We start from the raw sequence: 57671 nt of genomic DNA on the forward strand, positions 1-57671 counted from the left end.
AGTGACAACACTCTGGCGCTTTATGCACCCAACCGTTTTGTGCTGGATTGGGTACGTGATAAATATTTAAACAACATTAATGGGCTATTGACTGATTTCTGTGGCATTGATGCGCCGTTGCTGCGTTTTGAGGTGGGTAGCAAGTCTGTTATGCCGGTTTCTGTATCGGCAGGAAACCACATTGCCGCCGCTGCACCAGTAGCGCCAGTGCGAGTCACTTCTCCTGTGCGTCCGAGTTGGGATACGCCCCGCACACAGACAGAACATACTTACCGTTCCAATGTGAATCCCAAGCATACTTTCGATAATTTCGTTGAGGGTAAGTCCAACCAACTGGCACGTGCGGCTGCGCGGCAGGTGGCTGATAATCCGGGTGGCGCTTATAATCCGCTGTTTCTTTACGGTGGAACCGGACTGGGTAAAACCCATCTACTGCATGCGGTGGGTAACGGTATCGTCACCCGTAAACCCAATGCCAAAGTGGTTTACATGCATTCTGAACGCTTTGTGCAGGATATGGTAAAAGCGTTGCAGAACAATGCGATTGAAGAGTTTAAGCGCTATTACCGTTCTGTTGATGCGCTGCTTATTGATGATATTCAGTTTTTTGCCAATAAAGAACGTTCGCAAGAAGAGTTCTTTCATACTTTCAATGCCTTGCTGGAAGGCAACCAGCAGATTATTTTGACATCCGATCGTTACCCTAAAGAGATTAATGGGGTGGAAGATCGACTTAAGTCGCGATTTGGCTGGGGGTTGACGGTTGCTATCGAGCCACCAGAACTGGAAACCCGCGTGGCGATCCTGATGAAAAAAGCGGATGAAAATGATATCCGTCTGCCGGGTGAAGTCGCTTTCTTTATCGCCAAGCGGTTGCGTTCCAATGTTCGTGAGTTGGAAGGGGCGCTGAATCGTGTGATTGCCAACGCCAATTTTACCGGTCGTTCCATTACTATTGATTTTGTGCGGGAAGCACTGCGTGATTTGCTGGCGTTGCAGGAGAAACTGGTCACCATCGATAATATTCAGAAGACGGTGGCGGAATACTATAAGATTAAAGTCGCTGACTTATTGTCCAAGCGACGCTCCCGATCAGTTGCTCGTCCGCGTCAAATGGCGATGGCACTGGCCAAGGAGCTGACCAACCACAGCCTGCCGGAAATCGGTGACGCATTTGGTGGTCGAGATCATACCACGGTGTTGCACGCCTGCCGTAAAATTGGGCAGTTACGTGAAGAAAGTCACGACATCAAAGAAGATTTTTCCAATTTAATCAGAACATTATCTTCATAACATCATGAAATTTATCGTTGAACGTGAGCATCTGTTAAAACCATTGCAACAGGTCAGCAGTCCCCTCGGGGGTCGGCCGACGTTGCCGATCCTGGGTAATCTGCTGTTGCAGGTGAGTGAAGGAATGCTGTCATTGACCGGCACTGATCTTGAAATGGAGATGGTGGCGCGTGTTGCGCTGGCCCAGCCGCATGAACCGGGCGCAACCACTGTGCCGGCGCGCAAGCTGTTTGATATCTGCCGGGGTCTGCCGGAAGGTGCCGAGATTGCCATCGCACTGGAAGGTGATCGGATGTTGGTGCGTTCTGGTCGTAGCCGTTTTTCATTATCTACTTTACCGGCGACGGATTTTCCCAATCTGGACGACTGGCAGAGTGATGTGGAATTTTCTCTGCCGCAGGCCACGCTCAAGCGGCTGATTGAGTCCACCCAGTTTTCAATGGCACATCAGGACGTGCGCTATTACCTCAACGGTATGTTGTTTGAAACCGAAGGCGAGGAATTGCGTACTGTCGCGACTGATGGACACCGTCTGGCGGTGTGTGCCATGCCTGTAGGGCAATCTTTGCCATCACATTCGGTGATCGTGCCGCGTAAAGGCGTGATGGAGTTGGTGCGTTTGCTGGATGGCGGGGACACGCCGTTACAGTTGCAGATTGGTACTAATAATATCCGTGCCCATGTGGGGGATTTTATTTTCACTTCCAAGCTGGTGGATGGCCGTTTCCCTGATTATCGGCGTGTATTGCCGAAGAACCCTGACAAAACGCTGGACGCCAGTTGCGATTTGCTCAAGCAGGCTTTCTCCCGAGCAGCTATTCTCTCTAATGAGAAGTTTCGCGGTGTGCGTCTGTACCTGAATCATAACCAGTTGAAAATCACGGCTAATAACCCTGAGCAGGAAGAAGCCGAAGAGATCCTGGACGTGCAGTATGACGGCACGGAAATGGAAATTGGCTTTAATGTCAGTTATGTACTGGATGTGCTTAACGCACTGAAATGTGAAGGGGTTCGTCTGTTGCTGACGGATTCTGTTTCCAGCGTGCAAATCGAAGATAGCGCCAGTCAGGCGGCGGCCTATGTGGTGATGCCGATGCGTCTGTAGTGGCATATGCTGGTCAATGGGAAATTGTACCGCTGCTGTTTTAGCGTGCGCCGCACTGAATTATCAGGTGCGGCGTGTTGTTTCTGAAACGTGGGTGATCTGTGTTCGGCAAATCGGCTAAATGGTAGTGAAATGGCTTTGACCCGTCTTCTTATCCGCGACTTTCGCAATATTGAATCTGCCGATCTGGCGTTGGTTCCCGGTTTCAATTTTTTGGTCGGGGCCAATGGCAGTGGAAAAACCAGTGTGCTGGAAGCGATTTATACACTGGGTCATGGCCGGGCGTTTCGCAGTATTCAGGCCGCCCGGGTGATCCGTCATGATCAGCCGGAGTTTGTACTGCATGGCCGTGTCGAGAGTGGCGCGTTTGAGCGCTCGGTTGGGTTGAGCAAGAACCGTCTGGGGGACAGTACCGTCCGCATTGATGGTAGTGACGGCCACAAGGTGGCAGAACTGGCGCAGTTGCTGCCTATTCAGTTGATTACGCCGGAAGGATTTACGCTGCTGAACGGCGGGCCTAAATTTCGCCGGGCCTTTCTGGACTGGGGTTGTTTTCATAATGAACCCGCTTTTCTCACGGTCTGGAGCAACGTGAAGCGGTTGTTACGTCAACGTAATGCTGCGTTACGTCAGGTGAGTCATTATGGACAATTAAAAGCGTGGGATCAGGAGCTTGTGCCGTTGACGGCACGTCTTAGCCAGTGGCGGGCCGAGTACAGCACGGCCATCGTAGAAGACATCACTGCCACTTGTGGCCAGTTTTTACCCGAATTTCCCCTCACCTTTTCGTTCCTGCGTGGCTGGGATAAAGAAAGCGATTATGCCGAGCTGCTGGAACGGCAGTTTGAGCGTGATCGGCAGTTAGGTTATACCGCGTTGGGGCCGCATAAAGCGGATTTCCGTATTCGCGCTGGTGGTGTTGCAGTAGAGGATATGCTGTCGCGTGGCCAGCTTAAATTGCTGATGTGTGCCTTGAGACTGGCACAGGGTGAATTCCTCACCCGGCAGAACGGGCTGAAGTGCCTGTATCTGATTGATGATTTTGCTTCTGAATTGGATAGTACCCGCCGCCGTTTGTTGGCTGAACGGTTGAAAGCCACCCAGGCGCAGGTATTTGTCAGCGCGGTTAGTGCTGAGCAGATCGGCGACATGGTGGGTGAAAAGGGCAAGATGTTCCGCGTGGAACAGGGTAAAATAACTGTTCAATCACAGGACTAATATGAGCGAGAAACGTTGATGTCGAATTCTTATGACTCCTCAAGTATCAAGGTATTAAAAGGGCTGGATGCGGTACGTAAACGCCCGGGTATGTATATCGGTGATACAGATGATGGTACCGGTCTACATCACATGGTATTCGAGGTGGTGGACAACGCTATCGACGAAGCACTCGCTGGCTACTGTAAAGATATTGTTGTGACGATTCATACCGACAATTCGGTGTCGGTGCAGGATGATGGCCGCGGTATTCCTACCGGTATTCATAAAGAAGAAGGCGTGTCTGCTGTTGAAGTCATCATGACGGTGTTACATGCTGGCGGAAAATTTGATGATAACTCTTATAAAGTATCCGGCGGTCTGCACGGTGTGGGGGTTTCTGTCGTCAATGCCTTGTCGGAAAAGCTGGAACTGGTAATTTGCCGCGAAGGTAAAGTTCATGAGCAAACGTATCGTCATGGCGTGGCGCAAGCGCCGCTAAAAGTGGTGGGCGATACGGAGAAAACCGGTACGGCTCTGCGTTTCTGGCCAAGCTATGAAACGTTTACCAATCAGATTGAATTCCAGTTTGATATTCTTGCCAAGCGTCTGCGTGAGTTGTCATTCCTGAATTCCGGTGTTTCCATCCGTTTGTTTGATGAGCGTGAAGAAGGCAAGTCCGAGCATTTCCATTACGAAGGCGGTATCAAAGCGTTTGTGGATTACCTCAACCGTAACAAGACACCGATTCATCCAACCGTGTTCTACTTCTCTACGATGAAAGATGGAATCGGTGTTGAAGTCGCGTTGCAGTGGAACGATGGCTTCCAGGAAAATATTTACTGTTTTACCAATAATATTCCACAGCGTGATGGTGGTACGCATCTGGCCGGTTTCCGTGCCGCAATGACGCGTACTCTCAACACTTATATGGATAAAGAAGGTTATAGCAAAAAGGCCAAAATCAGCGCCACTGGCGATGATGCCCGCGAAGGTCTGATTGCTGTTGTCTCGGTCAAGGTTCCCGATCCTAAATTTTCTTCCCAGACCAAAGACAAGCTGGTTTCATCAGAAGTCAAAACCGCCGTTGAATCGTTGGTGAATGAGAAGCTGGTGGACTATCTGATGGAAAATCCGTCGGATGCCAAAATCGTGGTAGGCAAAATTATTGATGCCGCCCGTGCTCGTGAAGCCGCACGTAAAGCGCGTGATATGACCCGTCGTAAAGGGGCGCTGGATTTGGCTGGTTTGCCGGGTAAGTTGGCAGACTGTCAGGAACGCGACCCGGCGTTGTCTGAACTTTACCTGGTGGAAGGGGACTCGGCGGGAGGCTCAGCCAAGCAGGGCCGTAACCGTAAGAATCAGGCCATTTTGCCACTGAAAGGGAAAATCCTGAACGTCGAAAAGGCCCGCTTTGACAAGATGCTGTCTTCGCAAGAAGTTGCAACGCTGATTACCGCACTGGGCTGTGGTATCGGCCGTGATGAGTACAACCCGGACAAACTGCGTTATCACAGCATCATCATCATGACCGATGCGGATGTGGATGGTTCTCACATTCGTACACTGCTGTTGACGTTCTTCTATCGTCAGATGCCGGAAATTGTTGAACGTGGGCATGTGTTTATCGCACAGCCGCCGTTGTATAAAGTAAAAAAAGGCAAGCAGGAACAATACATCAAAGATGATGAGGCGATGGACCAGTACCAGATCGCTTTGGCGCTGGATGGTGCCACCCTGCACGCTAACGCCCATGCGCCAGCGTTGGCGGGTGAGCCGCTGGAAAAACTGGTGACCGAACATTATAGCGTACAGAAACTGATTGGTCGCATGGAGCGTCGTTATCCACGGGCACTACTGAATGCTTTGATTTATCAGCCGCAACTGAAAGAAGAGATGCTGGATGATCGTGAACAGGTGCAGCAGTGGATGGCCGCGCTGGTTAGCCATCTGAATGAAAACGAGCAGCACGGCAGTGCGTACAGTGTGGTGATTCGTGATTCTCAGGAACGGCATGAGCCGGTGCTGCGGGTGCGAACGCATGGCATGGATACTGATTATGCGCTGGATTTTGCGTTTATTCATGGTAATGAGTACCGTAAAATCAATCAGTTAGGTGAAAAATTACGCGGCCTGATTGAAGAAGATGCTTATATAGAACGCGGTGAACGCCGTCAGCCTGCCATCAGTTTTGAGCTGGCGCTGGAGTGGCTGGTGAAAGAGTCTCGCCGTGGTTTGGCTATTCAGCGTTATAAAGGGCTGGGCGAGATGAACCCGGATCAGTTGTGGGAAACCACCATGGACCCGACCAGTCGCCGCATGCTACGCGTTACGGTGAAAGACGCTATTGCCGCTGATGAACTGTTTACTACGCTGATGGGTGATGCTGTAGAACCGCGTCGGGCCTTTATCGAAGAGAATGCCCTGAAAGCGGCAAATATTGATATCTGATATCGCTTTCCATATTAATTCCCCGTCAGAGGGAATTAATATGCATACCATTACCCTATTTTGCTCTGGACACCGGCTTACGCAGGTGTCCTTTATTTTTGTTCATAACGCGGTCAGCGACCGCTGTTTAGCACTGTGCAGCTCCTGCATCAGCGTCATGATGGCGGTGATGATCATAAAAATTACCGCTGACCAGAAAATCGCATGCGGATGTCCCTGATCCAGCAACCAGCCAAAGACGACCGGGCCACCCGCTCCCCCGATATTAAATCCCGTAGTGACAATCCCGAAGACTCTGCCTTCCGCGCCAGCCGGTGAAGCCGCGCGTACCAGCATATCCCGCGAAGGGGCAATCATCCCGGACAAAAATCCAGCGACACCCAGTAGCGGAATCAATACGGTAGCCGGTAGCGAATAGGTTGCCACAATCGCCACCAGACAGGCGGTAATTGCCAGAGCGCCGGTTGCCACCAGACCGTGGTGTTGCGTTTTATCCGCCAGTGAGCCGCCGGCCAGTACGCCAAAAGCGCTGGCAAACAGGAACGCGGTCAATGCCATATTCGCCTTGGATAATGGCAAACCATAACCAGTGACAAGCGCCGTTACTGAGAAGTTCTGAATGGAGTTGGTGCTCAAATTAAGCAGCATGAACAGCAGCAGCAGTGTCATGATGGGTAAAGTAAACACCCTGATGCAGGATGACTTGGTTTCAACTCGTTTAGCGACAGTACGCACCGGTGTCTCATGCTCGGTTAGCAACAAGGGAATAGTCGCCAGACTCAGTAAACCGGCGGTAATAAATGCACTTTCGATACCGGTGAGTGATGCCATCGCCAGGAGTACGCCGGGTGCTACCGCTGTCCCTAAAAATCCAGAGAAGGTATGAATGGAAAATGCTCTTCCCATCCGGGTTTCATCAATGCCGCGGGACAATAAGGCATAGTCCGATGGGTGATAAACTGCATTGGCTACGCCAGCCAGCGCCATAGCTGCCAGCATCCAGGTATAACTGGTGAAAAAACCGAGAGATAAAAAACACAGGCTACCCAGAGTCAATCCGGCAATCAACGTGCGGCGGGCACCGATGCGGTCTACCACAAAGCCGGTGGGGGTTTGTACGCAAGCCGAAACCACATTGAACACACCCAATGCAAAACCAATTTCCACGAAGCTGATACCGCGTTGTGTCGAAATCAATGGCATCAACGCCGGGAGCACCATCATATGAAAATGACTAACCCAATGCGCAGATGATATCTGTGCCAGTAACGGTATTTTCGGTAATTTCATCGTATTTTATGTATCCGCTGATAATCGGGTGAACCGGTGAGAGACGGCCGCTATCCCAAGGTCGATGAGCAATATAGCCTAGCATATCGTTCGAATAATGAGATCCCTGTCTTTCGATGAAATGATGCTTATAGATAGGGTAGTTAGAGGATGCTCACGGTGATCCGAATCCCTCGCACCAGCAAGGGATTCAGAACGATCTGTCAGATTCAGGTGAGTTTGAATACCAGTACAGTTTGCGCCAGATGTTTGGCTTGATCCTCCAGCGAAGCTGCTGCTGCCGTCGCTTCCTGCACCAGAGCGGCGTTTTGCTGAGTGACACCATCCATTTCATGTACTGCCTGTGTGACCTGGCTGATACCGCGTGATTGTTCGTCGGAAGCGGAGACAATTTCTTCCATAATATCTTTTACCGACGTCACGGCGTGCAGCATTTCCTGCATGGTAGCGCCTGCGTTTTGAACCAGCGCGACGCCACTCTCTACGCGAGTGGCCGATTCAGCGATCAGCGCCGTGATATCTTTCACTGCATCACCACTCCGCTGGGCCAGATTGCGTACTTCGTTGGCCACAACCGCAAACCCTCTGCCTTGTTCACCCGCCCTGGCAGCTTCCACCGCAGCGTTCAGCGCCAGAATGTTGGTCTGAAAGGCAATTCCGCTGATAATGCTGGTAATTTCGGCTATTTTCTTCGAGCTGTTGTCAATTTCACCCATAATATTAACGACCTGGCCGACGATAGAGTCGCCTTTTTGCGCGATTTGCGTGGCGTTCTGAGTCAACTGTGTAGCGTTGTGCGCATTGTCGGCATTCTGTTTCACGGTCGCCGTGATTTGTTCCATGCTGGCGGCCGTTTCTTCCAACGCGGCGGCTTGCTGTTCAGTGCGAGAAGCCAGATCGGTATTGCCAGCGGTGATTTCTGATGCTCCATGACTGACCGATTCACTGGTGGACATCAGTTGTTCCACAACCGACTTCAATTGTTGCTGCATGACCGATAATGCGTAGAAAATGCTGTTCTCATCTTTGGGTTTTAGCGGAATGTGGCGGGTAAGGTCGCCTTGCGCCACAGCCAGTGCGATGTCAGCGGCTTCCATCGGCTCTCCGCCCACTGGACGCAGAACTTTGCGGGTGAAAATAAAACCTACCACGGCGGAGACGATGATAATACTTATCAATGTCAGCAGGATGGCGATATTACGCTGTCGCTCCGATTTTGCCATTACGACATCAACCGGAACCGAGAGACCGAGCATCCATGGTGTGCCGGTATTACCGATAGTAATGGGAACATAAAAATTCATTACGTTGGTGTTCAGGAAGGGGCTGACTTTCTCCTCTTGATACTCTTTACCGCTCTGGATGCTGGCTAGTAAATTTGGGTCATCCTCTACTTTTTTCGTAATAAGTTTTTTATCTGGATGCGAGATGTAAGCACCCGAAGAGGAGAGTAACTGAGCATAACCAGCCCCTTGATAGGGTTTGATGCTGTTAGTCAGTTTCTGCAATGTGTCGAGAGAAAAATCGGCGGTGACAGAGCCGTAGAACTTATTGTTGACGATAATCGGGACTGCAATTGATGTCAGCAGTACATCGACACCGTTGTAAGGATAACTATAGGGTTCCAGAATGACTTCTTTTTGCAGCTTGCGCGGTAACAGATAGTAGTCGCCGCTCCCGGGGGTTTCGTAGTCAGTCAGGTTGTGCAGCGCGATATTGCCTGCGGTGTCACGGTCAACATAGCGGACAAAGCGACCTTTGGGATCCTGTTCAGGCTGCCCGGCATACTGACTATCTTTACCGTCGAAGGCATCCGGTTCCCAGGCCAGTGACATGGACAGGAAATCGGGGTGACTTTTTAGCGCGTTTTTCAGCAGGGTTTCTGCTGTTTTACGGTCTGGGTTCCCCGCTTCCTGCAAGCTAATCATGCTTTGTACCAAATCACGGGCAGCGAAGAGGGCGACATTTAATTTGTTCTGAATCAAATAGGTGTTGGCGTATGTTGTTTGTTCCAGATATTGCCGAGCGAGCTTCTTTTCCTGTTGACTGGATTGCCAGATCAGTAATCCGATGGTGATGATAAAACCTAGTGCAATGGTAGAGATAGCGGCGATGAGAACCAGTGCCCGAGTACTGAGCTTTTTGTTATGGGAAGGCGTCTGAGGTAAAGAACGAGATGATGCAGAATAGGAAACCAATTCATTGGACATTTGATAATTCCCCCTGATAGACAGGTATTAAATATTTAATAAAATCAGTAAATTGGGTTTTCCTTGTGGTTTTTGATTTTTCCGTAAAGTGATATAAATCACAATAAAAACATCGGCGTTACGTGATGTTTCTTTAATGTATTTCTCATTTTATCTGACGGTTATTTCTCTGGCCTCACCGTATAGAGGCGCGTTAGCATATCAATAGTTAACTTGGTATCGGGAAGGCTATGGCTATTAAACTGATTGCAATTGATATGGATGGAACATTACTGACGCCACAAAATCTGATATCGCCCGTGGTGAAAGACGCGATAACAGCGGCGAGAAATAAAGGCGTCTATGTTGTTCTGGCGACGGGCAGACCTTTTATCGGTGTGAAACGTTATCTGATGGAGCTGGATTTGCAGCAGGAGGATCATTATTGCGTGACCAATAACGGGGCGTTGGTACAGCGCACGCTTAATGGTGACTGTATCGCGCAAACGACGCTCAGCTTTGCCGATTATCTCTATTTTGAGTCGATGTCCCGCGAACTGAAGGTACATTTCCATGCGTTGGATTTTAACTACGTATATACCACCAATAAAGATATCAGCGCTTACACCGTTTATGAATCTCATCTTACCGGTATGCCGCTGAAGTACCGGGCGCTAGAGGAGATGGATCGCAGTCTGCGATTCCCGAAAGTGATGATGATCGATGAACCGACGCTGCTGGACCGGGCAATCAAGCAAATTCCACCGCAAGCTCTGGAGCGTTACACCATCATGAAAAGTGCGGAATACTATCTGGAAATTCTGGATAAACGCGTCAATAAAGGTGAAGGGGTGAAAATGCTGGCTGAACACCTGAACCTGGATCGTGCGGAGGTGATGGCGTTGGGTGATCAGGAAAACGATCTGGCGATGATTGAATATGCCGGGCTGGGCGTGGCGATGGGGAATGCTATCGGCAAAGTGAAAGAGGTCAGCCAGTTTGTGACCAGAAGCAATGCGGAAGATGGCGTCGCTCACGCCATTGAGAAATTCGTACTGAATAGGTAACCCGCCAGTAGCGGTGGATTACCTTGGATAATCAGTCGTTGAAGAATATCTGTTTGATGGCGAGTTCGATGCCACGAACTTCCGCCAACCCTTTTAAACGCCCGATGGCGGAATAACCAGGATTGGTCTTTTTTTTCAGGTCATCCAGCATCTGGTGGCCGTGATCGGGACGAATCGGAATCGATCGGGTGTTGCCTGCCTGGCGGCGGCGGTGTTCTTCAGCCAGAATGGCTTTCACCACATTGACCATATCCACATCGCCGTTAAGGTGCGCGGCTTCGTGGAAACTTTTTGGGTTCTCTTCCCGGCAGGTGGATCGCAGATGGGTAAAATGGATGCGATCGGCAAAGGTTTCGATCATGGTGACCAGATCATTATCGGCACGGACGCCATAAGAACCGGTGCACATGGTAAAGCCATTGTTGATGCTGTCCACGGTCTTTTTCAACCACTGCATGTCTTCAAAAGTGGAAACGATACGCGGTAGACCGAGAATAGGACGCGGTGGATCGTCTGGGTGAACTGCCAGTACGACGCCAGCTTCTTCCGCTACCGGAACGATGGCCCGCAGGAATTCCGCCATGTGCTCACGCAATTTGATTTTATCGATGTGGTCATATCGTGCTAACTGAGCGCGGAACTGATCCAGGGTATAGCCCTCTTCGGCACCGGGCAGACCTGCAATGATATTGCGGGTTAACTTATCAATGTCGGCCTGGGTCATGGCAGCGAAGTAATCCGCGGCCTGCTGTTGTTCCTGTTCGGTATAAGTCTGTTGCGCGCCGTGCCGCTTGAGGATATGTAACTCAAACGCGGCAAACGCGGTGTAATCAAAACGCAATGCCCTGGAGCCATCTGGCATCGGATATTCCAGATCGGTACGCGTCCAATCCAGCACGGGCATGAAGTTGTAGCATACGGTATCAATGCCACAGACACCGAGATTACGCAGTGACTGCTGGTAGTTGGCAATATACTGGCGGTAGTGACCGGTCTGGGTTTTGATATCTTCGTGAACCGGCACGCTTTCCACGACTGACCAGGTCAATCCTTTCTCTGCCAGAATCGCCTGACGTTTTTTTATCTCTTCCACGCTCCAGACTTCCCCGTTGGGAATATGGTGAAGTGCGGTTACGATGCCTGTGGCTCCAGCCTGACGGGCATCATCCAGCGATACGGGATCGCTGGGGCCGTACCAGCGCCATGTATGTTCCATACTGTTACTCCTTACTGAATTGAGGGATGTCATCGCTGTGGTTACGTCCCTCAGATGCGCTTTAAACCGGCAATGACGGTCGTCGCCATTCCGGTGATGATAAGAGGGATGCAAGGTCTGGTGGTCAGGCCACCAGACCTAATAACTATTTCACGACAGTGGGGTTATTTTCTGTGATTAAGATCACGTTAATAAGGGGTTTACTCGCCGGGATCATCGATGTTGACAACAAAGGTAAGGTGGGCTGAGCGATAATGTGTTCTTAACATGATGATTTAATGTTCTTTCCGTTTTTCTGGCTGTGGTAAGCTGCGGGCATATTGATCACGATGGTTGACTGTAGAAGGAATGTCAGGAGGAGATATGGTGTTACCGTTACCAACACTGAAAGTTGAACGACTTTACCGGCAAATATCCAATCTCCTGATTACTTGCATCAAAAACGGGCAGTTTGGCGCGGGCGAATTGTTGCCGTCGGAGCGTGAGTTAGCGCGCCAACTCGGCGTGAGCCGTTCCTCCATCCGTGAAGCGCTAATTGCGCTGGAGATTACCGGCTGGGTGGAAATCCGCACTGGAAACGGGGTGTATGTCAGTGATCCGCTGCCAGCCATAGCCACTTCACCAGTGGATGACGAATTCAGCTTGAAGTCGTTTATTCATGCGCGGCAAATTTATGAAGCCATGATGGCCGAACTGGCCGCACACAATGCTACTGATGATCAACGTGCCGAATTGCTGGAGATCACCCATGACCTTACGCGCCTGCATGTGAACGATGAAAAATTCCTGCATGAAGATAAACGCTTCCATTTGCTAATCAGTGAAATGTCTGGCAACGAAGTGTTGCGCGATATGATGGAATACCTGTGGAATAAACGTAAGACTCTCCGTTTCGTGCGGTTGGAAAGCCATTACGCGGATACCAACTTTCCGTTGGCAATGAATCAGGACCATACGGATATCACCAATGCGATTGTCGCGCGTGATGCGCCGCAGGCACGGGCGTGTATGGAGCGCCATTTGCAGCATGTTTATGACCATCTTTTCGGCAGCGAAGAACAATAAGTCAAGTTCAGATATTCCACTGAAACTACCTAGTTTCGGTTAATTGGTTCGCCGAACGTGGCGGTCGCCTCACGTATCCCGGTTTTCTGGCTGGCAAATATTACGTGACGCCATCAGGCTTTTTCCCCTCAATTTGCACCGCCATTAGTCTATTTTTGATTTTTTGTGTGACTGATATGTCCTTTCCGTGACGCGTTTCACAATGTCTCCTGATACATTTTGCATTTCGTGAACCCATTATCACCTTTGATTTATTTCTATGGAAAACGGTTTCCGTATTGTTTCCAATCTGCAAGTAAACCACGGTATCTCGAGGGATTCGGAATGAAAAAGATCATGCTTTGTTGCTCTGCCGGTATGTCGACCAGCCTTTTGGTCCGCAAGATGCTTGATGTTGCCAAAGAACGTCATGTGGAGGTGGAGATTGCCGCATATCCCACCAACGAGTTCGATGAGCAGGTCGGTGGTTATCAGGTGGTATTGTTGGGGCCACAGGTCAAATATATGTTGCCGTCGCTACAGAAAAAAGCGTCTGCGAAAGGTATTCCTATCGCGGCTATCGATATGATGGATTACGGCATGCAGCGTGGTGACAAGGTGCTGGATTTCGCATTTTCGCTGATCGAACAAGGACATGACGCATGAGCAGCCTCTATCAGTCGATGGTGGATATCATCGAACAGAAAATTACGCCACTGGCCGGTACGGTGGGGCAGCAACGGCATGTCATTGCTATTCGTGATGGATTTATCGCTGCCTTGCCTTTCATGATTATCGGTTCGTTTATGCTGGTGTTTATTTTCCCGCCATTCGCGCCAGAGACTACCATGGGCTTTGCCCGCGCCTGGTTGAACTTTTCACTGGAATACCGTGATCAGTTGATGTTGCCGTATTACCTTAGCATGGGGGTGATGACCTTCTTTATTTCCGTTGGGATTGGTGCGAGCCTCGGCAGACACTACAAGCTAGATCCGGTCATGACGGGCTTGCTATCGCTGATGGCGTTTCTGTTGGTTGCCGCGCCTTATCACGATAAGCAAATTTCTACACAATATTTCTCTGGTGAAGGGATTTTTACCGCGATTATCACTTCGATCTACGCCAGTGAAGTTTACGCCTGGCTTAAGCATCACAGGATAACCATCCGTTTGCCGAAAGAAGTGCCGACCGGCGTCGCGCGTTCTTTTGAGATCCTGATCCCGGTGCTGGTGATTGTGGCGACGCTGCATCCATTTAATTTGTTTATTCAGTCCGTTACTGGCATGAACATTCCTGCCGCCATCATGCATCTGCTGGCGCCATTGATTTCGGCATCCGACTCTCTGCCTGCTATTTTGATTTCCGTGTTTATCTGCCAGATTCTGTGGTTTGCCGGGATTCATGGCGCACTGATTGTGACTGGTATCATGAACCCGTTCTGGATGACAAATCTGGCGTTGAATCAGGCCGCGCTGTCTGCGGGTGAGCCGTTGCCGCATATCTATCTGCAAGGCTTCTGGGATCACTATCTGCTGATTGGTGGGGTGGGTTCAACATTACCACTGGCCTTTCTATTATTGCGCAGCCGCTCCGTCCATCTGCGAACCATTGGCCGGATGGGTGTGGTGCCGAGCTTTTTTAACATCAATGAGCCTATCTTGTTCGGTGCTCCAATCATCATGAATCCGTTGATGTTCCTGCCGTTTATTTTTGTTCCGATGGTGAATGCCATCTTTGCTTATATCGCCACCAAGCTTGGCTGGGTAGCGCAGGTGGTTTCACTGACGCCGTGGACAACTCCGGCGCCGATTGGTGCCTCGTGGGCGGCCAACTGGGCATTCAGCCCGGTGATTATGTGTCTGTTCTGTATGGTGACGTCGGCGATGATGTATTACCCGTTTCTGAAAGTCTATGAACACACCTTGTTGAAACAAGAGCAGGAAAGAGACCAACAGATGACCGCCGAATCGACCGCTAACGTGTAGTTACCGGTTATTTATCGTGGCCAAATCGGTCATCGAAACAGTGAGAGAAACCATGATTTATCACTTTCCAACGGATTTTTGGTGGGGCAGTGCCAGTTCAGCGCCGCAGACTGAAGGCGATAGCCTCCATGGTGGGAAAAGCGCCACTATCTGGGATGAATGGTTTGCCCTTCAGCCCGGTCGCTTTCACCAGCAAGTCGGGCCTGCGGAGACGTCAACATTTTATCAGCACTGGCGTGAAGATATCGCGCTGCTGAAAACGTTGCATCACAATACCTTCCGAACGTCGATCTCGTGGGCGAGATTACTGCCTGACGGTGTAGGCGAGGTGAATCCACGGGCGGTGGCGTTTTACAACCAGGTAATAGATGAAATGCTGGCGCAGGGCATCACGCCGTTTATCAACCTGTTCCATTTTGATATGCCATTGGTGATGCAACGTCAGGGCGGCTGGGAAAACCGGGCGGTGGTGAAGGCTTATGGTGACTATGCCGCCACCTGTTTTCGCCTGTTTGGCGACCGGGTGAAGCACTGGTTTACGTTCAATGAACCGATCGTACCGGTGGAAGGTGGTTATCTGTATGATTTCCACTACCCGAATGTCGTAGATTTCAAGCGTGCGGCCAGCGTGGCCTATCACACTATGCTGGCACATGCGTTGGCGGTGAAGACTTATCGTGCTCAGGGTCAAGATGGTGAGATCGGTATTATTCTCAACCTGACACCGTCTTACCCACGCTCACAAAATCCGGCGGATGTTAACGCAGCGAACATCGCTGATTTGATGTTTAACCGTAGCTTTCTCGATCCCGCCTTGAAAGGGGTTTATCCGCAGGAACTGGTAGCGTTGCTGCAACAGTACGGGCAACTGCCCGCCTGCCAGCCAGAAGATAAGGCACTGCTGACGGAGGGTGTGGTTGATCTGCTGGGGATTAATTATTATCAGCCGCGCCGCATCCAATGCCGCGACAGCCTGGTGAATCCGGACAGCCCATTTATGCCCGAATGGTTCTTTGCCAGTTATGACATGCCGGGTCGCAAGATGAACCCGTATCGTGGCTGGGAAATCTATGAACCCGGTATCTACGACATTTTGACCAATCTGCGTCTTAACTATGACAATCCTCGCTGCTTTATTTCTGAAAATGGTATGGGCGTCGAGAATGAGCAGCGTTTCAGTGAACATGGTCAGATTCAGGATGACTACCGGATAACGTTTATCCGCGAACACCTGAAATGGATACATAAAGGTATAACAGAAGGCGGCAACTGCCTCGGTTATCACATGTGGACATTCATTGATAACTGGTCGTGGTTGAACGCCTATAAAAATCGTTATGGCTTCGTACAACTGGATTTGACGACCCAAAAACGTACGCTGAAAAAGAGCGGTGAATGGTTCGCGGCGATGGCGGCGAGAAATGGTTTTGAAGCGGACTGAGGGGAAGATGCCATGAGAGATTTGGAAAGTACGGTTATGGAAATTATCGTCAATGCCGGACAAGCCCGCAGTTTGTGTTTTGAGGCATTACACGCTGCGCGAGAAGGTGATTTTGAACAAGCGCAGGCGTTGCTGAAGGAGTCTGACACCTTTTCCCGCATGGCACACCGGGTACAGACGGAATTGATTGAGGAAGATGCCGGGGAAGGTAAAATGCCCATGACGCTGATTATGGTTCATGCACAGGATCATCTGATGACGGCGATGTTGGCTCGTGAATTGATTGAGGAAATGATCGTTCTCTATCAACGTCAGTCGTAAGAAAAGCGTTTGAGGAATGACTATAGATGAACGCCTTATCTTGTTGGTTTTCCTCCATTTTATTGTGTTTATGACGGCGGCCGGTAAAGATGTCCCTACTGTAAAGAGGTTCTTGTTATAAAAAATACAACAAGTATCAATGATGTAGCACGATTGGCTCAGGTGTCTAAGGCCACGGTATCTCGGGTGATAAGTGGTAGCCGGGGTGTGAAAGAAGAGAGTCGACAAGCGGTGCTGCGTGCGGTTGAAATTCTTAACTATCAGCCTAATTTTATTGGTCAGTCGCTGGCGAGTCAGTGCACGGGTTGTATTGGTGTGATTTGTGCCACCGAACATGTTCAGCAGGCGACCGGTTATTTGCAAGCGCTGGAAAAACAGCTCAGCCAGCATCAGAAGTATCTGCTGCTGCGTTTTGCCGATAATGCGCAGGCGGTTGATCAGGCAATCGCGGAGCTGAGTCGTGGGTTGTGTGATGCGGTGATGGTGGTGGGTGCGCGCTTTGATTTGCCGTCATTACCTGATGAGGTGGTGTTGATCGACTGTCTCGGCGCTGCATCAAAAAGCAAAATTGATTTTGATTATTTGTTTGCGACGGAAACCGCAGGTCATTACCTGATTAGCCATAACCGTAAAAAAATAGCGCTATTGAATTTTCACACCGGTGAGGCTGCCGAGCAGGTGATGCAAGGCTATCGTAACGCGTTGGAAAGTTACCCGTTGCCTTATAACCGTCAGTTGGTTATCGACTACGACGTATCAGTCAATATTGCTTTGCAGGGTTTGATCACCGCTAATGTGCAGTTTGATGCACTGCTGGTGACGGATTATTACATTGGGTTGGAAGCGGTAAAGATTCTGCGTCAATTTCAGCGTTCAGTTCCTGAACAGGTGATCGTCTTCAGTCTTGATGGCTGTGCAGTACAATTGTCTGGTGAACCTCATCTCCCGGCGATTAACTATCCGTTGGATGTGCTGGCGCAACGCGCTCTGCAAATGGTTAGCTTGCCATTTTCCGGGGATCTGCAATTCCCGCCATTGCGTGGTAGCCTCATCACCCCTTACTAAAGTGTATTCACGCAGTGCTTTTCGACCCTCCAGGCAATAAAAAACCCCGGTTTGAAGTGGACACAGGCAAACCGGGGATGAGGGTAATAATAATGAATGAATTAACTATAAATTATCGCTGTACCGCGGAGCGTGTCATTACCGACAGCGGAGGTGATGTAATACGCTTTGGCGCCTTGCTGATCGGCTTTGGCCGCCAGTTTGGCTTGCAGTGAGCCCAGATCCCTGGCGCTGGCAGTGACTACACCGATTTTATGGAACTGCTGCGCCTGTTGGGCATTCACATATTCAGCAGCAAAAGAACCGAAAGAAACGGTGGACAGTACTGCAGCGATAGCGATGGTTTTCAGGTTTTTCATGATGCCTTTCCTTACTCTGTTAATGACAATGAAAGGTGTTTCCCTTTCGATGCAAGAAAGGTTACGCCTCTGCTTCTTGATTGGAAATCTAATGTTCTTGAGCTTATTGTTCTATTTATTTGAAAGAAAAAACAGTCAAGTATTGTAAATAATTCAATGATTTTTAAGGTTTTTATATAATTTCGATTTTTTTATTATGATGTTCCAGTTTATTGCGATATATGTGGGCACATTCTATAGATAAAGAATATTAATTAACGTTTAGTGCTGTTTATCAGCATATTTCCCACATTAATATCTCATCCTGAGATGAAAACTGGCTGATTTACGATGTAATACCGTATAAATCTTTGTTCACAGCTTTGACAGTTTAATGGATGAATATTAATACCCGGAGAACAGCGGTTATTATCGTGCTGGACAGGGTGTGCATGTGGGGTGGCGACCGGTAGCTTGGTCCTGCCATTACGTTATGTTTTTATTCACGGTCCGGAAAATCCGGATGCAAACTGGCCCTATGATTTCCATCACCGTCACGGAGTGATGGTTCGAGATGACGCTCGTCATCAGGCAGTTACGCTGTGTGGTGGAAGTTCAGTTATAGCTTGCCGTTTTCTCCCTCCTGATGCCCTTTTTGAAAGACAAAATCGCCGGCATCAATATGTTAAAAAATGGTTTCTTTTTGCCTGATAAAACCGTTTGACTTTCAGATGGTTATTTTTTGTTCACCGATCGACTTCACACTTCAAGTTAAAAAGCATTGTCTCTTTCTCTCTCTTTAAATACATTGCTAACTCGAGTTAGCAATGAGTAAGAGTCATGGAAAATGATTGCTTTATGGGCGTGGATGTCGGTTCTGCCAGTGTGAGAGCCGGTGTATTTGACAGCAGCGGTCGGCGACTGGCCTTTGCGGTACGGCCCATCCAGCAATTCCATCCCCGTGCCAATCTGGTGGAGCAATCATCAGCGAATATCTGGCAGGCGGTGTGCGACAGCATCCACGAGGCGCTGGCTGAGTCGCAAATTGAACCCGCGGGTATCCGCGCTATCGGTTTTGATGCCACCTGCTCGCTGGTGGCCGTCGGGACCGACGGTAAACCGGTTTCCGTGGCGGAACAGGGTGAAGCTGACCACGATATCGTGATGTGGATGGATCACCGTGCTGTGGCAGAAACTGCGGCGATTAATGCTACCGGTGATGCCGCCCTGCATTACGTCGGTGGCGAAGTCAGCATTGAGATGGAGCTTCCTAAAATTTTATGGCTGAAACACCATTTTCCTGAACGTTATCAACAGGTGTGGCGGTTTTTTGATTTAGCGGACTATCTGGTCTGGCGGGCGAGCGGTGCCGATGTTGCCAGCGTGTGTACTCTGACGTGTAAATGGAACTATCTGGCCCATGAAAACCGTTTCAGCGGCACCTTGCTTCAGGCAGTTGACCTGACGGATCTGCTGGAAAAGATACCGTCTCACATCCTTCAGCTTGGCGAAAAAGCGGGGGTGCTGAGTGCGGAAGCGGCGCAACAGTGTGGGTTATTACCAGGCGTGGTGATCGCCAGCGGCATTATTGATGCACATGCCGGCGGGCTGGCGCTGGTTGGCAGCCAGCCGAAAGGCAGCCTGGCGATTATCAGCGGCACATCTAATTGTCATATGTTAGTGAACCCTGAGCCGGTCAGCGTACCCGGTGTCTGGGGGCCGTACTGGGGTGCAATGCTACCGCAGTGGTGGTTGAGTGAAGGGGGACAGAGTGCCGCTGGCGCACTGGTGGAGTGGACATTGCATCAGCATGCGGAGTGGACCGCGTTGCAGGCCCAAGCCAACCAGCGGCAATGCAGCGTTTACGAGATTTTGAACGAGTGGGTGGCATTGCTGGAACAGCGTGAGCCATTGCCGACTCGTCACTTGCATGTATTGGCCGATCATCACGGCAACCGCTCACCGCGCGCTAATCCTCATGCCAGAGGGACGGTAATGGGACTGACCCTGGAACAGGGACCGGATGCGCTGGCTCGGTTGTATCTGGCGACACTACAGGCCATTGCCTATGGCACCCGCCACATTATCGACAGCATGAATCAGGCCGGACATCAGATTACCCGGTTGGTGATGTGCGGCGGAGCAACCAAGAATCCATTGTGGCTGCGGGAATACGCCGCCATTACCAGCTGCGATATCCAACTGGTCAGCGAAGACGATGCCGTCACGCTGGGGGCCGCCTTACTGGGCGCTGTCGCCTGCGGTACTTATCCTTCATTGCCTCAGGCGGCAGCGGCGTTGGTTCGCCCCGGCACATTGATCCGGGCAGACCGGCAACATCAGGCATTTCATGACGCCAAATACCGAATTTATTTGCAGATGTATCAGGATCAACAGACTGCCGAACAGCAAATGTGCCCGCTAGCGGGCACTGACGGCGCGCGGTAAGCCATCAGAATCATCCCGGCCAATGCCGGAACAGACATGCAGGAGCAAACGATGTTGAAACTCAATTTACCTGAATCCCCCGCCAGACTGAGTGCCGAGGCCGGAGAAGTGTTATTGGTCACCAATGCGGATTTGCGTGAACCCGCTAATGTGACGTGCTGGCCTACCCAACAGCAGTTTGAGAACACATTACAGATGGTTCTGGAGCAACTGGGCTATCGCATGAAGCGGGCTCATCCCGTGAATGCTGACCGTGGACATGGCTTTATCAGCAGTCAGCAGGAGGGTAGTGCGGTTTTTGCCGCTATCGATCCGGATGCACCGGTCATCGTGTTGCTGACCGCCTGGCAATATTCCCATCATCTGGCGCCATCGTTGGTGCATCATCGCGGCCCGGTGCTATTGCTGGCCAATTTTGATGGCACCTGGCCGGGGCTGGTAGGCATGTTGTGTATGGCAGGCTGTCTTACCAGTCTGGGACGAGCCTATTCTCGGATGTGGTCTGAAACCTTTGAAGATGATGATTTCCGCCAGGATCTATCCACCTGGCTGCGGGATGGTGCGGTTAGCCATAAAACCGGCTATCTCCACCCGGTTGCGCCTTCACACCCGGTATTGGCTACCGACGCAGGCCAGATCGGGCGTCAGGTCGGGGAGTATATTTTGCGCCACAAGGCGATTATCGGTCTGTTCGATACCTTCTGCATGGGCATGATTAACGGCATGTTCCCACAACAGGCGATGGTGAACACCGGTATGCCGATTGAATCTCTATCGCAGTCCGCCTTGCTGGTGGAAATGGATAAAGTGCCGACGTCGCTGCGTGAGAGCTGCCTGCAATGGTATGAACAACAGGGTATGCAGTTTGAATTTGGCACAGACGGTAGTCGGCAGTTGACGCGTGAGCAGGTACTGGAACAGTGCGCGATGATGATTGCCATGGCGCGTTTTGTGAAGCGTTTTGGGTTGACTGCAGTGGGTGTGCAGTATCAGCAGGGTCTGAAAGACAGTTGTGCTGCCTCTGACTTTGCCGAAGGCGCGATTGGTAACGCGGAGCGTTTCCCGTTGCCGGATGAGCAAGGCGAGATTATCCGTCCGGATATGGCGATACCCTGCATCAACGAAGTGGATATGGGCAGTGCGATTCCACAGGTAATGCTATGGCGACTGTTGCATGGTCTGGGCTTGCCGGCGGAAACCACGCTGCACGATATTCGCTGGGGTAGTGATTATCAGGGCACATTCTATTGGGATCTGGAAATCTCCGGTGCGGTGCCGTTCGCCCATCTGAAAGGGGGCATCGCCGGAGCGACCGGTTATCGTCAGCCGCCGATGTTCTTTCCATATGGCGGTTCCACCATTACCGGTCAGAGCAAGGCCGGGCGCTTTATCTGGGCGCGCGCCCACTATGAAGGAACGCAGGTCATCATGCATATCGGTACCGGTACCGCAGTGGAATTGCCGCCTGCCGAGTTCGAACGCCGTCGCCGTGCCACCAACTATGAATGGCCACTGTTGAATGCGGTGTTGGATGGTGTCAGCCGGGACGATCTGATGGCGGGGCACCAGAGTAACCATCTAACGGTGGCGTACGTCGACGAGGCACAACTGGGCGATGTCCTGAAAGCATTTGTGGCGCAGGCGCTGACACAGAATATCCGGGTCTTTATGGCGGGCGATGCCCATACGCTTTTGGCGGAGTGAATTATGCAGTACGACAGCGATCAACAACATAACGAGCAAAAATACACCGGCGTGTGGCCGGTAATGCTGACGCCATTCGATGAACGTGGCGAGATTGACTATGACTCGTTGGGTCGTTTGGTGACGTGGTATCTGGCGGCCGGGGTACATGGGCTGTTTGCTGCCTGCCAGTCGAGCGAAATGTTCTTCCTGAGCGATAAGGAAACCCGAGAGCTGGTGCGTTTTATCGTTGAACTGGTGGATGGACGTGTACCGGTGGTGGCGTCCGGCCATACCGCCTGTGGCATCAGCCAACAGGTTGAGCAGCTTACTGGTATGGCGGAAACCGGCATAGATGGCCTGATCCTGATCAGTAACCGGTTGGCATTGTCGGGCGAGTCTGATCAGGTCGCGCTCGATCAGTTGCAGTTATTGACAGCACAGTTGCCTACCTACGTGGATCTGGGGATTTACGAATGTCCTTATCCTTACAAACGCCTGCTGTCGGATGACACGGTGGCGTGGTGCGCGCGTAGCGGGCGTTACACCTTTATCAAGGATACGTGTTGCGACCTGCCGACCATCAAACGGCGCTTACAATTGGCGCAAGGCACCCGGTTGCATTTGGCCAATGCCAACAGCCAGACGCTGCTGCCATCGTTGCAAGCCGGATGCCAGGCTTACAGCGGTGTGATGGCCAATTTCCATCCACAGTTGTACGTCTGGCTTTATGAGCACTGGCGTGAACAGCCGTTGCTGGCGCAACAACTGGCGGACTATCTTTCCACTGCCGCACTGGTGGAGTTTCTCGATTATCCGGCCTGCGCCAAGCACTACCAGCAGCAATGTGGTAACTTCTCGACCCACATTTGTCGGGTGCGTAGCAGCGCGGCGTATGGCGAGAGCTTTTTTCCGGACGCCATCAGCAGCATGCTGCGACTGGGCCAGCCGTTTACGACGCAACTCAATCCTTAATCAGGCGTGACATAAAGAACAACTAATAACCAAAGGGGCGGCCATGACACTGACGCAGGTAAAACAACAATTACTGTTGCCCGCTGAACACCACTATTTTGGCAGTTGCCATGCCTCGACAGTGGTTTCCCTGCCGGGCAACCGTCTGCGGGTGGCGTATTTTGCCGGAGAGAAGGAAGGCAGCGGCGATACCGCTATCTGGTTGTCATGTGGTGAGCAGGGAAACTGGCAGCAACCGCTGTCGATCGCAGCAGAACCGGGATTGGCGCACTGGAACCCGGTATTGCACCATCAGGATGGTCGGTTATGGCTGTTTTATAAAGTCGGTGCGGATGTCCACCACTGGCAGACACGGATGACGGTATCGGATGATGATGGCGTCAGTTGGTCATCTCCCCGGCCACTGGTGGCAGGGGACTGCACACCACGCGGTCCGGTCAAGAATAAAGTGCTGGTGATGTCCAACGGTGAGTGGCTGGCCCCCGGCTCGGTGGAGGACGATCGCTACTGGGACGCGTTTGTCGATATCAGCGACGATGGTGGACAACAGTGGCAATCCGTCGCAATACCGCTGACGCATCAAACCCCGGCGGAGAACCATCAGGATGCGCTCTGGCAGGGGTTGAAACAGGATGCCTTGTGGGAAAACGATCTGACGCGGGTATTCCAGTGGGATGGGGTGATTCAGCCCTCAGCCTGGGAATCCGCGCCGGGACGAATCCATGTTCTGATGCGTAGTACCCGTGGTCGTCTGTATCGCAGTGATTCCGCTGATTATGGGCGTAACTGGTGCGACGCTTATGCTACCGCGCTGCCCAATAACAACAGCGGTATTGATATGGTCTCGCTCGGCCATAATCAGCTGGTGCTGGTGTATAACCCCGTCACTGGTAACTGGAGCCGGCGTTATCCGCTTACGGTCGCTTATTCCGCCGATAATGGCGACACCTGGGAGAACCTGATCGACCTGGAACAGGAACCTGGCGAGTTTTCCTACCCGGCTATCATCGCCGATGGTGACTCGCTGCATGTGACCTATACCTGGAATCGGAAAAATATCGTTTATCAGCAGATCGTGTTCGGTCTGTGAATCTGTACCCTGAACCGCCCTACACAATAAAGTCATAAAAGGAGAAAACGATGAAAAAATATTGGTGTGTGCTTCTGGCCGCAGCGATGCCACTGCTGGCCGCACAGGCTGTTGCCAAGCAAATGTTAACCTATCCGACGAGAAACATTGAAGTCATTATCCCCAAAAATCCTGGTGGCGGTACTGATACCTCCGCCCGGACACTGCTTGAGTATGCCAAAGATCGGCTGCCGAAAGGCATTATTTTTGTCCCGGTCAACAAGCCTGCTGGCAACGGGGTTACCGGATTGATTGAAGTCGCGAAAGCCAAACCGGATGGTTATAAACTGGTCATGACCACAGTTGAGTTGGCGATGTTTCCTTATCAGCATAAATCCCCGGTCACCTATAAAGATTTCACGCCATTGGTGACTACTATCGCCGACCCGGTGGCTATCGTGGTGAAAGCGGATTCCAGTTACAAAACAATGAAAGATTTTATCCAGGCGGCAAAACAGCATCCGGGAAAACTCATGGTGGGTAACTCGGGTATGGGGGCGATTTATGATCTGGCCACTGTGAATATTGAGAATAATACGCACACCAAATTCAACCATATTCCTTATAACGAAGGTACCGGCCCATCTATTGCCGCATTGGTCGGTGGTCATCTTGACGCGGTGCTGACCACGCCGGGGGCGGTTAAATCACAAGTTGATGCCGGTATTTTGCGCGTGCTGGCGGTAATGGACGACAAACGTTTCGCGTTGTTCCCCGATGTTCCCACCATCAAGGAGGCGCTGAATCTGAACTTTAACGTGAAGATGCGTGCCTGGGCAGTGTTGGCCACCACGGCGAAACTGCCGCCGAAAATCGAAAGCCAACTGGTGAAAACCTTTACCGAAGTGGTTAATGAACCGGCTTATAAGGAAGCGTTGAGAAAACAAGGAATTATGCCGGTGACCATCGTGGGTCAGGATGCAGCCGACATGATGAAAGAGGATGATGCCATGTATAAGCAACTGATCGCTGAAACAATGAAAAAATAATAAGTGACAACTACCGCCGGAAGCCCGGCGGTAGGGAGAATCATGATGCGTAAGTGGAACCTGTTAATTGGCTTGTGTTCGATAGGATTGGGCGGACTGATGCTGTTCTTGTCGCGCAACATGGCCATGTTTGATGCATCCGGTGTGCCGGGGGAACGGTTTTGGCCTTATGGTCTGGCGTGGTTGTTTATTGTGCTTGGCCTATTCCAGTGGATTGCGGTGATTAAGGATCGGCATCAGGTGGATATTGCCGTTGATCTGTCGTCGGTTTATGTTCGGCGTCCCTTGATTTTGGGGGCGATGGCAGTGGTGTTTGGTGTGTTATTAAATTACGCGGGATTCCTGGTTTCGGCGTTGCTGTTTATTCCCGGTGTCATGTTGTTTATGAATGAACGTCGTCCCTGGTTTATCGTGCTGTCGACACTGTGCATTGTGGTGGTGATCTATTGCGCCTTTACCTACCTGTTTAACTCCCCACTGCCGACCTCGGTTTTCAGTGAGTCCTGACATTATGGAGTGATGATGAACGAGCTTCTTTCAGCGTTTGCCACGGTATTGAGTTTTAACACCCTGATCATCATTTTCCTTGGCACATTGGCCGGTATTGTGATCGGTATTATTCCTGGTCTCACCGTGAATATGGGGATTGCCCTGTTATTGCCGCTCACCTACTCTTTTCAGGGTGTCAACGGGATATTGCTGCTATTGGGTGTGTATTGCGGCGCGGTATATGGTGGGTCGATCACCGCTATTTTAATCAGTACCCCCGGCACACCGGCATCGGCCGCCACGGTATTGGATGGTTATCCAATGGCGCGACGTGGCGAAGCGGGCAGAGCATTGGGGTTGTCGACCATGGGGTCGCTGTTTGGCGGGGTGTTCAGCACTATTGCCCTGATCCTGATTGCGCCGATGCTAGCGACGGTCGCCACTGGATTTTCAGCTCCCGAGTATTTCGCGTTGTCAGTGTTCGGAATCAGTATTATTACCAGTGTGTCCTCTCAGTCGATTGTTAAAGGGTTAATGGGTGGCGGGTTAGGGTTGGCCATTGCCACCATTGGTCTTGACCCGATGACCAGCGGCATGCGCTTTACCTTTGACTCGGTTTACCTGATGGGGGGTATCTCGTTTATCCCGGTATTAGTGGGATTGTTTGCCTTCTCGCAGGGATTACTGGGTTTCGAAGAGGAACTGCGTTCCCGCCATGCAAACAATGCTCAAAAAGCAGTAGCGAAGATCACGCGTATTTTGCCGAGTTGGGTGGATTTCAAACGCTGTCTGCCAACCTGGATACGTTCATCCATTATTGGCACTGGTATCGGCACTATTCCCGGTGTTGGGGGCGATATTGCTTCCTGGATCTCATACAACGAGGCCAAGCGGTGGTCAAAAACGCCGGAAGAATTTGGTCATGGTTCACCGGAAGGCGTCTCTGCGCCGGAAGCCGGCGCCAACTCGGTGGCGGGTGGCAGTATGGTTCCGCTAATGACGCTGGGTATTCCCGGTGATGGCGCGACTGCTATCATTATGGGGGCTTTTCTGGTTCAGGGATTGGCGCTGGGACCACAGCTTTTTACTGATCATCCGATAGTAGTGGATACCATTTTTATCGGGCTGATGGTGGCGAACCTTTGCATGGGGCTATTGGGTTTCCTCGGCATGAGGCTATTCGTGAAGGTAATGGACATTCCCCGTACCTGTATGGTGCCCTCGATTCTGCTGCTCTGTACCGTTGGTGCTTATACCGTCAATCACAGCATGGTGGATGTGTTTTTGATGATGGGTGCCGGGTTGGTAGCCTACGTCCTGATAAAACTCAATTTTTCGATGTCACCAATAGTGATAGGTATGATCCTGGGACCGTTGGCGGAAACTAACCTGCGCCGTTCTTTAATGATGTCTCAGGGCAACCCGATGGTTTTCCTGACCCGTCCAGTGTGTGCGGTGTTTATCATCATCGCACTGTTAACCCTACTGTTGCCGATTATTTCACCGATGATTAAGCGTTATCGCAGCAAAAAAAAACTGGGTTGTGAAAACGCAGGATAACGGAATCGCATCTCTTCGTCGGTTTGTATGTTGTCGCGTAAGCCTGATATCAGGGGGAGCGCGGAGATGAGGTTTTCTCAGAAACACCTCTTTCTCCGTGCGTCCCGAATATCTTGCTCTTTTGGTTAAACCGCTCATCGGGCTTTCATCGTCAGTCTGTGGCTTATGGAAAGCTGCGTCGAGTTAGTTAATGCGCTACACTAAAATCTTTCATTTCCCTTATGGATAAGGTGTTCCATGGCAAAAACGGTTGAGCAGATTGCCAACGCGTTAAGCTTGTCAATTACCACGGTGCGTCTGGTATTGAACGGTAAAGCTGAGCAGTACCGTATCAGTGAAAAAACCCGACAGCGTATTACCGATTATGTGACTGAACACGGTTATACCGTGAATCATGTCGCCCGCAGCCTGAAGCTGAATAAGACCGATACGCTTGGGCTGATAGTTCCTCGCCTGTCTAACCTCTTCTTCTCGACATTGGCAGAAAAGCTGGAAATGCGCTGTCATGAAGTAGGTTATCAACTGATGATCAGCTGCTCTTACAGTGATCCTGACCATGAAAATGCGCTGGTGGATTCACTGTTGCAGCGTAATGTGGACGGGTTGTTTGTTGTCCCTTCGTCAGTGCAAGCGATGCAACATCATGTCCGGACGGTTAAACGGCCACTGGTGTTGCTGGATCGTGATTTTGGCGCAGAAAATATTCCGTTGGTGATCAGTGATAACTTGCAGGGCGGCATTGTCCTTACACAAGCCATGCTGGCGGATGACGCCTCCACACCGCTGTTTTTTATGGCGGGTGATATTCATCAACCAGCGATCCACGACCGTCTGCGAGGTTACCAGCAGTCGATACATGATTACGGCCTGACGCCGTGTGTGATAGAAGCCGGCCATAACCGCCGGGAAGACGGTATCCTGATGATGCAGCGATTTTTCCAGCAGCATGACGCCCCGCCCCAGGCATTCATCGCCTCTTCGCTGCCAGTACTGGAAGGGATCCTCAGTGTTATCCGCGAACGTTATGGCTATATTCCGGCTGGGATTAATATTGGCACCTTCGATGAACATGCCATGCTGGGATTTTTATCCAATAAGATTTGGTCTATGCGCCAGAATGAGGATGCCTGGGTGGAAGATGCTTTCAAGGCTATGCAACAGGCATTGAATCGGGAACCACAACCGGTCAGGGCAGTGATCCCCATGACGTTGATTCATCGTCAGCAGGCGGAACATCAGTGACGAGCCGCTGCCGCCGTTGGTGTTGTTGAACTGGCGATCGTTGAACTGGCCAACTGATTCTGCTGTTCGTGATCGGCGATCCGTTGGCGTAGTGATGATTTGGATTCATCGCCAACGCGATAATAGTCATATGGTAACAGTAATGTATCCAATGCTGCCGAGAAGGGGAGATCGATGGCGGCAAGTGGTTTCATCACCCAGTTGGTTTTCTTATCTTCCAGCATTGCCACACTGGCTTTGGTTCCGGAATAGTAACCTTGCTCCCCGCCAGTATGTGTCATCACACTGGAACAACCGCTGGAAACAATTAACGCGCTTCCCGACAACGTGAATGAAAATAAGGCACTTTTCAATATGGTCATAACGTTACCCAGAGAAGGAAGTCTCCTCAATTTATCGCTTGTACCCGCATAGTCAGATTAACCGAAAGTTACTTCTGCTCACGCAAATTTGTCATATTGTGCTTTTCTTTCAGTGTATGTGATAACTGCCGATTTCAGAGGAAATTTTGCATGAAAAACCGCGAATTTTTCTAATCCATTATTGAAAATTGACGCTGGGTCACCATATTTGTGATATGTCCACAAAGAGGAATATGCCGATTGGATATTCTTCCCGGGCTAATGACCTGTCCTGATGGAAGGTTTTTATCACTCCCCTCGCTGAAGCTTAGGAGGCTGTAATGCGTAACCCTGATTTTTCTCCGCTGTATCGTTCCGCCATTGGTTTTGATCGCCTGTTCAATCTGCTGGAAGCCGGCCAGAGCCAGAGTAATGGTGGTTACCCTCCGTATAATGTCGAATTGGTTGATGAGAACCAATACCGCATCGCCATTGCGGTTGCCGGTTTTGCCGAGCATGAGCTGGAGATCACTGCCCACGACAACATGCTGATTGTCAAAGGGGCACACAGTGGTGAACCCACACCCCGTAACTACCTGTATCAAGGGATTGCCGAACGAAATTTTGAACGTAAATTCCAGTTGGCTGAACATATTCAGATCACCGCTGCCAATCTGGAAAATGGGCTGCTGTATATCGATCTGCAACGCGTTGTGCCGGAAGCCTTGAAACCACGTCGTATCGAAATTAAATAACCGACGGCCTGTGGCATGAGACGTCGTCGTACTAACCGAATATTGTCCGCCAAATGTGGGGACGTCTCCGCAACGCCAGACGTTGTCGGGGCAGATTATCTCGCTTCATAGAAGGAGTAACGACCATGCGTAGTTATGATTTATCGCCACTGCTGCGTCAGTTGATTGGTTTTGATCAGTTGGCCAGTTCAATGGGGGATGCCGTAGAGTTCCCGCCTTATAACATTGAAAAATACAGTGACAACCACTATCGAATCACGTTGGCATTAGCCGGTTTCCAGCAACAAGAGCTGGATATCGAAGTGGAAGGGCAACATCTGATTATCAAAGGTACACCGACACCGTCAGAGAAAAAAGTGGAGTATCTGCATCAAGGGCTGGTATTTAAGCCTTTTTCTCTGAGTTTTACGCTGGCGGAACATTTACATGTGTCCGAAGCCCAGTTTACTAACGGGTTGCTGCATATCGACCTGGTTCGAAACGTGCCGGATGCGTTGCAACCGCAGCGGATTGCCATCGGCAAGTCGCACCCTGCGCTAACCGAGACGGTGACGAACACCGAAGAATAATGACCCGGTTCATGGCACCGAACCATCTCCATGCCAGAGCTAATCCGTTTTTAGGCGCATTATTGGCATCAGGATCGTGCCGGGATGAGGCCATGGTGTCTGCTTTCGAATAGGTTACGTGATCTTTCGCCCGTTAACTTTACCGGTAACGGGCGTTTTTGTGTTGTATTCCACGGTTCCCCTCATAATCTTCTGCCACAATTATTTGAAACCTAAGGGCTTGTTTTCATCACCTATAATGAGAGAGACAAATTCCGTGATGTAACAGAACGGATCGCATTTACATTTCTGCTCAAGGATATCTGCTATGAGTGATATTGCGCTTACCGTGAGTATGCTGGCGTTGGTGGCTGTGCTGGGGTTATGGATTGGCAACTGGCGAATCTATGGAGTAGGTCTGGGGATCGGTGGTGTCTTGTTTGGCGGTATTATTGTCGGGCACTTTGCTCAAAGTTATCACTTCAGCCTGAATGGGGACATGCTGCATGTTATTCAGGAATTTGGTCTCATCCTGTTTGTGTATACCATCGGCATTCAGGTAGGGCCGGGATTTTTCTCTTCGCTGCGGGTATCGGGCCTGCGTTTGAATGGTTTTGCCATCCTGACCGTGTTATTGGGGGGTATGGTGGCTATTGCCATTTACAAGTTATTTGGTGTGCCGCTGCCGATCATTCTGGGGATTTTTTCTGGAGCGGTAACGAATACCCCTTCACTGGGTGCTGGGCAGCAGATCTTGACTGATCTGGGTTCCAGCAATGTGCTCATCAATCAGATGGGTATGGGATACGCCATGGCTTATCCGCTTGGCATCTGTGGGATTCTGCTAGTGATGTGGTTGCTGCGCTTGCTGTTTCGTGTCGTTGTGGATAGAGAAGCAAAGCAGTTTGAAAGCCACAGTGGGCAGAGTCACGAGCAATTGCACACCATGAACATCGAGGTGATGAACCCCAATCTGCAAGGATTGGCGATTCAGGATGTCCCGATTCTGAACAGCAATGCGATTGTCTGTTCGCGTCTGAAACGGGAGAACGCATTGATGGTGCCTGCCCCTTCCTCCATCCTGCAATTGGGGGATTATTTGCATTTGGTGGGTGCGCAAGTCGATCTGGATCAAGCCCGTTTAGTGATTGGCCACGAAGTGGATACCTCTTTATCAACCCGTGGTACGGATTTGAGTGTTGAACGGGTTGCTGTCACCAACGAGCGGGTTCTGGGGCAGAAAATCCGTGACCTGAATTTGAAAAAAAATTACGACGTAGTGATTTCCCGTCTGAATCGTGCCGGGGTGGAATTGGTAGCCGCCAACAATTCATCGTTGCATTTCGGCGATATTTTGACGTTGGTGGGGCGGAAAACGGCCATTGATGCGGTAGCGGATATTGTCGGCAATGCGCAGCAAAAATTACAACAGGTGCAGATGTTGCCGGTATTTATCGGTATTGGCCTTGGCGTGTTGTTGGGGTCGGTGCCGCTGTTTATTCCCGGTTTCCCGGTTGCGTTACGGCTGGGGCTGGCGGGAGGACCGCTGGTGGTGGCGTTGATTCTGGGGCGAATTGGCAGTATCGGCAAGTTGTATTGGTTCATGCCGCCAAGCGCCAATCTGGCACTGCGGGAATTGGGTATTGTGCTGTTTCTTTCCGTGGTGGGACTGAAGGCAGGATCGAATTTTTTTGCAACGCTGGTGTATGGCGATGGATTACGGTGGGTTGCTTATGGCGCCGTGATTACCGTTATCCCGTTGTTAGTAGTTGGTATTCTGGCTCGTTTGTTGACGAAAATGAATTACCTGACGCTGTGTGGCATGTTGGCAGGGTCGATGACCGATCCGCCCGCACTGGCGTTTGCCAATGGGTTACATGAAACCAGTGGCGCACCGGCGCTAGCCTATGCCACTGTTTATCCGATCGCCATGTTTTTACGTATTATGTCACCGCAAATATTAGCGGTATTGTTTTGGTCAATGTAATAACTGATACATCAGCCGATGGCTGAGTAATCGGTGATACTAATAACAGGCAGTTTGTTAATTTAACTGCCTGTTATTTTTTGACAGATTAAGTATTTATTTAATTATGATGAATAATCATTTAATAAAACATAGCCTGATATTTTTCATCAAAATGATGATTAATTTATTATCTATATAAAATAATGTCATTGTGTTAATGATGTGTTTTTGATTTGTTATATAATTTTGATTTATAGTCATTAATTTATTATCTATCCTAATGATTTTATTAAATAAGTAAATTATTAAACCTGTTTAGTAATTAAAATAACATGCCTTGTTTTTTTATTTTATAATACTATTGCACTTAACTATGACTATGTATTTTTATTCGGTTGGGTGATAAAAAACCTGACACTTTATTTTTCTCATTTTTTATAACACTATTGCTGTTGTTGTACCCGTTGTATTTACAATAGAGTGATAAGAAATAATACTTCCCCCCGCCCTTCTGCACGGTTACCTCCGGTGAGAACAATATATTCCGTTTTAATACCGAGTGGAAAGAACACCTGGCATATGACACGGTGTGTTATCCGGATACGCGAAACAGTTAGAAACAGGTTAAGATGGCGGGGTGAAGATACTTATTCCGGAGTGCGACATGAGTAAGAAAAAGACACCGCTGAAGCTGGGAACATCCGTGATTCTCATGGTGTCGGCCGTCATTGGTTCTGTGCTGTTGGTGGTGTATGCCTTGTTGTTCTTCCGGATCAGCGAGTTAACGGAGACTCACCTGAAAGACAAAGCGTTCTCCATTGCTCGCACAGTCGCGAATTCGCCGGTGGTGATTAATGATTTGAAAGGTATCGGCGATCTTTATGCCGTCCAGCGTTTTTCTGAAAATGTTAAGCGTCGTAACCATTTACTGTTCGTTATCGTGACGGATATGCGCGGGATTCGTCATTCGCACCCCGAACCAGACCTGATTGGTCGCCATTTTATCGGTGACGATCTCTATCCTGCTTTATTGGGGCTGGAAAATACGGCAGTGAACCGAGGGGTGCTTGATCCGGCGTTGCGGGTATTCACCCCGGTATTTGATGAAAACGGTAAGCAGATCGGTGTGGTGGTGGTGGGTATCTCACTGACCAGCGTGCAGTCGGTGATTAACGAAAATCGCTGGATTATCCCCTGGACCATCTTGTTTGGCGCGTTAGTAGGATTGTTGGGGACCTATTTTTTGGTAAAAGCCCTGAAAAGCATCATGCTTGGTTTTGAACCGTTTGAAATTTCCAATCTGTTTGAGCAACGCAATGCCATGCTCAAACAGATTAAAGAGGGCGTTATTGCGGTGGATACCGATTTGCGTATCACCATCATCAATGATGAGGCCAAGCGCTTGTTCAGTCAGCATGGTTCATCAGAGAGTCTGTCTATCGGCAGTACCATCAGCCAATGGCCCGCGCTGATGAATCTGGAAACTGTGGTGGAGACAGGTTCGCCCCACCAGGATGAAGAGATCAACTTTAATGGCAACCTGTTGCTGACCAATACGGTGCCGGTGGTGGTGAAAGACGACATCATCGGAGCCATTGCCACTTTCCGTGATAAAACCGAGATCAGCCAGTTATTACAGCGTCTGACCGGTATGTCTTATTACGCGGATGCCTTGCGGGCGCAATCTCATGAATTCATGAATAAGCTGCATGTTATTCTGGGCATGCTGCATTTGAAATACTACTCTCAGCTGGAAGATTATATTTTAAAAACAGCGAATAATTATCAGGCGGAAATCGGATCGATTATCCGTAAGGTGAAATCACCGGTGATTGCCGGGTTCCTGTTGGGTAAGATCAATCGGGCGCGCGACCTGGAGATTACACTGTCGATTAGCGAAGACAGCCTGTTACCGGAAACTGATGACACTGAAGCTACTAATGAGTTGATTACGGTGCTGGGTAATCTTATCGAGAATGCGATGGATGCCATATCCGGGCTGGAAAACAGGGAAATCAGTATCACATTTCATCATCAGTCCGGGTTTCTGCATTGTATTGTGGGTGATGATGGTCCGGGGATTCCGCTGGAGGTGCAAACCAGGATTTATCAGGAAGGGTTCTCTACCAAAGGCTGCGGACGCGGCATTGGCCTGTATCTGACTAAACAGAGTCTGGAGAAGATTGGCGGTACGATCGATTTTGAGTCGGAACCCGATGTGTATACCCAGTTTTTCGTCAATATTCCTTATCAAGCAAGGCAGTTTGACCATGATTAATGTACTGATTGTCGACGACGATGCCATGGTGGCGGAGTTGAATAAGTGTTATCTGAATCAGGTTTCCGGGTTTAGCTGTTATGCAACAGTCCCTACGCTGCAGCAGGCCAGAAACTTGTTGATGCAACCGGATTGTGAAATTGATCTGGTGCTGCTGGATATATACATGCAACAGGATAACGGGCTGGATCTGTTGCCGACTATCCGGGAATTCAGCGAGCATACTGACGTTATCATCATTTCTTCCGCCAGCGATGTCTATACCATCAAGAAAGCGTTGCATTATGGGGTAGTGGATTACCTGATCAAACCGTTCCAGTTTGCTCGCTTTGAGCAGGCATTGGTGGCATATCGTGAAGAATCCAGTTTGCTCAAACACCGGGATTTTGTCGCGCAGTCGGATATCGACAATCTGATCCGTCGTACCAGTGGCAGCCCGGTTGTAGACCGAAAGAAACTGCCAAAAGGGTTGACCAGCCTGACACTGCGTACTGTCTGTGAATGGATTGAAGGGAATCAGGGGGCGGAGTTTTCCACAGAAATGCTAGCCAACGCGATAGGTATTTCTCGCGTGTCATGCCGCAAGTATCTGATATACCTTGCGGATACCGGAATTCTTGATACCAATATTCAGTACGGTTCTACCGGTCGGCCGGTTTATCTTTATCGCCTGCTGCCTGAGAAACAGGACACTCTGCACCAGTATTGTGAATAGTGTTCGGTGTTTATCACTGGACGATGTCTGACAGACAGATACCGGTTTGGATATTTTATCCGCCAGTGTGTTGTCAGAGCGTCATGGTGCCAAAGGCGGAGTGCCAGTCCTGATTAAATTTTTCTATTGCTGCCTGCACGGCGGGTGTCGTGATGAACTGCTCAGCGACGTCGACGGGCAGGGTGATGGCCTGACAGCCTGCCAGCATGCAATTCAACGCTTGTCGGGGGGTTTTGAAACTGGCTGCCAGCACTATGGACTGCGGGGCATGCAGCGTCAGCAGTTGTTGTAATTCCTGCACCATTTGAATCCCATCTCCTCCCTGTGCATCTAGCCGATTAACGTAAGGCGCCACAAATTGCGCGCCAGCCAGCGCAGAAAGTAGGCCTTGTCCCGCACCATAAACTGCGGTTCCCAACGTGGGAATGCCTTCACTGTGTAGTCGTTTGATGGCCGCTAGTCCTTCCGTCGTAACGGGAACCTTGATAACCAGATCGCTGATGCATTGCCGAAGTACGCGGGCCTCTTTGACCATATCTTCCGCGGTACTGGCTATGACCTGAGCAAACAGTTGTCCTTTATTATCCAAGGCGTCATGCAACGCGGGCAGCAGCGTGCGAATAGGCTTGCCAGCGGCTGCAACAATACTGGGATTGGTGGTGACCCCCGCCAGCGGGAGCACGCGGGCTAGCCGGACGATGGCGGGGATGTCGGCGGTATCAAGATAAATTTTCATTTCAATTATCCTCAACATGTTGTTATCAATATAAATCTATCATTTTTATTTTATTTTGAAATAAATAACTTTCAAAGTGTGATCAATTTAAAATAAAAGGAAAGATTTTATCTATATCTTTATAATCACTTTAAAAATAAGTTGCTTTATTTAGCCGCTTTTTTAAACACCAGTGGAAACAGGAGAACATAATGATAGAAATTATCACCCATGGGGCTGAGTGGTTCATCGGCCTGTTTCAGAAAGGTGGTGACGTCTTTGTCGGTATGGTTACTGGCATATTGCCTTTACTGATCAGTCTGTTAGTCATCATGAACGCCCTTATTACTTTCGTCGGTCAGTCGCGAATTGAGCGATTGGCTCAGCGTTGTGCCGGGAACCCGATTTCCCGCTACCTGCTGCTGCCGGTTATCGGCACATTTGTATTTTGTAATCCGATGACGTTGAGCCTGGGCCGTTTCATGCCAGAGAAATACAAGCCCAGTTACTATGCGGCGGCCTCTTACAGCTGTCACTCGATGAATGGTTTGTTTCCCCATATCAACCCCGGTGAACTGTTCGTCTATCTGGGTATAGCCAACGGTCTGACCACCCTGGGGCTGCCATTAGGCCCGCTGGCGGTGAGTTATCTGCTGGTCGGGATGTTCACCAACTTTTTCCGTGGATGGGTCACTGACCTGACCACCTCTGTTTTCGAACGCAAAATGCACATCCAGCTTGACCGTCAGGTTCAGCTCTAAGCGGAGGAACTTTCAATGAGCAGCATTATCCGGATTGAAAAAGGCGAAAGTGGCTGGGGCGGACCTTTACTGATTGAAGCCGTACCGGGGAAGAAAATTGTCTATATCACGGCAGGAACGCGTCCGGCCATCGTCAATCGCCTGAGCGAGTTAACCGGATGGCCGGCGGTGGACGGTTTTAAAGACGGTGAACCGCCCGCCGAAGAGATAGGCGTCGCGGTCATTGACTGTGGTGGCACGCTGCGCTGCGGTATTTACCCCAAACGTCGTATTCCGACCGTGAATATTCATTCTACCGGTCAGTCCGGTCCACTGGCGAAATTTATACTGGAAGACATTTATGTCTCGGGTGTGCGTGAAAAAAATATCCAGTTAGTGGAAGCGGAAACAGAAAAGACCGCCAGCGCTACTGTGACTATGCCCGCGGAGAACGATGCCGTGAACAGCGGTCGCGATTATGACAGTAGCAAGAAGATCACTGAACAAAGCGATGGGCTGTTGGCGAAAATCGGTATGGGAATGGGGTCGGTCGTAGCGGTGTTCTTTCAGGCGGGCCGCGACACCATTGATACGGTACTGAAAACCATTCTGCCTTTCATGGCATTTGTTTCCGCGCTGATTGGCATCATCATCGCCTCTGGGCTGGGGGACCTTATTGCACATGGGCTGACGCCGCTGGCGAACAGCCCGATTGGGCTGGTGACGCTGGCTCTGATCTGCTCGTTTCCACTGCTCTCGCCTTTTCTTGGCCCCGGCGCGGTTATCGCGCAGGTTATCGGCGTACTGGTCGGGGTGCAGATTGGTCTGGGGAATATTCCACCTCACCTGGCGCTGCCAGCACTGTTTGCCATCAATTCCCAGGCGGCCTGCGACTTTATCCCGGTGGGGTTGTCGCTGGCTGAAGCCAAGCAGGACACGGTTCGTGTGGGTGTTCCATCCGTGCTGGTCGGCCGTTTTCTTACCGGTGCGCCGACAGTGCTGCTGGCCTGGGCAGTTTCCAGTTTGATTTACCAGTGATTTCATTCGGTTAAGAGGTACGTATGAATACTATTTACCAAACGATATTTACACGCGTGGGTGACAACGCCCGGGAATCGCTGGTTGAAAACATGATGATTACCTTTCGCGAAGGGGCTCCGGAAGATATCGAGGCATTCTGTTTTCTGCATCGGCATGGTGACACGCGGGGGGAGTTGCGCGCTGGCGGCCAGCTTGTGCTGGCTGACACTGTGTATCCCATTACGGCGGTGGGTGATGTCGCGGCACAGAATCTCCGTGAGCTGGGCCATATCACGATCCGTTTTGATGGCGCTACGCAGGCGGAATTTCCCGGCTCTATACACGTTGCCGGCACGACACCAACGGATATCACGGTTGGTAGTAATTTAATAATTTTGGGCTGAATTTTAGATAAGGGAGAAGCATATGAAACAGGTTGCGGTGGTCATCGGTGGTGGGCAAACTCTCGGTGCGTTCCTGTGTGAAGGTCTGGCTGAAGCCGGTTATCGCGTGGCGGTTGCCGATTTGGATGCGCAGCATGCCGAGCAGATTGCACAAGGGATTAATGCCCGTTATGGCGAAGGGAACGCCTATGGTTTTGGTACCGATGCAACAGAGGAAACACAGGTTGAAAAACTGGCGCAAGAGGTTGATACCCGGTTTGGCCAGGTCAATCTGCTGGTGTACAGTGCCGGGATAGCCAAAGCCGCCCCTATCACGCAGTTCCAGCTTGATGATTTTGATTTGTCTTTGCAGGTCAATCTGGTGGGGTATTTTCTGTGTGCTCGTGAGTTTTCCAAACTGATGATTCGTGATGGTATTGCCGGGCGTATTATTCAGATTAACTCTAAATCCGGTAAGGTGGGCAGCAAGCATAATTCCGGTTACAGTGCGGCCAAATTCGGTGGCGTCGGGTTGACGCAATCACTGGCACTGGATCTGGCCGAGTTTGGTATTACCGTGCATTCGCTGATGCTGGGAAACCTGTTGAAATCGCCCATGTTTCAGTCACTATTGCCACAATACGCCAAAAAGCTGGGCATTCGGCCGGATGAGGTCGAAAAGTATTATACCGACAAGGTTCCACTGAAACGTGGCTGTGATTATCAGGATGTTCTTAATACTTTGCTTTATTATGCCAGTGACAAAGCCTCTTACTGTACCGGGCAGTCGATTAATATCACTGGAGGACAGGTGATGTTCTGATGTGTGTTTTCCCCCTCGGCCTGGTGCCGAGGGTTATGCCCCGGGAGGGTTCTATGAGTTCGGCATCTTTATTGATTATGTGCGCCATCTGTGCCTGGCTTTTGCAGATTATTCTGGGCTGGTGGCAACTACGCCGTTTCAATCAGGCGTTTGAAACCCTGTGCCGTCAGTGTGTTACGGTCGGTGTCGGGCGTTCAGCCGGACGCTTTAAAGCCAGAGTGGTCATGGCGCTGGCGTTTGATGAACATGACCGGGTCTGTGATGGTTTTATCATGCGTGGATTGACAGTGTTTGCTCGTCCGCGCCACATGACGGCATTAATTGGTCTACCAAGAAATCAATTGGTGCCAAATGTGATCTTTCCAGAGGAACCAGCATGTCAGACTGCGCTTTCATTAGCGATTAAACCGAAAACATGATATTTTCATTTTAAAAGAAACTTTCTTTCATTTGGTGGCGTTTTACTTGTCTTATCTTGTAAAGGAAGTGATGGAAATAGCATGTTGGGATAAAATCGTTATGAAACCTAAGCAGCGTCAGGCAGAGATCCTGGAATATCTGCAAGCAAACGGTAAAGCCTCGGTGGAAGACTTATCCAGTCAGTTTGCCACGACCGGTACGACTATCCGAAAGGATTTGACTATTCTGGAAGACGAGGGCGCCGTAATCCGCACTTATGGCGGTGTGGTACTCAGCCGTGAAGAAGGCGATCAGCCGATTGATCGTAAAACCCACATCAATACCGCCAAGAAAAAACAGATTGCTTATGCCGCCGTGCAACTGATTAATGACGGCGACTCGCTGATTTTTGATGCGGGCAGTACAGTGCTGCAAATGGTGCCCTGGCTGACACAATTCAATAATATCACCGTGATGACTAACAGCCTGAGCATCGTGAATGAATTGGTTGAGCTGGATAATGATCAAACCATTCTGATGCCGGGAGGAACGTACCGTAAAACGTCCGCGTCTTTTCACGGCAGTCTGGCGGAAGCCGCTTTTTCCCATTTCAACTTTGACAAACTGTTTATCGGTGCGGATGGCGTTGATATCAATGCCGGTGTAACGACATTCAATGAGCTTCATGCGGTCAGTCAGGCGATGTGCCGCGCCGCCCAGCAACGGATTCTTCTGGTGGACTCGTCCAAATTCGGCCGTAAAAGTCCGAATGTCGTCTGTGAGCTGAGTGCAGTGGATATTTTGATTACCGACAGCGGCATTAGCCCGGAATACCTCGACACATTGAGGGCGAAGGGAATCAATGTGATTCTGGTGGGAGAGTGATGATGAGTGGCCGTTTACTGGCGTTTGCCCGGGAAACGCTGGAAATAGAAATTGCTGAAGCTCAGCGTATGTTGGCGCGATTGGATGAGCGCACGATCCATGCCTGTAACCTGTTGCTGGAATGTCAGGGAAAGGTAGTGGTATCGGGGATGGGTAAATCGGGACATGTCGGTAAAAAGATTGCAGCATCTCTGGCCAGTACCGGCACTCCGGCGTTCTTCGTTCACCCGGCTGAAGCATTGCATGGTGATCTGGGCATGATTGGCCCGCAGGATGTGGTGATTTTTATCTCTTATTCCGGCCGGGCGCAGGAACTGAATATCCTGCTTCCCCTGCTGGCGGAGAGTCAGATCCCGGTCATCGCGCTGACCGGTAACGCAGAATCACCATTAGGGTTGGCAGCGGCCTGTGTGCTTGATGTCAGCGTCGCTCGCGAAGCCTGCCCGATGGGATTGGCTCCGACATCCAGTGCGGTAAATACGCTGATGATGGGCGATGCACTGGCTATGGCTTTGATGCGTTATCGTGGCTTCAGTGCGGAACAGTTTGCCCGTTCACATCCGGGGGGAAGTCTGGGTGCTCGGTTATTGAACCGGGTACATCACGTGATGAGATGTGGTGACCGGTTGCCCAGAATTGAATTACAGGGCTCGGTGATGGATGCCATGCTGGAACTCAGCCGTACCGGACTGGGATTGATTGCAGTTTGCGATGCGGAAAACCGTGTAGCCGGCGTGTTCACCGACGGTGATTTACGTCGCTGGCTGATAAAAGGTAAAACACTTGATGCCTCTATCCTGCAGGCGATGACCCGACCCGGTTACCAACTCCCCGAGGAGTGGCGGGCGAGTGCCGCGCTGGATGCGCTGCATCATGAACATATTTCCGCCGCGCCGGTAGTTGATAGCGAAGGTCGGCTGGTGGGGGCAATTAATCTGCATGATTTGCATCAGGCTGGTATTAGCTGAGTGGTTATTCACTCTAATGATAATAACGGCCCTGGTATGACATGATGCCCGGTCTGTTGATAACCCCATATATGGCATCAGAACGGCGGTAATGGGAGATAGAGAATAAAGCATCCGCGCCAGGGATGGCGCGGCTTAAGCTTACAGGGATGGATTTACAGCGTCTTTACGATCTCCCTGTTATCGCCGCTATGCGCACGTTGTTATCAACCTTGGCATGACACGATGCGGCCTTTTAGTTAACTGCGATAGAGACGCAATGGTTTATATTATTGCGCCTAACAGCAGCGTTGCGCCAATCACCGTGGAAGCACCACCGATTCGGGTGGCAATCTGGGCGAACGGCATCAGTGACATACGATTGGACGCCGACAGAATGGCCACGTCGCCCGTGCCACCCAGACCGCTGTGGCAACTGGTGACGATCGCGGCATCCACCGGATACATATTCAGGTAAGGCGCGATGAAGAAACTGACCAGCGCCATGGAAATCACCACTGAACCACACACGATGACGTAACCCACCGAGAAGACAGCCACGACGCTTTCCAGTGGCACATAGAGCATGCCCAGACCGATCATCAACGGCCATACCAGTGAGCTGGATACGAATTTGTAAAAACTGTTGGCCCCGGTTTCCATGCTGTCAGGGATAAGGTGGGCGTATTTACACAATACGGCAATCAGAATCATCAACACCGGGCCGGGGATATGGAAGACTTTTTCAAACAGTCCACCGAGGATAAAGAAGGTGCAAATCAACAGTAATCCACCCCCCATCAGATGAAAGTCAACGGGTTTTGTGGCCTCGCTGACTGCAAAAATCGCGTTATCCTCATTATTTCGAACCAGTTTCCCTTCACCACTCAATGTTTTACGTTTGGTGCCGAGACGAGATAACACGCCAGCACAAACAATCGCAAAAATGTTGCCCACCACTGCGGCGGGTGCCAACTGCGCCACATACACGTCTGGTGTATGTCCCAGAATGGCTGAGTAAGCCAGTGACAGTGGCAGAATGCCTTCACCAATACCGCCGCCGATAATAGGGACGATAATGAAAAAGAAGGTGTGGTAAAAGCTGTAGCCGAACAGTTTCCCTACCAACAGGCCGGCGGCGACGGCGGTAACAGTGCCGATAACCAGCGGTACAAACATACGGATCATTCCCTGGATCAGAATGACCCGGTTCATGCCCAAAATACTGCCGACCACCAGACTGGCGATGACAAAATAAAGGAAATTGGCCTCTTTCATCAGTAATTTGACGGTATCTAATGTATTAGGTTTAAAAATATGAAAATAAACCAATATAGAAGGAACCATCAGGCAGAGAATGGCTGGACCGCCAATATCTCTCAATATTGGAATAAGGCGTCCGATATGAGCCAGTAAAAACCCCAACGTCATGATAACGGCGAAACCGCCAATCATGTTCTTGGGTAAATAACTGGCATACGCGGCAATAAAAACAATCGCTGAAATAGCCAGAAAAAGAATGACGGGAACAGAACCAATCTGCGTTTTATTTAAACTGCTCATAAAACCTATTGGTGATAGTGGAGTAAAAACATCCTCACTCATGACATCAGTTTCTGTTTTTTTCATTATATTCACCATGTTATAGCGGTATGGCACAGAGCGTTTCTATTAATTGTTCAAAACGCGTAGGAGAAGTTACTTAGTTTTTACACATAATAATGGGATAAATAACGGCGTATATTTTTTAGCACTATTATTCTATTGCAGGTAATTTAGCATGGTTAAATGTTAAAAATAATATGTATTAAAGATTCACGTGAAGGAATTGTGAAGTTGATGGCAGAATGTTTTTAAATAACTTAAATCTTGATTTTGTAATTAAACTTATTTAACGTAAAAATGATGATATAAATAACTAATGTTAGTGACTGTCATTAATAGAAAACTAACAATGCTGTCTAATAATAATAAGTAAATATTAAACTTTAATAATTAATATAAATAATATTCTCTGAGCATATGCCCGATAAGGCTCATGATACAGGAAGGCGGTAGGTGAGTGAATTTCCAGGCGTTTATACAAATCAAGGATTGGGGTGACAAATCTGCCGAAAGCAGATTTGAACGTCGCTTGCAGCGGCCCCAACGGGGCGAGCCTCAGGGATGAGCCGGACGCCAACGTTACCGGCAATTGATTCGATTTTTTGACTATACTTACTTATCTGTATGGCATGACGGATGGTTGGCATGAGCGTCTGCCGCCCGTTTTGTTTCCCGCCTCAATGTGACGCTGTCCATGAACGTTCATGCCGAACGAGGGCCAGTTTGATTCACCCACATAATGTCAGCCATAAAGTTTTTTTATGTCGCGTAGATAGTTTTTGATCGTGTCTCTGGATGATAGGAAAGTATCACCCCTTTGTGCGTTTTGTTATTATTTTAACTTTAATTTAACCTTTTTAACAAAAATAAATGCTCAGTTATTCAGCGTTTGAAAGGAATATCTTATGTTTTTTTAATGGCGATAATTATTGCTTTTAACGCGATAAGCAGTGTTTGTGGTTATTTTTTTTGTTTTTTATAGATTTTATGACTAATTGTTGCGCTTGATACGCTCATTTATTGCTGATGACTTATATAAGTATTTTTTGTAAATCATTACAGGTTATATTGACGTTATTATGATCTATTGACAAATTGGTGACGTTACAAGGAGGAAGAGCAGCGGATTGCCTGAATGAATGACGGTTGTTCAGTTGGGTTAGCGGAGTTTTTCCTGCTTATTCTGCACATTATTCCCCCGGTTATCGAACCATGCCTACGGGCAACAAAGTACAGACTATCGAGATAAAGAAAAATAGGTCTGACTGCTAACACACAACATCCACAATGGAGCACAAGTAATGGCTAAATCCCTTTTTAAATCAAGGGTACTGAAATTCGGCCTTGGTTTATTGGCGCTGTCCGTAGCGGCTGGCGTACAAGCAAAAACACTGGTGTATTGCTCAGAAGGTTCTCCGGAAGGTTTTAATCCACAGTTGTTTACTTCCGGCACGACATTTGACGCCAGTTCCGTTCCAATCTACAACCGTCTGATTGCATTCAAACCGGGTACTACCGAGATTGAACCAGGCCTGGCGGAAAAATGGGACATCAGTGCTGATGGCAAAGTCTATACTTTCCACCTGCGTAAAGGCGTGAAGTGGCAAAGCAGCAAAATTTTCAAGCCTACCCGTACGTTCGATGCTGACGATGTATTGTTCTCTTTCGAACGTCAGTTGGACGTCAACAACCCTTACCACAAAGTATCTGGCGGTAACTACGAATACTTTGACGGCATGGGGATGCCACAACTGATCAAGAAAATAGTGAAAGTGGATGATTACACCGTCCGTTTTGAGCTGGCCCATGCCGAAGCGCCGTTCCTGGCGGATTTGGCGATGGACTTCGCGTCTATTATGTCTGCCGAATATGCCAATAATATGATGAAAGCCGGTACGCCGGAAAAAATTGACCTGGATCCCATCGGTACTGGTCCGTTCCAGTTAGTGCAGTATCAGAAAGACTCTCGCATTTTGTATAAAAAGTTTGCCGGTTTCTGGGGTACCAAACCGGGTATTGACCGCCTGGTCTTCTCCATCACGCCGGATGCGTCTGTGCGTTACGCCAAGTTGCAGAAAGATGAATGCCAGATCATGCCGTATCCGAATCCGGCCGACCTGGCCAGTATGAGGAAGGACAAAGACATCACGTTGCTGGAAAAACCGGGCCTGAATGTGGGTTACCTGGCTTTCAACGTAGAGAAAAAGCCGTTGGATAACGTGAAGGTCCGCCAGGCGTTGACTTATGCGGTGAATAAGAAGGCTATCATTGAAGCGGTTTATCAAGGTGCGGGCCAGGCGGCCAAAAACCTGATTCCACCGACCATGTGGGGCTATAACGATGCGGTGAAAGATTATTCTTACGATCCGGCAAAAGCGAAAGAGCTGTTGAAAGAAGCTGGTCTGCCAAATGGTTTCTCTATCGATCTGTGGGCGATGCCGGTACAGCGTCCCTATAACCCGAATGCTCGTCGTATGGCGGAAATGATCCAGGCTGACTGGGCGAAAATCGGTGTGAAAGCCAAGATCGTAACCTATGAATGGGGTGAGTATCTAAAACGCGCCAAAGACGGTGAGCACCAGACTGTACTGATGGGCTGGACCGGCGATAACGGGGATCCGGATAACTTCTTCGCCACGCTGTTCAGCTGTGATGCGGCGAAAAAGGGCTCTAACTATTCCAGATGGTGTTACAAGCCGTTTGAAGACTTGATCCAGCCAGCGCGTACCACGTCTGATCAGGCCAAACGTATTGAGTTGTACAAGCAGGCTCAGGTTGTGATGCACGATCAGGCTCCGGCACTGATTGTGGCCCACTCCACCGTGTATGAACCGATCCGTAAAAACGTGAAAGGTTATGTTATTGAGCCGCGTGGCATACATAGCTTCAATCACGTTTCATTAGATTAATCATTCAATAAGTCAATCCATTATGGGCGATGGCAACGCTGTCGCCCCTGTCATTTCTGCAGAGAAATGGCAGGGGGCAGGTTTCAACGTCCAATAAGTCTGTGTCTCGCCATAATGCGTGGACGCTGTTGGCGGTGCGCAGTCTGCACAGTGTGAGCAATGCTAAGCCTGATGGTATCAGGAAAGCTATATATAGAGAGTTCGGGATATGTTGCAGTTCATACTCCGGCGTTTGGGGCTGGTTATCCCAACGTTTATTGGTATTACCCTACTGACTTTCGCTTTCGTGCATATGATCCCCGGTGACCCGGTGATGATCATGGCAGGAGAGCACGGTATTTCCCCCGCGCGTCATGCACAGCTAATGGCTGAAATGGGACTGAATAAGCCGTTATGGCAGCAGTACCTTCACTATATCAATGGCGTGTTGCATGGTGATTTGGGTGTGTCGCTCAAGAGTCGCATTCCGGTGTGGACCGAGTTTGTGCCGCGCTTTAAGGCCACGTTGGAACTGGGTGTCTGCGCGATGATTTTCGCGGTGATTGTTGGTATCCCGGTGGGCGTGCTGGCGGCGGTGAAACGCGGCTCTATTTTCGATCATACTGCCGTGAGTATTGCCCTGGCCGGTTACTCCATGCCGATTTTCTGGTGGGGTATTATGCTGATCATGCTGGTCTCGGTGCATTTTAATCTGACGCCGGTGGCCGGGCGTGTCGGGGATACGCTATTTTTGGACAACTCTCATCCGCTGACCGGTTTCATGTTGATCGATACCTTTATCTGGGGCGATCCGGGTGATTTTAAAGACGCAGTAATGCATATGATTCTGCCGGCGGTTGTGCTCGGCACCATTCCTCTGGCGGTGATTGTGCGTATGACGCGTTCGTCGATGCTGGAAGTGTTGGGAGAAGATTATATCCGTACCGCCCGCGCCAAAGGGTTAAGTCGTCTACGGGTGATTGTGGTGCATGCGCTGCGTAACGCCATGCTGCCAGTCGTGACGGTGATCGGGCTTCAGGTGGGTACGATGTTGGCCGGCGCGATTCTGACCGAAACCATTTTCTCCTGGCCGGGGTTGGGGCGCTGGTTGATCGATGCGCTGCAACGTCGTGACTATCCGGTGGTACAAGGCGGAGTGCTGATGGTCGCGACCATGATTATTCTGGTCAACCTGCTGGTGGACTTGCTATATGGCGTGGTTAACCCGCGTATCCGGCATAAGAAATAAGGGAAGGCTGAGATGACACAAGTCACTGAATCTGTAGTTAATAGTGCACCCAAGCCGATGACCCCGTTGCAAGAATTTTGGCACTATTTCAAACGTAATAAAGGGGCCGTTGTGGGCCTGGTTTATATCCTGGTGATGTTCACCATTGCCTTGGGCGCTAACGTATTGGCTCCTCATTTGCCAGCGGAACAGTTCCGTAATTCGTTGCTCAATCCACCCGCCTGGCAGGAGGGTGGTAGCTGGCATTTTATTCTGGGTACTGACGATGTGGGCCGCGATATTCTCTCTCGTCTGATGTATGGCGCCAGGCTGTCATTGCTGGTGGGCTGTATGGTGGTGGTGATGTCGTTGGTTCTTGGCATCATCTTTGGCTTGATGGCTGGCTACTTTGGCGGCGTGGTGGATTCTATCATCATGCGTGTAGTCGACATCATGCTGGCGCTGCCAAGTCTGTTGTTGGCGCTGGTACTGGTGGCGATCTTCGGCCCTTCTATCGTTAATGCCTCGATAGCGCTGACGTTTGTGGCGCTGCCGCATTACGTGCGTCTGACGCGTGCTGCGGCATTGGTGGAAGTGAGCCGCGACTACGTCACCGCTTCACGCGTGGCGGGTGCCGGACACCTGCGTCAGATGTTCATCAATATTTTCCCTAACTGTCTGGCACCGCTGATTGTGCAGGCATCAATGGGTTTTTCCAACGCCATTCTCGATATGGCTGCGTTGGGTTTCCTCGGTATGGGGGCACAGCCACCTACGCCAGAGTGGGGTACCATGCTGTCAGATGTGTTGCAGTTTGCGCAGAGCGCCTGGTGGGTGGTGACATTCCCCGGTATGGCAATTTTGCTGACGGTATTGGCATTTAACCTGATGGGGGACGGCTTGCGTGATGCTCTCGACCCCAAACTCAAGCAGTAACAGAGGTAGAGAGATGGCATTACTCAATGTAGATAAACTGTCCGTACACTTTGGTGATGAAGGGCTGCCGTTTCGTGCGGTAGACCGTATCAGCTATCAGGTGGAACAGGGACAGGTGATGGGCATCGTCGGGGAATCCGGCTCCGGTAAATCGGTCAGTTCATTGGCGATCATGGGGCTGATTGACTATCCCGGCAAAGTGATGGCCGACAAGCTGGAGTTCAACCAGCGCGATTTAACGCGGATTTCAGAAAAAGAACGGCGTCAGTTGGTGGGATCGGAAGTGGCGATGATTTTCCAGGATCCGATGACCAGCCTTAACCCGTGTTACACCGTAGGCTTTCAGATCATGGAAGCTATCAAGGTGCATCAGGGTGGCAATCGCAGGACTCGTCGTCAGCGGGCTATTGACCTGCTCATACAGGTGGGGATTCCCGATCCGGCGTCGCGGTTGGATGTGTACCCGCACCAGCTGTCGGGCGGAATGAGCCAGCGTGTGATGATCGCCATGGCAATAGCCTGCCGTCCTAAACTGTTGATCGCTGATGAGCCAACCACGGCGCTGGACGTCACTATTCAGGCGCAGATTATCGAACTACTGCTGGAACTGCAGCAGAAAGAAAATATGGCGCTGATCTTGATTACTCACGATCTGGCGCTGGTATCGGAAGCGGCACACCACATTATTGTGATGTACGCCGGTCAGGTAGTGGAATCCGGTAAGGCGGAAGATCTTTTCCGTGCGCCGCGTCATCCCTATACCCAGGCGTTGTTACGTGCGTTGCCGGAGTTCTCGACGGATAAATCCCGGCTGGCGTCGCTGCCGGGTGTGGTGCCAGGGAAATATGACCGTCCGCAAGGCTGTTTGCTGAATCCACGCTGCCCTTACGCCACCGATCTTTGTCGCCGGGAAGAGCCTGAACTGCGGGATATCCCGGGACGTCAGGTGAAATGTCACACACCGTTGGATGATGCGGGGAGGCCGACTGTATGAGCCTGACCATGAATGAAACCGGACAGCCATGGCTGTTGCAGGCGATTGATTTAAAAAAACATTACCCGGTAAAAAGCGGCCTGTTCGCACCGGAACGTCTGGTGAAAGCGCTGGATGGTGTCTCGTTTACATTGGAACGAGGTAAAACGCTGGCGGTGGTGGGTGAGTCTGGTTGTGGCAAGTCTACGCTGGGGCGTCTGCTGACCATGATCGAAATTCCTTCCCAGGGTGAATTGTATTACCAGGGACAGGATCTGCTGAAGCCGGATCAAACGGCGCAGCAACTGCGGAGACAGAAGATTCAGATCGTGTTCCAGAATCCTTATGGATCACTCAATCCGCGTAAAAAAGTCGGTCAGATCCTGGAAGAGCCACTGGTTATCAATACCGATATGAGTAAGGCCGAACGTCGTGAAAAAGCGTTGGCTATGATGGCGAAAGTCGGGCTGAAAACCGAACATTACGACCGTTATCCACATATGTTCTCTGGTGGTCAGCGCCAGCGTATCGCTATCGCCCGTGGTTTAATGCTGGACCCGGACGTGGTGATTGCCGATGAACCGGTTTCTGCGCTGGATGTCTCGGTGCGTGCGCAAGTACTGAATCTGATGATGGACTTGCAGCAGGATATGGGACTGTCTTATGTGTTTATTTCCCATGACCTGTCGGTAGTGGAGCATATCGCTGATGAAGTGATGGTGATGTACCTGGGACGCTGTGTAGAGAAAGGCAGCAAAGACGCCATCTTCAGTAATCCACGTCATCCTTACACGCAGGCGCTATTGTCTGCGACGCCGCGTCTAAACCCGGACATGCGTCGTGAGCGCATCAAACTGATTGGTGAACTCCCCAGCCCGTTGAATCCACCACCGGGCTGTGCGTTTAACGCGCGTTGCCAGCGCTGTTTCAGCACCTGTACTCAGTTGCAGCCGCACCTGAAAAACTATGATGGACAGCTGGTGGCCTGTTTCGCTGTTGATCAGGAAGAAGGTCAAGGAGCATAACCACTGATAGTAAAGGACTGGTGGCTAACGGCCAGTCTGACATCAGCCCTGCTTAACTGAATCGCGTTGAATATCCGAACCATGCCATTCCTTGTACACGTGCGGGGGATGGCATTGTCGTTATAAAACATTATAAATATTGTTATAAACGCACATGTTGTCTGCTTTGAATCATACCGTTCTGTATATGTTTATCAGCCGTATTTGAGTGTAATTTTATTGGACGCTAGTGCATCCTGGTGGGTGGGTGTGCTCAGGTAAAGTGCCGGCCTGATTCATAGAAAGGAACCTTTGATGTCGATAAAAGATATGCTGTTAGCGCTTTGTGTCGTGGTGATATGGGGTCTCAATTTTGTAGTGATAAAAATTGGTCTGCACGATATACCTCCGTTTTTACTGGCTGGGCTGCGTTTTTTATTGGTGGCGCTGCCAGCCATTTTTTTTGTACCGGTTCCCCGTTTGCCTTTTCGCTGGTTGGTGGCCTACGGCATAACGATTAGTTTTGGTCAGTTCGCTTTTTTATTCTGCGCCATCAAGCTGGGAATGCCGGCGGGTGTCGCGTCGCTGGTGTTACAGGCTCAGGCGTTTTTCACGCTGCTGATTGGTGCATTACTGTTGGGAGAACGGCTGAAGTGGAATCAGGTAGCCGGTATTCTGGTCGCGGCAGCGGGTATTGTTCTGCTGGCCGAAAGTGGAACGGCTAGCTCTGCCACTGTAGGTGTGACACAGAGTACCCTGCTGCTTTCGCTGGGTGCGGCGCTGTGTTGGGCGTGCGGTAATATCTGTAATAAATTGATCATGAGTCGATACCGTATTCAGATTATGTCTCTGGTGGTGTGGGGAGCATTGATTTCAGTTGGGCCGTTCTTGCTTTGCTCGTGGCTGTTTGAAGGTCGGGAAGTGATCGTTTCCAGCCTGGTAAATATCCAACTGTCGACTGTACTGGCTCTAATATATCTGGCGTTTATTGCCACCATTATTGGTTATAGCATTTGGGGAAATCTGCTGGCGCGTTATGAAACCTGGCGAGTAGCGCCATTGTCGCTTCTGGTCCCCGTCGTCGGGTTGCTGAGTGCGGGGGTGCTGCTCGGCGAGACATTATCTTTGTTACAGATAACGGGAACATTACTGATTATGCTGGGATTGTTGGTGAATGTATTCGGCGCCCGTTTGCTATCATTAACGTTGGCTCGGTAGGTCTTGGTATCATTGGCCGGGGAGGCGCATCCCCGGCAAAGCATTCTGGAATAACCTATTTGCTACTGACGAATACCGGTGTATTATTTTAATAGATTAAATTTATTCATTAGCTAGATTAAACTAAACTCTATATCTCAATACTCCAATGTACCGTTAGGTTTCCGAAAGTTTATGATAGGTGTTTCATAATATTTCTGGCTTTCGGCCTTTATTTATTAGATTGTCTAAATATTATTTTTATTGTCATATTGTAATTTTTACGTCTGATATTTCTCTTTATTTATCTCTTTTTTTACACTAAGAAATACTCTGTTACCAACATAGCATACAATTATTTTAGTTAAGGAATTTACCTTTATCATAAATGTCGGTATAAGAATGCTCTTAGACAGCTATTTTGCTTTGTAACGTGCTAATCAATTACCCTCCCAGGGAAATATAGATCAGATGAAAAGCTATGATGATATGCAGCGCTTTAAGGACAAAGCCCAGATAAAAGATATTAACTTCAAGGAAATTACCGGGCCATTATTTCAATCTGAAACTCCAGGCTGGCCTATTATTAAACACCTATCAGGCAATCAGGAAAATGAGGATGCGCCATTACCCGATCAGCTGATAAATATCACCCAACTCACGCTTACCGGGGAGGGTGTACTTCCCGGATTGATGAATGCTTCCAGTCCAGACAAAGGCGCAAAACCATCGGTATCCGATAAGTCTAGTACCCTTGTCCACTCCATTGAAACAATGTTACCGCAGGCCAATCCATCACCGCTGGTACAGTCGGCTGTCGACGTAGTAAACACGACTGTTGTGAAAACTGCCCCTGCCAGTACGGCTGTGAAAACCGCGCCTGCCAGCGCAGATGTTCCCGTTGTGGCTCCCGTTTCGGCAACGCCTGACGCTAATCGCTTCCGGCATTTGTTCACTGTTCGTGACCAGAATGACCATCAATCTGACGCTTCTCCAAAGGCTGTGTTGCTTAAATCCTTGCTGGAGAGGATTGCATCATGCCGTTAGTTTGTGTTTGTTCACCCAAGGGGGGTGTGGGTAAAACGACTATAGCCGCCAATCTGGCATACTCGCTGGCTCGAGGTGGAAGTAAAGTTCTGGCGATTGATTTTGACGTACAGAATGCATTACGTCTGCACTTTGGTGTGCCTGTTTCTGATGAGCGCGGTTATGTGGCGAAGTCTGGTGAAGTAGCCGACTGGGGACAGTCGATACTGAACACCAAGGATAATATCTTTGTGCTGCCATACGGTAGTGTCACAGAAGCGCAACGTCAGGCCTTTGAGCATAATCTGGAGGCGGACCCTCAATTTTTACGGCGCGGTCTGAGCACATTATTGAATTATCCAGGCATGGTTATTATTGCTGATTTTCCGTCCGGTCCCAGTGCTGCATTGAAGGCTATGACCGACTTGGCAGACCTGCATTTGGTAGTGATGATGGCGGATACCGCATCGCTTTCGCTGATGCCACACATTGACGATAATAGAATGATTGGTCAGGCCTTGAATCAAAAGAAAGGTCATTATCTGTTGCTCAATCAGGTGGACAATCGCCGTACAATCAGTAATCAGGTGAGCGCTGTTGTGGAACAGCGTATGGCTGATAAATTGCTTGGTAGCGTACATCGTGATGAAAATGTGGTTGAAGCGAATGCATCCCAGCGTTCTATTTTTGATGTCAGCTCTGTTTCAGCCGCGGCTTTTGATATTGAATTAATTGAAAAACGTGTGGCTGGCCTGCTGAATATAAGAATTGGTAATGGCGAAGTCCATACCAATATACAAATACGTTAATCAAATAAGAAATTAATATTACTCCTGTCACTTATAGTAAGGACGGGTTTTTATGAATTTTTTTCATCACACAGCATCAGGATAATCAATGAAAAAGATCCTGCTTTATCTGTTGCTACTGATTTTTATACCAGTTGCGGTGGTAATTATTATTACCCCGATGGACAGCCAAAAACAATATATATTTGGCTTGATAAGCATCGCCATGATGTTTTTGCTGGGGTGTAATAAACAACGTCATATTACGGTCATATTAGTTATTTTGTCGGTGTTAATGTCAACTCGGTATATATATTGGCGCGCCACGGAAACACTGCATTTTAATTCTGATATTGAAGCCATTCTGGGTATAGGATTATTTGCTTCGGAACTCTATGTCCTGGTTGTTTTGTTGCTGGGTTTTTTGCAGACCCTATGGCCGTTGGAGCGCACCATTGAGCCATTGCCTGATGATATGCGTCTGTGGCCTACGGTGGATATTTATATTCCTACCTATAACGAAAATCTGGATGTAGTGCGGGATACAGTGCTGGCGGCACAGTGTATTGATTATCCGCACGATAAAATGAAGATTTATCTGCTGGATGATGGCAAACGCAGTGAGTTTGCCGTATTTGCGGCACACGCGGATGTCGGCTATATCACCCGTGACAACAATATTCATGCCAAGGCCGGGAACCTTAACAATGCGATGACGCTTACCCAAGGGGAGCTGATCTGCGTGTTTGACTGTGATCATGTTGCCAAGCGTATTTTTTTACAGGCAACCGTTGGGCCGTTCCTGTCCGATCCAAAATTGGCGTTGCTGCAAACGCCGCACTACTTTTATTCACCGGATCCATTTGAACGCAACCTGAAGGCGGCTCAGCGGATACCGAGTGAAGGTGAGTTGTTCTATGGTCCGGTACAGCAAGGGAATGACACATGGAATGCGACTTTTTTCTGCGGTTCCTGTGCAGTCATGCGTCGCTCGGCGCTAGAGGAAGTCGGTGGGTTTGCGGTGGAAACCGTGACGGAAGACGCGCATACCGCCATGAAATTGCAGCGTCGCGGATGGAAGTCTGCTTATCTGAACATTCCACTGGCAGCCGGGCTGGCTACTGAGCGGCTGGTGTTGCATGTGATTCAGCGTACTCGCTGGGCACGCGGCATGACACAGATTTTTCGCCTTGATAACCCGTTGTTGGGACGTGGGCTGACTTGGCAGCAACGGTTGTGCTATCTCAATGCCATGTTGCATTTCCAGTTTGGCCTGCCACGGGTAGTGTTTTTGACCGCACCACTGGCTTATTTATTGTTTAATCTCAATATTATTCACTCTTCGGCGTCGATGATCTTCGCCTATGTTTTGCCGCATCTGGTGATGTCCCTGTATATGAATTCACGGATGAATGGGCGTTTCCGCTATAGCTTCTGGGGCGAAATCTATGAAACGGTGATGGCATTTCATTTGGTGATCCCTACGATTGTCACCCTGTTCGCACCAAAGCGCGGCAAATTTCATGTTACGGACAAGGGTGGACTGTTGGATGACGGCTTTTTTGATTTTCGCATCGTACGTCCACATATTGTTGCCACGATCTTGCTGGCTATCGGCGTGAGCATAAATCTGGTGCGCATGTTTGCTCATAATTACTTCAATGTTGACCCCTATGTAACGCTGTTTAATGTCGTGTGGGGGATGTTCAGCCTGTTGACATTGCTGGCCGCTATTGCTGTGGCTCGTGAAACAAGGCAGGTACGTAAAACCATCCGTATCGATGTCGATATGCCGGTTATGATTTACTACGCCAGCGGTTCGGTTTCTCGTAGTAGCACCATCAACCTCTCAATGGGGGGCGCCCAGATCAAGGTACCGGATCAGCGCCATGAACATGACGAAATAGAAGCCATTGGACTGTTGTCGCAATCTAATGAGATCTGTCTGGCCGTGCAAGTTATCACGGTTGACGATGACACCATTCGTCTGTGTTTTAATGATATCCCACTGGCCCAGCGCCGAGCGCTGGTGCGAGTGGTACTGACACGAGCTGATGCGTGGATTGATCCACCCTGGCCGCAAGACCGGCCACTGCATTCTCTGTGGATGGTAGTGAGCACCGTATTTAGTTTTTTCTGGCTGACCCTAAAAAGCCCGGGTCGCAAAACTGCCCGTTCAGGCTCATCACCGAATAAATCGCTGGGCAAAGGGGAGGACATGTCGGTATGACACCACGTTTCCTTAGCGTTATTCTCCTGATTTGCATGGGCAGCACTCTGGCACTGGCGGGTAATGTCGCGTTGGCGGCCGGGGACACCCGGGATGATACTGTACCGGCGACACTCAGCCCCGGAGGTGACAGTTCGCATTCAGGCGTGTCGAGCACATCGTCTGCCAAGTCCGCTATATCTGCTGCGCCTATCGTCGTGCCAGAGCAACTGTTATCACAACAGTCAACATCTGGCACATCGTCAGAACGTTCATCCAAGGTGGCGGTACCTTGGTTGCCTTCCGCCGCTAATGCAGTAAGTAGTGCGACTGATGTGGTCAGTCCAGGTTATCTGCCGTTGTCTAGCAGTATCTCTGTGGCGCAAATGGGACAACCCCAGGGAATGACCCTGGCGGGCGGTCAGGCACAGACCGGGATTATCTTCACATTGCCGGAAGATCTCGTCGTGACCAACGCACATCTCGATCTCGCCCTGCGAGTGTCGCCAGAGCTGGCTGAGCTGAATACGTCCTTACAATTGATGCTTAATGGTCAGCCATTAGGATCTGTACCACTGAATGCTGCCGCGGGTGAAACGGCCAACTATCAACTGGATATTCCACCAGCGATGATAGTCTCCAACAATAACCTCAGTTTTCGAATTGACAGTGCAGATCGCCTGCAATGTGAACGTGACAGCGCGACACATTACAACCTGACTATTCTACCGTCGACCCGGTTACAGCTGGAAGGCCAACAACTGGATCTTGGTACGCGTATATCACATTTCCCACGACCTTTTATTGACCCGTTACGAATGACACCGACTGCCGTATCGATGGTATTTCCGGCAGAGGTGACGCCAGCACAGGTGAGTGCGGCGGCATTGGTGGCCTCCTGGTTGGGTCTGAAGATGGATGGTCGTGGTGTGACATTTCCGGTGCTGCGGGACTCACTGCCACAAAAAAACGGTATTGTCTTTGGTCTGCCAGGTGAACGCATAGGGACGTTGACCCTGCCGCAGGTAACCAGCCCGACACTACAGTTGGTCAATAACCCGATTAACCCGGTTTACAAGTTAATGCTGGTGATCGGTAATGACGAAGGCCAACTGCGGCAAGCCGCTTATCGTCTGGTAAGTCAACCGCTGACCGGTGACGGATCGTCGTTGACGGTGACGCCACAAATGATCCCGTTACGCAAAGCGTATGACGCGCCACGTTGGATCACTACCGATCACCCAGTGCGATTGAGTGATCTGTTGCGTAAAGATCAGAGTATGACTGTCAGCGGTATATGGCATGACGCGTTGCACATTAATTTCCGCGCGGCGCCAGATCTGTTCTTGTGGGATGGTCAAACTATCCCGGTGCAGCTGGATTACCGTTTTCCTGCGGAAAGCTGGATTGATGAAGATCATTCGTTCCTGAATGTGATGCTCAATGGCACGTTCCTGCACAATCTGACGGTGGATAAAGCCGGTATATTGCAGCATCTTTGGCGGAAACTGGGTGGGGATATCCGTCAGGAGAGTTATACGCTGAAGGTCGATCCTTACTTGATTTACGGTTACAACCAGTTCCAGCTTTATTTCAATATTCACGCCAAAGCGGATGCGCCCTGTAATGCATTGTTAAGCAACAACATCAAAAGTCAGATTCTGGGCAGTTCTTTCATCGATCTGACCAAGACTCGTCATTTCACGATGTTGCCGAATCTGTCTTATTTCATCGGTGCCGCTTACCCGTTCTCCCGCCTGGCCGACTACGCCCAGACGGTGATGATGTTACCGAAAACGCCTTCCAATGTGGAAATTAGCTTGTTGCTGGATCTGGCTGGCCGTGCTGGTGATACCACCGGTGTCAGCCTTAACCATAACCATGTGATGTTTGGTATGCCGTCTTCTGAGGCTGAACGCCAAAAGCTCGACAACAGCGATGTGTTGGCTGTGAGTTCACTTCAGCAGACCGGGTTTAATCAGCGGATGCTGGCCGACTCCCCCTACAACGTCAACAATCATATGCTTGGCGTCAGTACGCCGAATGTCTGGGAACATCTGCGTAACTTGTTGAGCGGTGATTGGGGGCGTTCATCAATGGAAGCGGATCGCTATTTTTCGTCTAACGGCGACTGGCGTGGTTTTATCAGTTATCGCTCACCGTGGAGCCCTCAACGTGTGGTGGTGATGGCTACCGGCAGCAGTGACGAACAATTGCTGAAGCTCTATAGCGATCTGAATTCTCCCCATATTAATGCGGCGGTTCGCGGTGATACCACCATCATCACGGATGAAAATGGTGCGCGCAGTTTCCGGGTCGGTCCACAGTTTCCTCGTGGTGAGATGCCTTGGTATCTGATGCTTGTCTGGTACGCCAGCCAGCATTCTGCCTTGTTAGCCGTGCTGGGGCTGTTACTGGCCACAATACTGGGAATGGGATTGACCGGTGTATTGAAGCGACAAGCGAAAAAAAGGCTGTCCTCCCGGCGTGATTCGGGCACAAAACAAGACTAAGTGAGCCACCATAATGAAGATGACTGTGTTAACAGCCAGAATTCGCCAAGCGTTATGCCTGACCAGTGTCATCGTCGCCAGCGCATTTTCTTTGCCTGCGCTGGCAGCAGAGGCCAACCCGGCACTGAAAGCGTTGTTTGAACAGGCGGATTATTGGCATCAGCGTTCCCATGATGATCTCGCTCGTGATGCGCTGCAAAAAATCCTGTTGGTTGATGCTAATAATCCACAGGCGCTCTACCTGATGGCGTTATACGCCCAGAGTAGCG

At 50.0% G+C, this 57671-nt stretch carries 50 protein-coding genes (2 of these 50 only partly in view); 43 read left to right on the top strand and 7 right to left on the bottom strand.

What is annotated here, in order from left to right:
- From dnaA to gyrB, 4 genes are all read left to right on the top strand, one after another.
- Positions 1-1293, top strand: the 3' portion of a protein-coding gene (dnaA, locus tag CWC46_RS02935) for a chromosomal replication initiator protein DnaA (protein ID WP_021013688.1). Its footprint begins 99 nt before the window's first position; 1293 of the gene's 1392 nt are visible here — the last part of the coding sequence; its start codon lies off the left edge, out of view; the stop codon is at positions 1291-1293.
- Positions 1294-1297: 4 nt separating this feature from the next.
- The gene (dnaN, locus tag CWC46_RS02940) at positions 1298-2398 is read left to right on the top strand and encodes a DNA polymerase III subunit beta (RefSeq protein WP_021013687.1); all 1101 of its coding nucleotides are present in this window, start codon (positions 1298-1300) and stop codon (positions 2396-2398) included.
- A gap of 132 nt (positions 2399-2530) precedes the next feature.
- Entirely contained in the window at positions 2531-3616 is a 1086-nt protein-coding gene (gene recF / locus CWC46_RS02945; RefSeq protein ID WP_021013686.1) for a DNA replication/repair protein RecF, read from the top strand.
- Between the two features lie 18 nt (positions 3617-3634).
- Positions 3635-6046 (top strand): DNA topoisomerase (ATP-hydrolyzing) subunit B, encoded by a 2412-nt coding sequence (gene gyrB / locus CWC46_RS02950; protein ID WP_021013685.1) that lies wholly within the window; start codon positions 3635-3637, stop codon positions 6044-6046.
- 102 nt (positions 6047-6148) lie between these two features.
- On the opposite strand, the gene CWC46_RS02955 is transcribed toward gyrB, so the two are convergent.
- Together CWC46_RS02955 and CWC46_RS02960 are read right to left on the bottom strand one after the other, a co-directional pair.
- Positions 6149-7336 carry an MFS transporter gene (locus CWC46_RS02955; RefSeq protein ID WP_021013684.1) on the bottom strand — a complete coding sequence of 396 codons (1188 nt, stop codon included), beginning with the start codon at positions 7334-7336 and terminating at the stop codon, positions 6149-6151.
- A 209-nt stretch (positions 7337-7545) separates the two neighbouring features.
- Positions 7546-9546 (bottom strand): methyl-accepting chemotaxis protein, encoded by a 2001-nt coding sequence (locus CWC46_RS02960; RefSeq protein ID WP_021013683.1) that lies wholly within the window; start codon positions 9544-9546, stop codon positions 7546-7548.
- A 230-nt stretch (positions 9547-9776) separates the two neighbouring features.
- Between CWC46_RS02960 and yidA the strand changes: the two genes are divergently transcribed.
- Positions 9777-10592, top strand: a complete 816-nt coding sequence (gene yidA / locus CWC46_RS02965) for a sugar-phosphatase (RefSeq protein ID WP_021013682.1) — start codon at positions 9777-9779, stop codon at positions 10590-10592.
- A gap of 31 nt (positions 10593-10623) precedes the next feature.
- Here yidA and uxuA read toward each other — a convergent pair whose 3' ends face one another.
- A complete protein-coding gene (gene uxuA, locus CWC46_RS02970; RefSeq protein ID WP_021013681.1) occupies positions 10624-11808 on the bottom strand; it encodes a mannonate dehydratase in 1185 nt (394 codons plus the stop codon).
- A gap of 363 nt (positions 11809-12171) precedes the next feature.
- Between uxuA and CWC46_RS02975 the strand changes: the two genes are divergently transcribed.
- The 6 genes from CWC46_RS02975 to CWC46_RS03000 all read left to right on the top strand — a co-directional run bounded on the left by CWC46_RS02975 (position 12172) and on the right by CWC46_RS03000 (position 17664).
- Positions 12172-12873, top strand: a complete 702-nt coding sequence (locus CWC46_RS02975; protein WP_021013680.1) for a FadR/GntR family transcriptional regulator — start codon at positions 12172-12174, stop codon at positions 12871-12873.
- Between the two features lie 324 nt (positions 12874-13197).
- The gene (locus tag CWC46_RS02980; RefSeq protein ID WP_021013679.1) at positions 13198-13518 is read left to right on the top strand and encodes a PTS sugar transporter subunit IIB; all 321 of its coding nucleotides are present in this window, start codon (positions 13198-13200) and stop codon (positions 13516-13518) included.
- Positions 13515-14837, top strand: coding sequence for a PTS sugar transporter subunit IIC (locus CWC46_RS02985; protein ID WP_021013678.1), 1323 nt, complete (start codon positions 13515-13517; stop codon positions 14835-14837). The genes CWC46_RS02980 and CWC46_RS02985 overlap by 4 nt, the downstream gene beginning before the upstream one ends.
- Before the next feature lie 52 nt (positions 14838-14889).
- A complete protein-coding gene (locus tag CWC46_RS02990; protein WP_021013677.1) occupies positions 14890-16278 on the top strand; it encodes a glycoside hydrolase family 1 protein in 1389 nt (462 codons plus the stop codon).
- 12 nt (positions 16279-16290) lie between these two features.
- Positions 16291-16599 (top strand): PTS lactose/cellobiose transporter subunit IIA, encoded by a 309-nt coding sequence (locus tag CWC46_RS02995; protein ID WP_021013676.1) that lies wholly within the window; start codon positions 16291-16293, stop codon positions 16597-16599.
- Positions 16600-16716: 117 nt separating this feature from the next.
- Positions 16717-17664 carry a LacI family DNA-binding transcriptional regulator gene (locus tag CWC46_RS03000; RefSeq protein ID WP_037380427.1) on the top strand — a complete coding sequence of 316 codons (948 nt, stop codon included), beginning with the start codon at positions 16717-16719 and terminating at the stop codon, positions 17662-17664.
- 101 nt (positions 17665-17765) lie between these two features.
- Here the strand turns inward: CWC46_RS03000 and bhsA are convergent, their stop codons facing one another.
- Positions 17766-18023, bottom strand: a complete 258-nt coding sequence (bhsA, locus tag CWC46_RS03005; RefSeq protein WP_021013674.1) for a multiple stress resistance protein BhsA — start codon at positions 18021-18023, stop codon at positions 17766-17768.
- Positions 18024-18461: 438 nt separating this feature from the next.
- Between bhsA and CWC46_RS23170 the strand changes: the two genes are divergently transcribed.
- The 9 genes from CWC46_RS23170 to CWC46_RS03050 all read left to right on the top strand — a co-directional run bounded on the left by CWC46_RS23170 (position 18462) and on the right by CWC46_RS03050 (position 28517).
- Entirely contained in the window at positions 18462-18713 is a 252-nt protein-coding gene (locus CWC46_RS23170) for a DUF3748 domain-containing protein (RefSeq protein WP_071790836.1), read from the top strand.
- Positions 18714-18842: 129 nt separating this feature from the next.
- Positions 18843-20450, top strand: coding sequence for an FGGY-family carbohydrate kinase (locus CWC46_RS03015; RefSeq protein ID WP_021013673.1), 1608 nt, complete (start codon positions 18843-18845; stop codon positions 20448-20450).
- A 51-nt stretch (positions 20451-20501) separates the two neighbouring features.
- Positions 20502-22154 carry a hypothetical protein gene (locus CWC46_RS03020; protein WP_021013672.1) on the top strand — a complete coding sequence of 551 codons (1653 nt, stop codon included), beginning with the start codon at positions 20502-20504 and terminating at the stop codon, positions 22152-22154.
- Between the two features lie 3 nt (positions 22155-22157).
- The gene (locus CWC46_RS03025; RefSeq protein ID WP_021013671.1) at positions 22158-23108 is read left to right on the top strand and encodes a dihydrodipicolinate synthase family protein; all 951 of its coding nucleotides are present in this window, start codon (positions 22158-22160) and stop codon (positions 23106-23108) included.
- A 43-nt stretch (positions 23109-23151) separates the two neighbouring features.
- The gene (locus CWC46_RS03030; protein ID WP_021013670.1) at positions 23152-24198 is read left to right on the top strand and encodes a sialidase family protein; all 1047 of its coding nucleotides are present in this window, start codon (positions 23152-23154) and stop codon (positions 24196-24198) included.
- 50 nt (positions 24199-24248) lie between these two features.
- Positions 24249-25226 (top strand): tripartite tricarboxylate transporter substrate binding protein, encoded by a 978-nt coding sequence (locus CWC46_RS03035; RefSeq protein ID WP_021013669.1) that lies wholly within the window; start codon positions 24249-24251, stop codon positions 25224-25226.
- Positions 25227-25268: 42 nt separating this feature from the next.
- On the top strand, positions 25269-25733 hold the full coding sequence (locus CWC46_RS03040) for a tripartite tricarboxylate transporter TctB family protein (RefSeq protein ID WP_237160203.1): 465 nt from the start codon (positions 25269-25271) through the stop codon (positions 25731-25733).
- A 12-nt stretch (positions 25734-25745) separates the two neighbouring features.
- On the top strand, positions 25746-27275 hold the full coding sequence (locus CWC46_RS03045) for a tripartite tricarboxylate transporter permease (protein WP_237160204.1): 1530 nt from the start codon (positions 25746-25748) through the stop codon (positions 27273-27275).
- Positions 27276-27512: 237 nt separating this feature from the next.
- On the top strand, positions 27513-28517 hold the full coding sequence (locus tag CWC46_RS03050) for a LacI family DNA-binding transcriptional regulator (RefSeq protein WP_021013666.1): 1005 nt from the start codon (positions 27513-27515) through the stop codon (positions 28515-28517).
- On the opposite strand, the gene CWC46_RS03055 is transcribed toward CWC46_RS03050, so the two are convergent.
- Positions 28511-28879, bottom strand: a complete 369-nt coding sequence (locus CWC46_RS03055; RefSeq protein ID WP_021013665.1) for a YceK/YidQ family lipoprotein — start codon at positions 28877-28879, stop codon at positions 28511-28513. The genes CWC46_RS03050 and CWC46_RS03055 overlap by 7 nt on opposite strands.
- Before the next feature lie 320 nt (positions 28880-29199).
- Here CWC46_RS03055 and ibpA point away from each other — a divergent pair, with 320 nt between their 5' ends.
- From ibpA to dcuR, 5 genes are all read left to right on the top strand, one after another.
- Positions 29200-29613 (top strand): small heat shock chaperone IbpA, encoded by a 414-nt coding sequence (ibpA, locus tag CWC46_RS03060; protein ID WP_021013664.1) that lies wholly within the window; start codon positions 29200-29202, stop codon positions 29611-29613.
- Positions 29614-29738: 125 nt separating this feature from the next.
- Positions 29739-30182, top strand: coding sequence for a small heat shock chaperone IbpB (gene ibpB / locus CWC46_RS03065; protein ID WP_021013663.1), 444 nt, complete (start codon positions 29739-29741; stop codon positions 30180-30182).
- A gap of 307 nt (positions 30183-30489) precedes the next feature.
- On the top strand, positions 30490-32148 hold the full coding sequence (locus tag CWC46_RS03070) for a putative transporter (protein ID WP_021013662.1): 1659 nt from the start codon (positions 30490-30492) through the stop codon (positions 32146-32148).
- Between the two features lie 646 nt (positions 32149-32794).
- Positions 32795-34408 carry a sensor histidine kinase gene (locus CWC46_RS03075; RefSeq protein ID WP_021013661.1) on the top strand — a complete coding sequence of 538 codons (1614 nt, stop codon included), beginning with the start codon at positions 32795-32797 and terminating at the stop codon, positions 34406-34408.
- A complete protein-coding gene (dcuR, locus tag CWC46_RS03080; protein WP_021013660.1) occupies positions 34401-35123 on the top strand; it encodes a two-component system response regulator DcuR in 723 nt (240 codons plus the stop codon). The genes CWC46_RS03075 and dcuR overlap by 8 nt, the downstream gene beginning before the upstream one ends.
- Before the next feature lie 73 nt (positions 35124-35196).
- Here dcuR and fsa read toward each other — a convergent pair whose 3' ends face one another.
- Positions 35197-35859 carry a fructose-6-phosphate aldolase gene (gene fsa / locus CWC46_RS03085; RefSeq protein ID WP_021013659.1) on the bottom strand — a complete coding sequence of 221 codons (663 nt, stop codon included), beginning with the start codon at positions 35857-35859 and terminating at the stop codon, positions 35197-35199.
- Positions 35860-36050: 191 nt separating this feature from the next.
- Here fsa and srlA point away from each other — a divergent pair, with 191 nt between their 5' ends.
- From srlA to gutQ, 7 genes are all read left to right on the top strand, one after another.
- Positions 36051-36599 (top strand): PTS glucitol/sorbitol transporter subunit IIC, encoded by a 549-nt coding sequence (srlA, locus tag CWC46_RS03090; RefSeq protein ID WP_021013658.1) that lies wholly within the window; start codon positions 36051-36053, stop codon positions 36597-36599.
- A 15-nt stretch (positions 36600-36614) separates the two neighbouring features.
- Positions 36615-37616: a PTS glucitol/sorbitol transporter subunit IIB gene (srlE, locus tag CWC46_RS03095; RefSeq protein WP_021013657.1), complete on the top strand. Its 1002-nt coding sequence runs from the start codon at positions 36615-36617 to the stop codon at positions 37614-37616.
- A 23-nt stretch (positions 37617-37639) separates the two neighbouring features.
- Positions 37640-38002 carry a PTS glucitol/sorbitol transporter subunit IIA gene (srlB, locus tag CWC46_RS03100; RefSeq protein WP_021013656.1) on the top strand — a complete coding sequence of 121 codons (363 nt, stop codon included), beginning with the start codon at positions 37640-37642 and terminating at the stop codon, positions 38000-38002.
- A gap of 22 nt (positions 38003-38024) precedes the next feature.
- On the top strand, positions 38025-38804 hold the full coding sequence (srlD, locus tag CWC46_RS03105) for a sorbitol-6-phosphate dehydrogenase (protein WP_021013655.1): 780 nt from the start codon (positions 38025-38027) through the stop codon (positions 38802-38804).
- 53 nt (positions 38805-38857) lie between these two features.
- Positions 38858-39223 (top strand): transcriptional regulator GutM, encoded by a 366-nt coding sequence (gutM, locus tag CWC46_RS03110; RefSeq protein WP_021013654.1) that lies wholly within the window; start codon positions 38858-38860, stop codon positions 39221-39223.
- 100 nt (positions 39224-39323) lie between these two features.
- Positions 39324-40088 carry a glucitol operon DNA-binding transcriptional repressor SrlR gene (gene srlR, locus CWC46_RS03115; RefSeq protein ID WP_037380966.1) on the top strand — a complete coding sequence of 255 codons (765 nt, stop codon included), beginning with the start codon at positions 39324-39326 and terminating at the stop codon, positions 40086-40088.
- Positions 40089-40090: 2 nt separating this feature from the next.
- Positions 40091-41056, top strand: coding sequence for an arabinose-5-phosphate isomerase GutQ (gutQ, locus tag CWC46_RS03120; RefSeq protein WP_021013652.1), 966 nt, complete (start codon positions 40091-40093; stop codon positions 41054-41056).
- 264 nt (positions 41057-41320) lie between these two features.
- On the opposite strand, the gene CWC46_RS03125 is transcribed toward gutQ, so the two are convergent.
- A complete protein-coding gene (locus CWC46_RS03125; RefSeq protein WP_037380422.1) occupies positions 41321-42664 on the bottom strand; it encodes a 2-hydroxycarboxylate transporter family protein in 1344 nt (447 codons plus the stop codon).
- Positions 42665-43941: 1277 nt separating this feature from the next.
- On the opposite strand from CWC46_RS03125, the gene dppA reads away from it, so the two are divergent.
- The 11 genes from dppA to CWC46_RS03185 form a co-directional block, all read left to right on the top strand.
- Positions 43942-45549 carry a dipeptide ABC transporter periplasmic-binding protein DppA gene (gene dppA, locus CWC46_RS03135; protein ID WP_021013650.1) on the top strand — a complete coding sequence of 536 codons (1608 nt, stop codon included), beginning with the start codon at positions 43942-43944 and terminating at the stop codon, positions 45547-45549.
- 208 nt (positions 45550-45757) lie between these two features.
- A complete protein-coding gene (gene dppB / locus CWC46_RS03140; RefSeq protein ID WP_021013649.1) occupies positions 45758-46777 on the top strand; it encodes a dipeptide ABC transporter permease DppB in 1020 nt (339 codons plus the stop codon).
- 12 nt (positions 46778-46789) lie between these two features.
- Positions 46790-47692: a dipeptide ABC transporter permease DppC gene (gene dppC / locus CWC46_RS03145; RefSeq protein WP_021013648.1), complete on the top strand. Its 903-nt coding sequence runs from the start codon at positions 46790-46792 to the stop codon at positions 47690-47692.
- Positions 47693-47705: 13 nt separating this feature from the next.
- Positions 47706-48686 (top strand): dipeptide ABC transporter ATP-binding protein, encoded by a 981-nt coding sequence (dppD, locus tag CWC46_RS03150; RefSeq protein WP_021013647.1) that lies wholly within the window; start codon positions 47706-47708, stop codon positions 48684-48686.
- Complete coding sequence (gene dppF, locus CWC46_RS03155; protein WP_021013646.1) at positions 48683-49690, top strand: dipeptide ABC transporter ATP-binding subunit DppF; 1008 nt, start codon at positions 48683-48685, stop codon at positions 49688-49690. The genes dppD and dppF overlap by 4 nt, the downstream gene beginning before the upstream one ends.
- A 294-nt stretch (positions 49691-49984) precedes the next feature.
- The gene (locus CWC46_RS03160) at positions 49985-50887 is read left to right on the top strand and encodes an EamA family transporter (protein WP_021013645.1); all 903 of its coding nucleotides are present in this window, start codon (positions 49985-49987) and stop codon (positions 50885-50887) included.
- A gap of 450 nt (positions 50888-51337) precedes the next feature.
- Entirely contained in the window at positions 51338-51913 is a 576-nt protein-coding gene (gene bcsO / locus CWC46_RS03165; protein ID WP_021013644.1) for a cellulose biosynthesis protein BcsO, read from the top strand.
- Positions 51904-52701, top strand: a complete 798-nt coding sequence (gene bcsQ, locus CWC46_RS03170) for a cellulose biosynthesis protein BcsQ (protein WP_021013643.1) — start codon at positions 51904-51906, stop codon at positions 52699-52701. Before bcsO ends, bcsQ begins: the two co-directional genes overlap by 10 nt.
- 88 nt (positions 52702-52789) lie before the next feature.
- Positions 52790-54910 carry a UDP-forming cellulose synthase catalytic subunit gene (gene bcsA / locus CWC46_RS03175; RefSeq protein WP_021013642.1) on the top strand — a complete coding sequence of 707 codons (2121 nt, stop codon included), beginning with the start codon at positions 52790-52792 and terminating at the stop codon, positions 54908-54910.
- Positions 54907-57402, top strand: a complete 2496-nt coding sequence (bcsB, locus tag CWC46_RS03180; protein ID WP_021013641.1) for a cellulose biosynthesis cyclic di-GMP-binding regulatory protein BcsB — start codon at positions 54907-54909, stop codon at positions 57400-57402. The genes bcsA and bcsB overlap by 4 nt, the downstream gene beginning before the upstream one ends.
- A gap of 13 nt (positions 57403-57415) precedes the next feature.
- A protein-coding gene (locus tag CWC46_RS03185; RefSeq protein ID WP_021013640.1) for a cellulose biosynthesis protein BcsC crosses the window boundary here: on the top strand, positions 57416-57671 show its 5' end (the start). It continues 3503 nt past the right edge of the window; the window shows 256 of its 3759 coding nt (coding positions 1-256); the start codon lies at positions 57416-57418; its stop codon lies off the right edge, out of view.

This window comes from Prodigiosinella confusarubida, assembly GCF_002847015.1.
GTDB lineage: Bacteria > Pseudomonadota > Gammaproteobacteria > Enterobacterales > Enterobacteriaceae > Prodigiosinella > Prodigiosinella aquatilis.

What these genes read in the sequence shown, in the direction of transcription:
- bcsQ (WP_021013643.1), top strand. Translation starts at nt 51,904, where the DNA reads ATGCCGTTAGTTTGTGTTTGTTCACCCAAGGGGGGTGTGGGTAAAACG.
- CWC46_RS03030 (WP_021013670.1), top strand. Translation starts at nt 23,152, where the DNA reads ATGACACTGACGCAGGTAAAACAACAATTACTGTTGCCCGCTGAACAC.
- CWC46_RS02955 (WP_021013684.1), bottom strand. Translation starts at nt 7,336, where the DNA reads ATGAAATTACCGAAAATACCGTTACTGGCACAGATATCATCTGCGCAT.
- dnaN (WP_021013687.1), top strand. Translation starts at nt 1,298, where the DNA reads ATGAAATTTATCGTTGAACGTGAGCATCTGTTAAAACCATTGCAACAG.
- CWC46_RS03075 (WP_021013661.1), top strand. Translation starts at nt 32,795, where the DNA reads ATGAGTAAGAAAAAGACACCGCTGAAGCTGGGAACATCCGTGATTCTC.
- CWC46_RS03015 (WP_021013673.1), top strand. Translation starts at nt 18,843, where the DNA reads ATGGAAAATGATTGCTTTATGGGCGTGGATGTCGGTTCTGCCAGTGTG.
- dppB (WP_021013649.1), top strand. Translation starts at nt 45,758, where the DNA reads ATGTTGCAGTTCATACTCCGGCGTTTGGGGCTGGTTATCCCAACGTTT.
- gyrB (WP_021013685.1), top strand. Translation starts at nt 3,635, where the DNA reads ATGTCGAATTCTTATGACTCCTCAAGTATCAAGGTATTAAAAGGGCTG.
- dppF (WP_021013646.1), top strand. Translation starts at nt 48,683, where the DNA reads ATGAGCCTGACCATGAATGAAACCGGACAGCCATGGCTGTTGCAGGCG.
- CWC46_RS02990 (WP_021013677.1), top strand. Translation starts at nt 14,890, where the DNA reads ATGATTTATCACTTTCCAACGGATTTTTGGTGGGGCAGTGCCAGTTCA.
- CWC46_RS03045 (WP_237160204.1), top strand. Translation starts at nt 25,746, where the DNA reads ATGATGAACGAGCTTCTTTCAGCGTTTGCCACGGTATTGAGTTTTAAC.
- srlB (WP_021013656.1), top strand. Translation starts at nt 37,640, where the DNA reads ATGAATACTATTTACCAAACGATATTTACACGCGTGGGTGACAACGCC.
- srlR (WP_037380966.1), top strand. Translation starts at nt 39,324, where the DNA reads ATGAAACCTAAGCAGCGTCAGGCAGAGATCCTGGAATATCTGCAAGCA.
- CWC46_RS03125 (WP_037380422.1), bottom strand. Translation starts at nt 42,664, where the DNA reads ATGAAAAAAACAGAAACTGATGTCATGAGTGAGGATGTTTTTACTCCA.
- fsa (WP_021013659.1), bottom strand. Translation starts at nt 35,859, where the DNA reads ATGAAAATTTATCTTGATACCGCCGACATCCCCGCCATCGTCCGGCTA.
- bhsA (WP_021013674.1), bottom strand. Translation starts at nt 18,023, where the DNA reads ATGAAAAACCTGAAAACCATCGCTATCGCTGCAGTACTGTCCACCGTT.
- CWC46_RS03040 (WP_237160203.1), top strand. Translation starts at nt 25,269, where the DNA reads ATGATGCGTAAGTGGAACCTGTTAATTGGCTTGTGTTCGATAGGATTG.
- yidA (WP_021013682.1), top strand. Translation starts at nt 9,777, where the DNA reads ATGGCTATTAAACTGATTGCAATTGATATGGATGGAACATTACTGACG.
- CWC46_RS03070 (WP_021013662.1), top strand. Translation starts at nt 30,490, where the DNA reads ATGAGTGATATTGCGCTTACCGTGAGTATGCTGGCGTTGGTGGCTGTG.
- CWC46_RS03160 (WP_021013645.1), top strand. Translation starts at nt 49,985, where the DNA reads ATGTCGATAAAAGATATGCTGTTAGCGCTTTGTGTCGTGGTGATATGG.
- dppD (WP_021013647.1), top strand. Translation starts at nt 47,706, where the DNA reads ATGGCATTACTCAATGTAGATAAACTGTCCGTACACTTTGGTGATGAA.
- srlE (WP_021013657.1), top strand. Translation starts at nt 36,615, where the DNA reads ATGAGCAGCATTATCCGGATTGAAAAAGGCGAAAGTGGCTGGGGCGGA.
- CWC46_RS02985 (WP_021013678.1), top strand. Translation starts at nt 13,515, where the DNA reads ATGAGCAGCCTCTATCAGTCGATGGTGGATATCATCGAACAGAAAATT.
- ibpB (WP_021013663.1), top strand. Translation starts at nt 29,739, where the DNA reads ATGCGTAGTTATGATTTATCGCCACTGCTGCGTCAGTTGATTGGTTTT.
- CWC46_RS03020 (WP_021013672.1), top strand. Translation starts at nt 20,502, where the DNA reads ATGTTGAAACTCAATTTACCTGAATCCCCCGCCAGACTGAGTGCCGAG.
- uxuA (WP_021013681.1), bottom strand. Translation starts at nt 11,808, where the DNA reads ATGGAACATACATGGCGCTGGTACGGCCCCAGCGATCCCGTATCGCTG.
- bcsA (WP_021013642.1), top strand. Translation starts at nt 52,790, where the DNA reads ATGAAAAAGATCCTGCTTTATCTGTTGCTACTGATTTTTATACCAGTT.
- CWC46_RS02995 (WP_021013676.1), top strand. Translation starts at nt 16,291, where the DNA reads ATGAGAGATTTGGAAAGTACGGTTATGGAAATTATCGTCAATGCCGGA.
- bcsO (WP_021013644.1), top strand. Translation starts at nt 51,338, where the DNA reads ATGAAAAGCTATGATGATATGCAGCGCTTTAAGGACAAAGCCCAGATA.
- CWC46_RS03055 (WP_021013665.1), bottom strand. Translation starts at nt 28,879, where the DNA reads ATGACCATATTGAAAAGTGCCTTATTTTCATTCACGTTGTCGGGAAGC.
- dcuR (WP_021013660.1), top strand. Translation starts at nt 34,401, where the DNA reads ATGATTAATGTACTGATTGTCGACGACGATGCCATGGTGGCGGAGTTG.
- gutQ (WP_021013652.1), top strand. Translation starts at nt 40,091, where the DNA reads ATGAGTGGCCGTTTACTGGCGTTTGCCCGGGAAACGCTGGAAATAGAA.
- CWC46_RS03025 (WP_021013671.1), top strand. Translation starts at nt 22,158, where the DNA reads ATGCAGTACGACAGCGATCAACAACATAACGAGCAAAAATACACCGGC.
- CWC46_RS02960 (WP_021013683.1), bottom strand. Translation starts at nt 9,546, where the DNA reads ATGTCCAATGAATTGGTTTCCTATTCTGCATCATCTCGTTCTTTACCT.
- recF (WP_021013686.1), top strand. Translation starts at nt 2,531, where the DNA reads ATGGCTTTGACCCGTCTTCTTATCCGCGACTTTCGCAATATTGAATCT.
- CWC46_RS02980 (WP_021013679.1), top strand. Translation starts at nt 13,198, where the DNA reads ATGAAAAAGATCATGCTTTGTTGCTCTGCCGGTATGTCGACCAGCCTT.
- CWC46_RS02975 (WP_021013680.1), top strand. Translation starts at nt 12,172, where the DNA reads ATGGTGTTACCGTTACCAACACTGAAAGTTGAACGACTTTACCGGCAA.
- dppA (WP_021013650.1), top strand. Translation starts at nt 43,942, where the DNA reads ATGGCTAAATCCCTTTTTAAATCAAGGGTACTGAAATTCGGCCTTGGT.
- srlD (WP_021013655.1), top strand. Translation starts at nt 38,025, where the DNA reads ATGAAACAGGTTGCGGTGGTCATCGGTGGTGGGCAAACTCTCGGTGCG.
- CWC46_RS03035 (WP_021013669.1), top strand. Translation starts at nt 24,249, where the DNA reads ATGAAAAAATATTGGTGTGTGCTTCTGGCCGCAGCGATGCCACTGCTG.
- ibpA (WP_021013664.1), top strand. Translation starts at nt 29,200, where the DNA reads ATGCGTAACCCTGATTTTTCTCCGCTGTATCGTTCCGCCATTGGTTTT.
- bcsB (WP_021013641.1), top strand. Translation starts at nt 54,907, where the DNA reads ATGACACCACGTTTCCTTAGCGTTATTCTCCTGATTTGCATGGGCAGC.
- gutM (WP_021013654.1), top strand. Translation starts at nt 38,858, where the DNA reads ATGAGTTCGGCATCTTTATTGATTATGTGCGCCATCTGTGCCTGGCTT.
- dppC (WP_021013648.1), top strand. Translation starts at nt 46,790, where the DNA reads ATGACACAAGTCACTGAATCTGTAGTTAATAGTGCACCCAAGCCGATG.
- srlA (WP_021013658.1), top strand. Translation starts at nt 36,051, where the DNA reads ATGATAGAAATTATCACCCATGGGGCTGAGTGGTTCATCGGCCTGTTT.
- CWC46_RS03050 (WP_021013666.1), top strand. Translation starts at nt 27,513, where the DNA reads ATGGCAAAAACGGTTGAGCAGATTGCCAACGCGTTAAGCTTGTCAATT.